The organism is Pseudomonas sp. AA-38 (assembly GCF_029457475.1).
Taxonomy (GTDB): Bacteria; Pseudomonadota; Gammaproteobacteria; order Pseudomonadales; family Pseudomonadaceae; genus Aquipseudomonas.
The window spans coordinates 4,217,318-4,272,818 of the sequence record NZ_CP120359.1 but is presented as its reverse complement, the minus strand read 5'-3'; the positions used below and the strand labels follow the sequence as shown (position 1 = coordinate 4,272,818).

General features: G+C 60.9%; 55 protein-coding genes, 1 tRNA gene and 2 pseudogenes (2 of these 58 cut by a window edge). 39 read left to right on the top strand and 19 right to left on the bottom strand.

The genetic code is table 11. The annotated features are described in order from the left end of the window. Both lptF and lptG read left to right on the top strand, forming a co-directional pair. A protein-coding gene (gene lptF, locus PVE35_RS19710; protein ID WP_277372730.1) for an LPS export ABC transporter permease LptF crosses the window boundary here: on the top strand, window positions 1–656 show its 3' portion. Its footprint begins 463 nt before the window's first position; the window shows 656 of its 1,119 coding nt (coding positions 464–1,119); its start codon lies beyond the left edge, outside the window; the stop codon is at window positions 654–656. Continuing rightward, complete coding sequence (lptG, locus tag PVE35_RS19705) at window positions 649–1,713, top strand: LPS export ABC transporter permease LptG (protein WP_268178779.1); 1,065 nt, start codon at window positions 649–651, stop codon at window positions 1,711–1,713. Before lptF ends, lptG begins: the two co-directional genes overlap by 8 nt. A gap of 58 nt (window positions 1,714–1,771) precedes the next feature. Here lptG and PVE35_RS19700 read toward each other — a convergent pair whose 3' ends face one another. From PVE35_RS19700 to PVE35_RS19690, 3 genes are all read right to left on the bottom strand, one after another. Continuing rightward, window positions 1,772–2,269 (bottom strand): RDD family protein, encoded by a 498-nt coding sequence (locus PVE35_RS19700; protein ID WP_268178778.1) that lies wholly within the window; start codon window positions 2,267–2,269, stop codon window positions 1,772–1,774. A gap of 99 nt (window positions 2,270–2,368) precedes the next feature. Then, window positions 2,369–2,581 carry a cold-shock protein gene (locus PVE35_RS19695; RefSeq protein ID WP_268178777.1) on the bottom strand — a complete coding sequence of 71 codons (213 nt, stop codon included), beginning with the start codon at window positions 2,579–2,581 and terminating at the stop codon, window positions 2,369–2,371. A gap of 304 nt (window positions 2,582–2,885) precedes the next feature. Further along, window positions 2,886–2,970, bottom strand: a tRNA-Leu gene (locus PVE35_RS19690). A 250-nt stretch (window positions 2,971–3,220) separates the two neighbouring features. Between PVE35_RS19690 and PVE35_RS19685 the strand changes: the two genes are divergently transcribed. From PVE35_RS19685 to PVE35_RS19655, 7 genes are all read left to right on the top strand, one after another. Continuing rightward, window positions 3,221–3,931: a transporter substrate-binding domain-containing protein gene (locus PVE35_RS19685; protein WP_277374913.1), complete on the top strand. Its 711-nt coding sequence runs from the start codon at window positions 3,221–3,223 to the stop codon at window positions 3,929–3,931. Window positions 3,932–4,009: 78 nt separating this feature from the next. Next, entirely contained in the window at window positions 4,010–5,053 is a 1,044-nt protein-coding gene (queA, locus tag PVE35_RS19680; protein WP_277372729.1) for a tRNA preQ1(34) S-adenosylmethionine ribosyltransferase-isomerase QueA, read from the top strand. A 20-nt stretch (window positions 5,054–5,073) separates the two neighbouring features. Further along, entirely contained in the window at window positions 5,074–6,189 is a 1,116-nt protein-coding gene (gene tgt / locus PVE35_RS19675; protein ID WP_268184373.1) for a tRNA guanosine(34) transglycosylase Tgt, read from the top strand. A gap of 45 nt (window positions 6,190–6,234) precedes the next feature. Then, a complete protein-coding gene (gene yajC, locus PVE35_RS19670) occupies window positions 6,235–6,567 on the top strand; it encodes a preprotein translocase subunit YajC (protein ID WP_268178775.1) in 333 nt (110 codons plus the stop codon). Between the two features lie 70 nt (window positions 6,568–6,637). Further along, a complete protein-coding gene (secD, locus tag PVE35_RS19665; RefSeq protein WP_277372728.1) occupies window positions 6,638–8,506 on the top strand; it encodes a protein translocase subunit SecD in 1,869 nt (622 codons plus the stop codon). 13 nt (window positions 8,507–8,519) lie between these two features. Next, complete coding sequence (gene secF / locus PVE35_RS19660; RefSeq protein WP_268184371.1) at window positions 8,520–9,431, top strand: protein translocase subunit SecF; 912 nt, start codon at window positions 8,520–8,522, stop codon at window positions 9,429–9,431. 154 nt (window positions 9,432–9,585) lie between these two features. Next, window positions 9,586–10,128: a glycine zipper 2TM domain-containing protein gene (locus PVE35_RS19655; protein ID WP_268178773.1), complete on the top strand. Its 543-nt coding sequence runs from the start codon at window positions 9,586–9,588 to the stop codon at window positions 10,126–10,128. Window positions 10,129–10,194: 66 nt separating this feature from the next. Here the strand turns inward: PVE35_RS19655 and suhB are convergent, their stop codons facing one another. Beyond that, on the bottom strand, window positions 10,195–11,010 hold the full coding sequence (gene suhB, locus PVE35_RS19650) for an inositol-phosphate phosphatase (protein WP_268178772.1): 816 nt from the start codon (window positions 11,008–11,010) through the stop codon (window positions 10,195–10,197). A gap of 180 nt (window positions 11,011–11,190) precedes the next feature. On the opposite strand from suhB, the gene trmJ reads away from it, so the two are divergent. The 22 genes from trmJ (at window position 11,191) to PVE35_RS19540 (ending at window position 30,435) form a co-directional block, all read left to right on the top strand. Beyond that, a complete protein-coding gene (gene trmJ, locus PVE35_RS19645) occupies window positions 11,191–11,970 on the top strand; it encodes a tRNA (cytosine(32)/uridine(32)-2'-O)-methyltransferase TrmJ (RefSeq protein ID WP_268178771.1) in 780 nt (259 codons plus the stop codon). Continuing rightward, complete coding sequence (cysE, locus tag PVE35_RS19640) at window positions 11,963–12,751, top strand: serine O-acetyltransferase (RefSeq protein ID WP_268178770.1); 789 nt, start codon at window positions 11,963–11,965, stop codon at window positions 12,749–12,751. The genes trmJ and cysE overlap by 8 nt, the downstream gene beginning before the upstream one ends. A gap of 139 nt (window positions 12,752–12,890) precedes the next feature. Further along, window positions 12,891–13,388, top strand: coding sequence for a Fe-S cluster assembly transcriptional regulator IscR (gene iscR / locus PVE35_RS19635; RefSeq protein ID WP_268178769.1), 498 nt, complete (start codon window positions 12,891–12,893; stop codon window positions 13,386–13,388). A gap of 29 nt (window positions 13,389–13,417) precedes the next feature. Then, on the top strand, window positions 13,418–14,632 hold the full coding sequence (locus PVE35_RS19630; RefSeq protein ID WP_268178768.1) for an IscS subfamily cysteine desulfurase: 1,215 nt from the start codon (window positions 13,418–13,420) through the stop codon (window positions 14,630–14,632). 73 nt (window positions 14,633–14,705) lie between these two features. Beyond that, a complete protein-coding gene (gene iscU / locus PVE35_RS19625; protein ID WP_268178767.1) occupies window positions 14,706–15,092 on the top strand; it encodes a Fe-S cluster assembly scaffold IscU in 387 nt (128 codons plus the stop codon). 13 nt (window positions 15,093–15,105) lie between these two features. Next, window positions 15,106–15,429 (top strand): iron-sulfur cluster assembly protein IscA, encoded by a 324-nt coding sequence (iscA, locus tag PVE35_RS19620; protein WP_268178766.1) that lies wholly within the window; start codon window positions 15,106–15,108, stop codon window positions 15,427–15,429. Window positions 15,430–15,436: 7 nt separating this feature from the next. Next, window positions 15,437–15,958 carry a co-chaperone HscB gene (gene hscB, locus PVE35_RS19615; RefSeq protein WP_268178765.1) on the top strand — a complete coding sequence of 174 codons (522 nt, stop codon included), beginning with the start codon at window positions 15,437–15,439 and terminating at the stop codon, window positions 15,956–15,958. Between the two features lie 45 nt (window positions 15,959–16,003). Next, complete coding sequence (hscA, locus tag PVE35_RS19610) at window positions 16,004–17,878, top strand: Fe-S protein assembly chaperone HscA (RefSeq protein ID WP_268178764.1); 1,875 nt, start codon at window positions 16,004–16,006, stop codon at window positions 17,876–17,878. 7 nt (window positions 17,879–17,885) lie between these two features. After that, the gene (gene fdx, locus PVE35_RS19605; protein ID WP_013716857.1) at window positions 17,886–18,227 is read left to right on the top strand and encodes an ISC system 2Fe-2S type ferredoxin; all 342 of its coding nucleotides are present in this window, start codon (window positions 17,886–17,888) and stop codon (window positions 18,225–18,227) included. Window positions 18,228–18,245: 18 nt separating this feature from the next. Next, window positions 18,246–18,446 carry a Fe-S cluster assembly protein IscX gene (gene iscX / locus PVE35_RS19600; protein ID WP_268178763.1) on the top strand — a complete coding sequence of 67 codons (201 nt, stop codon included), beginning with the start codon at window positions 18,246–18,248 and terminating at the stop codon, window positions 18,444–18,446. 102 nt (window positions 18,447–18,548) lie between these two features. Further along, complete coding sequence (gene ndk, locus PVE35_RS19595; protein ID WP_017675177.1) at window positions 18,549–18,980, top strand: nucleoside-diphosphate kinase; 432 nt, start codon at window positions 18,549–18,551, stop codon at window positions 18,978–18,980. A 26-nt stretch (window positions 18,981–19,006) separates the two neighbouring features. Then, window positions 19,007–20,149: a 23S rRNA (adenine(2503)-C(2))-methyltransferase RlmN gene (rlmN, locus tag PVE35_RS19590; protein WP_268178761.1), complete on the top strand. Its 1,143-nt coding sequence runs from the start codon at window positions 19,007–19,009 to the stop codon at window positions 20,147–20,149. 13 nt (window positions 20,150–20,162) lie between these two features. Then, on the top strand, window positions 20,163–20,924 hold the full coding sequence (gene pilW, locus PVE35_RS19585; RefSeq protein ID WP_268178760.1) for a type IV pilus biogenesis/stability protein PilW: 762 nt from the start codon (window positions 20,163–20,165) through the stop codon (window positions 20,922–20,924). Next, complete coding sequence (locus PVE35_RS19580) at window positions 20,921–21,907, top strand: RodZ family helix-turn-helix domain-containing protein (protein ID WP_277372727.1); 987 nt, start codon at window positions 20,921–20,923, stop codon at window positions 21,905–21,907. The genes pilW and PVE35_RS19580 overlap by 4 nt, the downstream gene beginning before the upstream one ends. Window positions 21,908–21,910: 3 nt before the next feature. Further along, window positions 21,911–23,023 carry a flavodoxin-dependent (E)-4-hydroxy-3-methylbut-2-enyl-diphosphate synthase gene (gene ispG, locus PVE35_RS19575; protein WP_277372726.1) on the top strand — a complete coding sequence of 371 codons (1,113 nt, stop codon included), beginning with the start codon at window positions 21,911–21,913 and terminating at the stop codon, window positions 23,021–23,023. 140 nt (window positions 23,024–23,163) lie between these two features. Then, window positions 23,164–24,453 (top strand): histidine--tRNA ligase, encoded by a 1,290-nt coding sequence (hisS, locus tag PVE35_RS19570; RefSeq protein WP_268178757.1) that lies wholly within the window; start codon window positions 23,164–23,166, stop codon window positions 24,451–24,453. A 32-nt stretch (window positions 24,454–24,485) separates the two neighbouring features. After that, complete coding sequence (locus PVE35_RS19565; protein WP_268178756.1) at window positions 24,486–25,124, top strand: tetratricopeptide repeat protein; 639 nt, start codon at window positions 24,486–24,488, stop codon at window positions 25,122–25,124. Further along, a complete protein-coding gene (gene bamB / locus PVE35_RS19560) occupies window positions 25,117–26,268 on the top strand; it encodes an outer membrane protein assembly factor BamB (RefSeq protein ID WP_268178754.1) in 1,152 nt (383 codons plus the stop codon). The genes PVE35_RS19565 and bamB overlap by 8 nt, the downstream gene beginning before the upstream one ends. Before the next feature lie 100 nt (window positions 26,269–26,368). Next, window positions 26,369–27,844, top strand: a complete 1,476-nt coding sequence (gene der, locus PVE35_RS19555; protein WP_268178753.1) for a ribosome biogenesis GTPase Der — start codon at window positions 26,369–26,371, stop codon at window positions 27,842–27,844. A 117-nt stretch (window positions 27,845–27,961) separates the two neighbouring features. Further along, window positions 27,962–29,110 carry a pyridoxal phosphate-dependent aminotransferase gene (locus PVE35_RS19550; RefSeq protein ID WP_277372725.1) on the top strand — a complete coding sequence of 383 codons (1,149 nt, stop codon included), beginning with the start codon at window positions 27,962–27,964 and terminating at the stop codon, window positions 29,108–29,110. Window positions 29,111–29,176: 66 nt separating this feature from the next. After that, window positions 29,177–29,959, top strand: a complete 783-nt coding sequence (locus tag PVE35_RS19545) for an amidohydrolase (RefSeq protein ID WP_277372724.1) — start codon at window positions 29,177–29,179, stop codon at window positions 29,957–29,959. Window positions 29,960–29,976: 17 nt separating this feature from the next. Next, window positions 29,977–30,435: a hypothetical protein gene (locus PVE35_RS19540; RefSeq protein ID WP_268178750.1), complete on the top strand. Its 459-nt coding sequence runs from the start codon at window positions 29,977–29,979 to the stop codon at window positions 30,433–30,435. A gap of 51 nt (window positions 30,436–30,486) precedes the next feature. On the opposite strand, the gene PVE35_RS19535 is transcribed toward PVE35_RS19540, so the two are convergent. The 7 genes from PVE35_RS19535 to PVE35_RS19505 form a co-directional block, all read right to left on the bottom strand. After that, window positions 30,487–31,536 carry an NAD(P)-dependent alcohol dehydrogenase gene (locus PVE35_RS19535; RefSeq protein ID WP_277372723.1) on the bottom strand — a complete coding sequence of 350 codons (1,050 nt, stop codon included), beginning with the start codon at window positions 31,534–31,536 and terminating at the stop codon, window positions 30,487–30,489. A 168-nt stretch (window positions 31,537–31,704) separates the two neighbouring features. Further along, the gene (gene leuA, locus PVE35_RS19530) at window positions 31,705–33,381 is read right to left on the bottom strand and encodes a 2-isopropylmalate synthase (RefSeq protein ID WP_277372722.1); all 1,677 of its coding nucleotides are present in this window, start codon (window positions 33,379–33,381) and stop codon (window positions 31,705–31,707) included. A gap of 321 nt (window positions 33,382–33,702) precedes the next feature. Then, the gene (locus PVE35_RS19525) at window positions 33,703–34,368 is read right to left on the bottom strand and encodes a glutathione S-transferase (RefSeq protein WP_268178747.1); all 666 of its coding nucleotides are present in this window, start codon (window positions 34,366–34,368) and stop codon (window positions 33,703–33,705) included. 17 nt (window positions 34,369–34,385) lie between these two features. Beyond that, on the bottom strand, window positions 34,386–35,693 hold the full coding sequence (locus tag PVE35_RS19520) for a mechanosensitive ion channel family protein (protein WP_277372721.1): 1,308 nt from the start codon (window positions 35,691–35,693) through the stop codon (window positions 34,386–34,388). Between the two features lie 120 nt (window positions 35,694–35,813). Further along, on the bottom strand, window positions 35,814–36,719 hold the full coding sequence (locus tag PVE35_RS19515; RefSeq protein WP_277372720.1) for a peptidoglycan DD-metalloendopeptidase family protein: 906 nt from the start codon (window positions 36,717–36,719) through the stop codon (window positions 35,814–35,816). 3 nt (window positions 36,720–36,722) lie between these two features. Next, window positions 36,723–38,102, bottom strand: a complete 1,380-nt coding sequence (gene xseA, locus PVE35_RS19510; protein WP_277372719.1) for an exodeoxyribonuclease VII large subunit — start codon at window positions 38,100–38,102, stop codon at window positions 36,723–36,725. A gap of 43 nt (window positions 38,103–38,145) precedes the next feature. Then, entirely contained in the window at window positions 38,146–39,024 is an 879-nt protein-coding gene (locus PVE35_RS19505; protein WP_277374912.1) for a LysR family transcriptional regulator, read from the bottom strand. A 34-nt stretch (window positions 39,025–39,058) separates the two neighbouring features. On the opposite strand from PVE35_RS19505, the gene PVE35_RS19500 reads away from it, so the two are divergent. Together PVE35_RS19500 and PVE35_RS19495 are read left to right on the top strand one after the other, a co-directional pair. Continuing rightward, complete coding sequence (locus PVE35_RS19500) at window positions 39,059–39,526, top strand: multidrug/biocide efflux PACE transporter (RefSeq protein ID WP_277372718.1); 468 nt, start codon at window positions 39,059–39,061, stop codon at window positions 39,524–39,526. A gap of 60 nt (window positions 39,527–39,586) precedes the next feature. Beyond that, window positions 39,587–40,141: a sugar ABC transporter ATPase gene (locus PVE35_RS19495; protein WP_277372717.1), complete on the top strand. Its 555-nt coding sequence runs from the start codon at window positions 39,587–39,589 to the stop codon at window positions 40,139–40,141. Window positions 40,142–40,215: 74 nt separating this feature from the next. Here the strand turns inward: PVE35_RS19495 and PVE35_RS19490 are convergent, their stop codons facing one another. After that, window positions 40,216–42,207: a TonB-dependent siderophore receptor gene (locus PVE35_RS19490; protein WP_277374911.1), complete on the bottom strand. Its 1,992-nt coding sequence runs from the start codon at window positions 42,205–42,207 to the stop codon at window positions 40,216–40,218. 318 nt (window positions 42,208–42,525) lie between these two features. Between PVE35_RS19490 and guaB the strand changes: the two genes are divergently transcribed. The 5 genes from guaB (at window position 42,526) to PVE35_RS19465 (ending at window position 48,115) form a co-directional block, all read left to right on the top strand. After that, complete coding sequence (gene guaB, locus PVE35_RS19485) at window positions 42,526–43,995, top strand: IMP dehydrogenase (protein WP_268178740.1); 1,470 nt, start codon at window positions 42,526–42,528, stop codon at window positions 43,993–43,995. Between the two features lie 119 nt (window positions 43,996–44,114). Next, window positions 44,115–45,692 carry a glutamine-hydrolyzing GMP synthase gene (guaA, locus tag PVE35_RS19480; protein ID WP_268178739.1) on the top strand — a complete coding sequence of 526 codons (1,578 nt, stop codon included), beginning with the start codon at window positions 44,115–44,117 and terminating at the stop codon, window positions 45,690–45,692. A 301-nt stretch (window positions 45,693–45,993) separates the two neighbouring features. Next, on the top strand, window positions 45,994–47,250 hold the full coding sequence (locus PVE35_RS19475) for a site-specific integrase (protein ID WP_150606173.1): 1,257 nt from the start codon (window positions 45,994–45,996) through the stop codon (window positions 47,248–47,250). 60 nt (window positions 47,251–47,310) lie between these two features. Next, the gene (locus PVE35_RS19470; RefSeq protein WP_150606171.1) at window positions 47,311–47,586 is read left to right on the top strand and encodes a hypothetical protein; all 276 of its coding nucleotides are present in this window, start codon (window positions 47,311–47,313) and stop codon (window positions 47,584–47,586) included. 4 nt (window positions 47,587–47,590) lie between these two features. Continuing rightward, window positions 47,591–48,115 (top strand): DNA-binding protein, encoded by a 525-nt coding sequence (locus PVE35_RS19465; RefSeq protein WP_150606169.1) that lies wholly within the window; start codon window positions 47,591–47,593, stop codon window positions 48,113–48,115. 26 nt (window positions 48,116–48,141) lie between these two features. Here the strand turns inward: PVE35_RS19465 and PVE35_RS19460 are convergent, their stop codons facing one another. Next, window positions 48,142–48,312 (bottom strand): AlpA family phage regulatory protein, encoded by a 171-nt coding sequence (locus PVE35_RS19460; protein WP_092377199.1) that lies wholly within the window; start codon window positions 48,310–48,312, stop codon window positions 48,142–48,144. Window positions 48,313–48,478: 166 nt separating this feature from the next. After that, on the bottom strand, window positions 48,479–49,411 hold the full coding sequence (locus tag PVE35_RS19455; RefSeq protein WP_150606167.1) for a DUF6602 domain-containing protein: 933 nt from the start codon (window positions 49,409–49,411) through the stop codon (window positions 48,479–48,481). A 191-nt stretch (window positions 49,412–49,602) separates the two neighbouring features. On the opposite strand from PVE35_RS19455, the pseudogene PVE35_RS25485 reads away from it, so the two are divergent. Next, a pseudogene (locus PVE35_RS25485) lies at window positions 49,603–49,884 on the top strand (DNA-binding protein); the annotation flags it as partial. A gap of 14 nt (window positions 49,885–49,898) precedes the next feature. Here PVE35_RS25485 and PVE35_RS19450 read toward each other — a convergent pair. The 5 genes and pseudogenes from PVE35_RS19450 to PVE35_RS19430 all read right to left on the bottom strand — a co-directional run. After that, complete coding sequence (locus tag PVE35_RS19450; protein WP_092377194.1) at window positions 49,899–50,282, bottom strand: AlpA family phage regulatory protein; 384 nt, start codon at window positions 50,280–50,282, stop codon at window positions 49,899–49,901. Between the two features lie 422 nt (window positions 50,283–50,704). Then, a complete protein-coding gene (locus PVE35_RS19445) occupies window positions 50,705–51,892 on the bottom strand; it encodes a response regulator (RefSeq protein ID WP_092377191.1) in 1,188 nt (395 codons plus the stop codon). Continuing rightward, on the bottom strand, window positions 51,889–52,359 hold the full coding sequence (locus tag PVE35_RS19440; protein WP_092377188.1) for a response regulator: 471 nt from the start codon (window positions 52,357–52,359) through the stop codon (window positions 51,889–51,891). Before PVE35_RS19440 ends, PVE35_RS19445 begins: the two co-directional genes overlap by 4 nt. Beyond that, window positions 52,343–55,201, bottom strand: coding sequence for a hypothetical protein (locus PVE35_RS19435; RefSeq protein WP_150606165.1), 2,859 nt, complete (start codon window positions 55,199–55,201; stop codon window positions 52,343–52,345). Before PVE35_RS19435 ends, PVE35_RS19440 begins: the two co-directional genes overlap by 17 nt. A 115-nt stretch (window positions 55,202–55,316) precedes the next feature. After that, window positions 55,317–55,501: pseudogene (locus PVE35_RS19430) on the bottom strand (nuclease-related domain-containing protein) (it continues 624 nt past the right edge of the window).

Here is a 55,501-nt window from a genome sequence, read left to right as displayed (position 1 = left end):
GCTCGCGGGTGACCTACTCGCAGGAGCTGTCGGCCGATCGCAGCGAGCTGCGTGGTGTGTTCATGTCGGAGAAGCGTTTCTCCTCCGATGGCCGTTCCGAACGCGGCACCACCGTGCTGGTGGCTGAAAGTGGCCGTCAGGAAATTCACCCGGACGGCAGCCGCTACCTGATTCTGGAAAATGGCTATCGCTACGATGGCGAGCCGGGCGAGGCCGATTACCGTGCCATTCGTTACGACACCTATGGCGTGCTGCTGCCCAAGCCCGAGGTGGCGCTCGAGGCCAACGAGCGCGAGGCGATCCCGACCCGCGACCTGTTCGGCAGCGACGATCCGGTGATGCAGGCCGAGCTGCAATGGCGCCTGTCGCTGCCCTTGCTGGTATTCGTGGTCACTCTGTTGGCGGTGCCGCTGTCCAAGGTCAATCCGCGCCAAGGGCGCTTTCTCAAGCTACTGCCGGCGATCTTCCTCTATATGACCTACCTGGGCCTGCTGATCGCCGCCCGTGGCGCGCTGGACAAGGGCAAGCTGCCGCCAGCCTTGGGCTTGTGGTGGGTGCACCTGATCTTCCTGGCCATCGGCCTGACCCTGCTTTATTGGGAGCGTTTGAGCCTGTGGTGGGCCAGTCGTCGCGTGTCGGAGGTGGCCCATGGCTAAGCTGGATCGTTACATCGGTGTGCAGGTATTCATCGCCATCCTGGCGGTGCTGGGCATCATCCTCGGGCTTGCTCTGCTGTTCGCTTTCATCGACGAACTGGGTGATCTGAACAAGGGTGACTACGGCCTGCCGCAGGCTTTGTGGTACGTCTTGCTCACCGCGCCGCGCCGCGCCTACGAGATGCTGCCGATGGCGGCGTTGATCGGTTGCCTGATCGGTCTCGGCTCCCTGGCCAGCAACAGCGAGCTGACCGTCATGCGCGCCGCGGGTGTCTCCATCGGGCGTATTTCCTGGGCGGTGATGAAACCCATGCTGGCCTTGCTGCTGGTTGGCATTCTGATCGGCGAATACGTGGCGCCCTGGACCGAGAACCAGGCCCAGGCCAGTCGCGCCATCGCCCAGGGCGGCGCCCAGGCGCAGAGCTCCAAACGTGGTATGTGGCATCGCCAGGGGCAGGAGTACGTGCACATCAACGTGGTGCGCGCCGATGGCACCCTGCTGGGGGTGACCCGTTATCGCTTCGACGACGAGCGCCGCCTGCAGTCCTCCAGCTTCGCGCGCCGTGCCGAATTCAATGACGGTCACTGGTTGCTGCGCGACGTGAAGACCACGCACCTGTATGCCGATCACTCCGAGGTCAGCCAGCAGGACGAGGAGCGCTGGGACATCGAACTCAATCCGCAACTGCTGGGCACGGTGGTGATGGAGCCAGAGGCTCTGTCGGTCACCGGCTTGTGGCAATACATCCACTACCTGGCGGATCAGGGCTTGAACAACGCGCGCTACTGGCTGGCATTCTGGAGCAAGGTGCTGCAGCCGCTGGTTACCGCTGCGCTGGTATTGATGGCGATTTCCTTCATCTTCGGTCCGCTGCGTTCGGTGACGCTGGGGCAGCGGGTCTTCACCGGCGTACTGGTAGGCTTCATCTTCCGCATCGCTCAGGATCTGCTGGGGCCGTCCAGCCTGGTGTTCGGCTTCTCGCCGCTGCTTGCGGTGCTGGTGCCGGCCGGTGTCTGTGCCCTGGCTGGGGTCTGGTTGTTGCGACGCGCCGGCTGAGGTTGGTAGACATGAAAAAGCCGGTTCACTGAACCGGCTTTTTCATGTCTGTGCTGGGCTATTTCTTGTGCACGTTCTTCGGCAGTTGCACCATGCGGCTGTCCGAATAGGCGTCATGCCAGGTGCGCCCCTGCTTGTCCCAGAGCATCCACAGGAAGCCGAGGCCGGCGAACAGCCAGGAGCCGATAGCGACCACGAAACGCAGCAGTGCCTGCCACAGGTCGATGGCCGTGCCATCGGCGTTCTGGATGCGCAGCCCCCAGGCCTGCATACCCAGGGTTTGGCCATTGTGTGTCCAGAACTTGGCGAAGAAGCCGAACAGGCTCAACAACACCAGACTGGCCAGCAGGGGGTCGCGGTCGAGCGCACCCTGTTGCGACATGATCATCAGCTTTTCGCTACCGAAGATCAGGCGCAGGATGCCCTGTTGATAGATGAGCGTGACCACCATCATCAGTGCGACGCAGAGCAGGGAATCGTAAAAGAGAGCAGCCAGTCGGCGGATCGGACCGGCAGAAGGGAAGTCGCCCTGTGGGCGTAGCTGATGTCTCGGCATGATGGGCTCGCTGTAATGGACTGCGCGCCATTCTAACCGGGACTGCTGGCAGGATATAAAAAACCCCTGATGTTGCCATCAGGGGTTTTCGAGGAAGTCTTAGCTGACTACCTGAACCTTGTCAGCCTGCATGCCTTTCTGGCCTTGCACGGCTTCAAAGGTGACCTTCTGGCCTTCTTTCAGGCTGCGGAAGCCAGTGCCTTCGATAGCGCGGAAGTGCACGAACAGATCCGGACCGCTTTCGGGAGTGATGAAGCCGAAGCCTTTCTCGTCGTTGAACCACTTGACGGTGCCGGTTTGACGATTCGACATGTCTTTTTCCTTGAAACTAGTAGTTGATGACAGCCTCCAGCGAAATGCCGTGGAGGACTGAAGACTGGTTGCAAGGAGTAATAGAAGTCGAGCGGGATGTAGCGGATCAAATGATCTGCCGCACCTGAGTCACGATTCACGGCGACCCATGCAAACAGTTAGGCCACTCTACGCTAACTTTTATGCACTTGCCAACCCCCTGCCAGCGCTGCTGCGCCAGGGTTTGCAAGGGTATCGACGTGCCTTGTCGAATGCGTACTGAAGAGGTGTTGCGCAAGACTGCTGAAGAGCCTCGAGAAGATGATGGTGCCCCGGGGGAGACTCGAACTCCCACTCCTTTCGAAAACGGATTTTGAATCCGCCGCGTCTACCGATTCCGCCACCGGGGCACAATGGCGGCGCAGTATAGGGATGCGCCTGGCGCCGGTCAATCGGCGTATTTGCAGCTTCGATCTGTCGCACCTGAAGTGCTGTGCAGGGTTGATAACTTATACGCGCTGCATGACGAGCCAAGGAATAAAATCTGACCTGTCATAAAGAATGGCGGGCATCTCGTTTATAGCGGTGCTCTCGGAAGTGGAATTCGCTCTCAGGGGGGAGGGGTGCTTGGCTAATGTTTGGCGACAGTCCGTGTTCGTTATGCTGCTGGCATTCGTCCCGCTGGTGCAGGCCGAAACCCTGACCTATGCGGTGACGGACGAAGGTTGGGAGCCCTACTGGATCGTGGAGGACGGGCGTGTCGAGGGCATTCTGCACGATGTCATGCTCGCTCTGGGCGAGCGTCTACCCGTGCAGCTCGACGCCAGCCATCCGCTACCGCCACTGCGTGCGCAGAAGCTGTTTCGTGAGGGGCATCTGCAGATCGAATGCTGTGTGAGTCAGTTGTGGCGCGCGGAGCCAGAGCAGGCCGAGGTGTCCCTGTGGACGGTGCCGGTGCTCGAGGCGCAGGAGATCCTGCTGTTTCCTCCCGGCAAGGCCTTTTCCTATCGAACGCTCGAAGATTTGCGCGGGCGCGCCATCGCCACGGTGCGCGGTTATGGCTATGCCGGTGCAGGTACCTTCACGCGGGTCGATGGTGCCGATGCGGCTGCCTTGATCTATCTGGTGGCGCAGGGGCGTAGCGACGCTGGCATCATCGACCGCCTGGAGTGGCGCTATCTGCTGCGCAAGGACGCGCGCTTGAAATTGCCGCGCTGGCGCGTCGAGGAGGGGCCTGTCATCCACAGCTCGCAGTTGCGGCTCAGGCTGCACCGCGATTACCGGCAGTGGCTCGGCAGCATGGATGCGGCCATCCGCAGCATGCAGCAAGACGGCACCCTGGCGCGCATCGTCGCCCGCTACGCGCCCTGACCACTGGCAGGCCCGCATGGTCGGGGAGGGTGAATTCCGGTAAGCTTTGCCGCCCTGCAAAATGACCCTCCATTGCCCATGCGTGTTGCCGACTTCCATTTCGATCTTCCCGAGTCGTTGATTGCCCGTCACCCTCTGGCCGAGCGTCGAGCCAGCCGCCTGCTGCAGCTCGACGGGCCGACAGGGGCGCTGCGCCATGGCCGCTTCACCGATCTGCTGGAGCAATTGCGTCCTGGCGATCTGATGGTGTTCAACAACACCCGGGTGATTCCGGCGCGGCTGTTCGGGCAGAAGGCCTCGGGCGGCAAGCTGGAGATCCTGGTCGAGCGCGTGCTGGATCAGACCCGGGTGCTGGCGCATGTGCGGGCCAGCAAGTCGCCCAAGCCGGGCTCGAGCATTCTCATCGATGGTGGTGGCGAGGCGCAGATGGTGGCGCGTCACGATGCCCTGTTCGAGCTGGACTTCGCCGAGCCGGTGCTGGCGTTGCTGGAGCGTGTCGGGCACATGCCGCTGCCGCCTTATATAGACAGGCCGGATGACGAGGCTGACCGCGAGCGCTATCAGACCGTCTATGCGCAGAAGGCTGGTGCCGTGGCGGCCCCAACCGCTGGCCTGCACTTCGATGACGAGCTGCTGGCAGCGATCCGCGCCAAGGGCGTGGAGAGCGCCTTCGTTACCCTGCATGTCGGCGCCGGCACCTTCCAGCCGGTGCGGGTCGAGCGCATCGAGGATCACCACATGCACAGCGAATGGCTGGAGGTCAGCCAGGACGTCGTCGATGCCGTGGTGGCCTGTCGCGCCCGTGGCGGTCGTGTGGTCGCCGTTGGCACCACCAGCGTGCGCTCGCTGGAGACGGCGGCGCGCGATGGCGAGCTCAAGCCCTTCAGCGGCGATACCGACATCTTCATCTACCCAGGGCGCCCCTTCCATGTGGTCGATGCCCTGGTGACCAACTTCCATCTGCCCGAGTCGACCCTGCTGATGCTGGTGTCGGCCTTCGCCGGCTACGCCGAGACCATGGCGGCCTACCGCGAGGCGGTGGCGCAGGGCTATCGCTTCTTCAGTTACGGTGATGCCATGTTCATCACCCGCAATCCCGCCGCGTGCGGGCCCGAGGTTTGAATATGTCGCGCACCTGTCGCATGTCCTTCGAGTTGCTGGCCACCGACGGCAAGGCCCGCCGTGGCCGCCTGACCTTCCCGCGTGGCGTGGTCGAGACCCCGGCCTTCATGCCGGTGGGTACCTATGGCACGGTCAAGGGCATGTTGCCGCGCGATGTCGAGGGCATCGGCGCGCAGATCATCCTCGGTAACACCTTCCATCTGTGGCTGCGCCCGGGCATGGAGGTGATCAAGAAGCATGGCGACCTGCACGACTTCATGCAGTGGCAGGGGCCGATCCTCACCGACTCCGGCGGCTTCCAGGTGTTCAGCCTGGGGGCGATGCGCAAGATCAAGGAGGAGGGCGTGTACTTTGCCTCGCCGGTCGATGGCGCCAAGGTGTTCATGGGGCCGGAGGAGTCGATGCAGGTGCAGCGTGACCTGGGTTCGGACATCGTCATGATCTTCGACGAGTGCACACCCTACCCGGCCGAGTTCGACGTGGCCAAGCGCTCCATGGAGCTGTCGCTGCGTTGGGCCAAGCGCTCCAAGGTCGCCCATGGCGAGAGTACGGCGGCGTTGTTCGGTATTGTTCAGGGCGGCATGCATGAAGAACTGCGCATGCGCTCGCTCGAAGGGCTCTGCGAAATCGGTTTCGATGGCCTGGCCATCGGCGGTCTGTCGGTGGGCGAGCCCAAGGAGGAGATGATCCGCGTGCTGGATTTCCTGCCGCCGCAGATGCCGGCGGACAAGCCGCGCTACCTGATGGGGGTGGGCAAGCCGGAGGATCTGGTCGAGGGGGTGCGCCGTGGCGTGGACATGTTCGACTGCGTGATGCCGACGCGCAATGCGCGCAATGGCCACCTGTTCGTCGATACCGGGGTGGTGAAGATCCGCAACGCGGTGCACAAGCACGACGACTCGCCGCTGGATCCAACCTGTGACTGCTACACCTGCACGAACTTCTCGCGCGCCTATCTGCATCATCTGGACAAATGCGGCGAAATGCTCGGTAGCATGCTCAATACCATCCACAACTTGCGGCATTATCAGCGGGTCATGGCTGGTTTGCGCGAGGCTATCGGACAGGGTACATTGGCCGCCTTTGTCGAAGCCTTCTATGCCAAGCGCGGCCTCCCTGTGCCGCCATTGGACTGACCCTCTCACGTTTTCAAGAAGTCCTTTCCCATTTAGGAGTGTTACATGAGCTTTTTCATTCCCGCCGCCTACGCTGACACCGCTGCGGCTGCAGGCCCTGCCGGCACTGGTTTCGAGTGGGTGTTCCTGATCGGTTTCCTGGTCATCTTCTACCTGATGATCTGGCGCCCGCAGGCCAAGCGTGCCAAGGAGCACAAGAACCTGCTCGGCAGCCTGCAGAAGGGTGACGAAGTGGTCACCAGCGGTGGTATCGCCGGCAAGGTGACCAAGGTGGCCGACGACTTCGTGGTGATCGAGGTGTCCGACAACGTCGAGCTGAAGTTCCAGAAGCAGGCCATCGCCGCGACCTTGCCCAAGGGCACGCTGAAAGCCATCTGATTCGGTTATTGGTTCTTTCCATTCCACGGGGCGCTTTCTGCGCCCCGTGTCTTAGACGGGTAGCCCGTTCATGCTCAATAGATATCCTCTGTGGAAGTACCTGCTGATCCTCGCCGTACTGGCGGTGGGCCTGGTGTACTCCATTCCCAACCTCTATCCGGACGATCCTGCCGTGCAGATCAGTGGTGCCAGCACGGCGCTGAGCGTCGAGCAGGCGGATCTCGATCGTGCCAGCAAGGCGCTGCAGGAAGCCGGCATCGTGGTCAAGGCCAGTAGCCTGGCCCAGAGCGGCCATGCCGGCCTGATCCGCCTGACCAAGCTGGATGACCAGTTGCCGGCCAAGGACGTGGTTCGTCGTGTGCTCGGCGATGACTACGTGGTGGCGCTGAACCTGGCGCAGACCACGCCCGACTGGTTGCGCAGCCTGGGCGCCAGCCCGATGAAACTGGGGCTGGATCTGTCCGGTGGCGTGCACTTCCTGCTGGAAGTCGACATGGACAAGGCGCTGGACGTACGCCGCAAGGTCTACGAAGGCGAGATCAAGAGCCTGCTGCGCAAGGAGCGCGTGCGCTACCGCAGCATGCCGGAAAGCAATGGCCGCATTCAGCTCGGCTTTGCCGATAGCGAGACGCTGGACAAGGCCGAGCGCCTGATCCGCAAGGACTACAAGGACTTCGAGCTGAGCACCGTCGAGCGCGGTGGCCAGCAGGTGCTGCAACTGGCTCTGACCCAGGCGAAGATCGCCGAGATTCGTGAATACTCGATCAAGCAGAACCTGACCACGGTACGCAACCGGGTCAACGAACTGGGCGTGGCCGAGCCGCTGGTGCAGCGTCAGGGCGCCAACCGCATCGTGGTCGAGTTGCCGGGGGTGCAGGACACCGCCGAGGCCAAGCGTATCCTGGGCAAGACCGCGAACCTGGAGTTCCGCCTGCAAGCCCCCCTGGATGCCTCCAAGGCTTCGACCGAAACCTTCGAGTTCCGTGAGGCGGGACGCCCGCCGGTGCAGCTCGAGCGTGAGCTGATCATCACGGGGGATCAGGTCACCGATGCTCAGGCCAGCTTCGACGAGAACGGCCGCCCGCAGGTGAACATTCGTCTGGACGGGCATGGTGGCGACCTGATGAGCCGCGCCACGCGCAACAATGTCGGGCGCAGCATGGCCGTGGTGTTCATCGAGCAGAAGCCGGTGACCCGCTACGTGCGGCAGACCGTCGACGGCGTCGAGCAGGAAGTGGCGGTGCCATCGTTCGTCGAGGAGAAGAAGGTCATCAGCCTGGCAACCATCCAGTCGCCGCTGGGCAGTCAGTTCCGCATCACCGGCCTGAACGGCCAGGGTGAGTCCTCGGAACTGGCTCTGCTGCTGCGTGCCGGTGGCCTGGCCGCGCCGATGTACTTCGCCGAAGAGCGCACCATCGGCCCGAGCCTGGGCGCCGAGAACATCGCCAAGGGCATCGAGTCCACCGAATGGGCGATGATCTTCGTTACCCTGTTCATCATCGCCATCTATCGCTTCTTCGGTATGCTGGCGGCTGTGGCGCTGGCCTTCAACCTGGTGTTGCTGGTTGGTCTGATGTCGGCCATCGGCGCCACCCTGACCTTGCCGGGTATCGCCGGTATCGTGCTGACCCTGGGTATGGCGGTGGATGCCAACGTGCTGATCTTCTCGCGCATACGCGAGGAGCTGGCCAATGGCCTGCCAGTGCAGCGTGCGCTGCACGAGGGTTTCGACCGTGCCTTCTCGGCGATTCTCGACAGTAACCTGACCACGCTGCTGGTCGGCGGCATCCTGTTCGCCATGGGTACCGGCCCGGTCAAGGGCTTCGCCGTGACCATGTCGCTCGGCATCATCACCTCGATGTTCACTGCCATCATGTTCACCCGCGCCATGGTCAACCTGATCTTCGGTGGTCGTAACTTCAAGAAGCTGTGGATCTGAGGGGCCAGCCATGATCAAGTCAACCATTCGTTTCATGGCGGTGCGCAACATCGCCTTTTCCATTACGGTCGTGCTGACGCTGATCGGCCTGGGCGCGCTGTTCGCCAAGGGCCTCAACTTCGGCCTGGATTTCACCGGCGGTACGCTGATCGAACTGCAGTACGAGCAGGCGGCCAACCTGGATAACATCAAGGCCGAGCTGGGCCAGGCCGGTTATGCCGATGCCATCGTGCAGAACTTCGGTGCCAGCACCGACGTGCTGGTGCGCCTGGCTGGTGACGAGGTCGATCTTGGCAAGCGCGTCGCCGAGGCGTTGCGCACGGCTGGCAGTGCCAAGTTCGAGGTCAAGCGGGTCGAGTTCGTCGGCCCGCAGGTCGGCGAAGAGCTGCGCGACAAGGGTGGTATCGCCATGCTTCTGGCGCTGGGTGGTGTGCTGTTGTACCTGGCCTTCCGCTTCCAGTGGAAGTTCGGCATGGGCGCCATCGCCTCGCTGGTGCATGACGTCATCATCACTCTGGGTGTGCTGGCCTTCTTCCGGGTGCCCTTCGACCTGACGGTGCTGGCCGCGGTGCTGGCGATGATCGGTTACTCGCTCAACGACACCATCATCATCTACGACCGTATCCGCGAGAACTTCCGCATGCTGCGCAAGGCGTCGCTGATCGAGAACATCGATATCTCGGTCACTCAGACCCTGCTGCGTACCATCGCCACGTCGCTGTCCACAGCCCTGGCCCTGCTGGCGCTGCTGTTCTTCGGTGGCGACGCGCTGGCAGGCTTTGCTCTGACGCTGCTGATCGGTGTGGTGGTCGGCACCTACTCCTCGGTGTACATCGGGGCTGTGGTGCTGGTGTGGCTGAAGCTGACCGTGGAAGATCTGATCCCGCCTGCGGTCGAGGTCGAGGCTGACGACGGACGGCCCTGAGACCTGTATCACCTGGCGCTCGAAAGAGGGGCTCAGGTGATGTGATGCAGTTCATGAAACCTGACGAAGGCCGCGGCAAGTCGAACTTGTCGCGGCCTTCGGCTGTCCTAGGCAGGGAGAAGGGCGCGCCGCGCCGTGCGAGGAGACAATAACCATGAACAAGTCGATGTTGGTAGGTGCCGTACTGGGCGCTGTGGGTGTGACGGCGGGTGGGGCGGTTGCCACTTACAGCCTGGTGGATCGTGGCCCGTCCTATGCGGAGGTGCTGGCGGTCACGCCAGTCAAGGAAACCATCAAGACCCCGCGCGAGGTGTGCAAGGACGTCACCGTGACGCGCCAGCGTCCGGTGCAGGATCAGCACCAGATCGCCGGTACGGCGATCGGCGCCATTGCCGGTGGCCTGCTGGGCAATCAGATCGGTGGTGGTAACGGCAAGAAGATCGCTACCGTGGCCGGTGCCATCGGTGGTGGTTATGCCGGCAACAAGGTTCAGGAAGGCATGCAGGCCCGTGACACCTATACCACCACGGAAACCCGCTGCAACACGGTTACCGACACCAGCGAGAAAGTGGTCGGCTATGACGTGAAGTATCAACTGGGTGAGAAGGTCGGCAATGTGCGCATGGATCGCGACCCCGGCAGCCAGATTCCGGTCAACAAACAAGGTGAACTGGTGCTGGTGCAGCAGGCGCAATGAGTTCACTGCAATAAAAAACGCCCTTCGGGGCGTTTTTTATTGGCGTTGTATCGGGTTCGGGCAGCGTCAGCGCTTCATCGAGGGCGCCAGGTGCGGTTGGATCGCGGTCAGCACGGCCTTGAAGCACTTGGTATTGCCGGCGACGATCTGGCCCTTTTCGAGGAATTCGTGGCCGCCGGTGAAGTCGCTCACCAGGCCGCCGGCTTCCTGGATCAGCAGGGCGCCTGCGGCCATGTCCCACTCCGACAGGCCGAACTCCCAGAAGGCATCGAAGCGGCCGGCAGCGACGTAGGCCAAATCCAGGCTGGCGGCGCCGGCACGGCGGATGCCAGCGGTCTGGCCGGTCAGGCTGCGGAACATGCCCAGGTAGTTTTCCAGGTGGTCGAGCTGGCCGTCACGGAACGGAAAGCCGGTACCCAACAGGGCGCCATCGAGGCTCTTGCGGCTGCTCACACGCAGGCGGCGGCCATTGAGGGCGGCGCCACGGCCGCGGCTGGCGGTGAATTCTTCCTGGCGCACCGGGTCGAGGACGATGGCGTGCTCGAGGCGCCCACGGTATTTGCAGGCGATGCTGATGGCGAAGTGCGGTACGCCGCGGACGAAGTTGGTGGTGCCATCCAGCGGGTCGATGATCCACTGATAATCGGCGCCTTCGCCGCTGCCTTCCAGCACGCCGCCTTCCTCGCCCAGGAAACCGTGGGTCGGGTAGGCCTTGCGAATGGCCTGGACGATCATCAGTTCGGCGGCCTTGTCGACTTCGGTGACGTAGTCCTTGGCATCCTTCTCGTCGACCGAGATGACATCCAGGCGCTCGATGGAGCGAAAGATCATTTCACCGGCGCTGCGGGCGGCGCGCAGTGCGATATTCAGCATGGGCTGCATGGGAGGTTCACCTGGGGCGTTAAAGAAAGCCGGCCATGTTAGCAGAAAAGCGTGGCCGATGAAGCGTCGGCTGCAGTCCGGTCATCATGTCGCTGGCCTGCATGAGGTGCCGCTGCATGGTAATGACTGTGTGGCTTCGGTAAGATCGGTGGCCCTTTTGCTTGCGTGGATGGTTTGGCCTTGCTGGAAAGAATTCGTGTTGTGCTGGTCGGTACCAGTCATCCGGGTAACATCGGCGGTGCGGCGCGGGCAATGAAGAACATGGGCCTTTCGCGGCTGGTGCTGGTGGCGCCGGAAGATTTTCCTAGTAGCGACGCCGTGGCGCGTGCCTCGGGTGCCACCGATATCCTCGATGCCGCGCAGGTGGTCGGCACCCTGGAAGAGGCCCTGGTGGGCTGCACCCTGGTGATCGGTACCAGTGCTCGGGATCGGCGTATCCCCTGGCCTATGCTTGATCCGCGCGAGTGCGGTGTGACCAGTTGCGAGCAGGCCGCTGGCGGTGGCGAAGTGGCATTGGTGTTCGGTCGTGAATATGCCGGCCTGACCAATGAAGAGCTGCAGCGATGTCAGTATCACGTGCACATTCCATCGAATCCTGAATTCAGTTCGCTCAATCTGGCGGCTGCGGTGCAGGTATTGAGCTACGAAGTGCGCATGGCCTGGCTGGCGGCCGAGCAGTTGCCGACCAAGGTGGCCAAGCTGGAAACCACGGCCATGCTCAATACCCAGTTGGCCACGGCCGATGAGCTGGAGTCCTTCTATGGGCACCTGGAGCGTACGCTGGTGACCATCGGTTTTCTCGATCCGGAGAAACCGCGGCACCTGATGAGCCGTCTGCGTCGCCTGTACGGGCGCAGTGATGTGAGCAAGCTGGAAATGAACATTCTGCGCGGCATCCTGACCGAAACCGAGAAGGCGGCGCGCGGGGAGCATCACAAGCGGGGAAAGATAGATGTTTGAGCGCATGCGGGAAGACATTCAGAGCGTATTCCATCGGGATCCGGCGGCACGTAATGCCTTCGAGGTGGTCACCTGCTATCCCGGCTTGCACGCCGTATGGCTGCATCGCATTGCTCACGCCCTGTGGACGTCGGGCTGGAAGTGGCTGGCGCGCGTGGTGTCCAACTTCGGTCGCTGGATGACCGGCATCGAGATCCATCCGGGCGCCAGGATAGGGCGGCGTTTCTTCATCGACCACGGCATGGGTATCGTCATCGGCGAGACCGCCGAGATCGGCAACGACGTGACGCTCTATCAGGGCGTGACCTTGGGCGGCACCAGTTGGAACAAGGGCAAGCGCCATCCCACGCTGGAAGATGGCGTGGTGGTCGGTGCCGGGGCCAAGGTGCTCGGCCCGTTCACCGTCGGTGCCGGGGCCAAGATCGGTTCCAACGCCGTGGTGACCAAGGCGGTGCCGGCTGGCGCCACGGCGGTCGGCATTCCCGGCAAGATCATCGTCAAGTCCGATGACGAGCAGGAAGCCAAGCGTCAGGCCATGGCCGAGAAGATCGGCTTCGATGCCTATGGCGTCGGTCAGGACATGCCCGACCCTGTGGCGCGTGCCATTGGCCAGTTGCTCGATCACCTGCATGCCGTCGATGGCCGTCTGGAGGGCATGTGCAAGGCCTTGACCGCGCTGGGTAGCGACTACTGCGCCAAGGATCTGCCGGTGTTGCGCGACGAGGATTTCGCCGGGGTCTGCAAGGATCAGCAGCGGGCGGATGACAAGCCGGCAGCCTGATGCGTGTCGGGGCGGCCTCTGCTATCATGCCGCCTCTTCTGCCGGTCAAATCCGAGTAAATTGATAGGTCTTATAGTTGACTTAAATACTCGGAAAAGCGCATACTCGCCACCATTCAAGTGAATCGTGGTAGAGAGCCATGCGACTGACCACCAAAGGCCGTTACGCCGTTACCGCCATGCTCGACCTGGCGCTGCACGCGCAGCATGGGCCCGTCTCTCTCGCTGATATTTCCGAGCGTCAAGGTATCTCCCTGTCCTACTTGGAGCAGTTGTTCGCCAGGTTGCGCCGCAGCAGTCTGGTTTCCAGCGTGCGTGGTCCGGGCGGTGGTTACCAGCTATCGCGCGAGATGCGCAGCATTCAGGTTGCGCAGGTGATCGATGCGGTCAACGAGTCGGTCGATGCCACGCGCTGCCAAGGGCAGGGCGATTGCCATTCCGGTGACACCTGCCTGACCCACCACCTGTGGTGTGACCTCAGCCAGCAGATTCATGAGTTCCTCAGTGGCATCAGCCTGGCCGATCTGGTTGCGCGTCATGAGGTGCAGGAAGTCGCGTTGCGCCAGGATCAGCGTCGCTGCACTGGCAGAGCCCCGCGTCTGGATCTGGATAAGATTGAAGCGTCCGCCATCGAGTGAGCAGGGCGTTGCCTGATAGGAGAAACGCAATGAAATTACCGATCTATCTCGATTATTCCGCTACCACGCCGGTCGACCCGCGCGTGGCGCAGAAGATGAGCGAGTGTCTGTTGGTCGACGGTAACTTCGGCAACCCGGCTTCGCGCTCCCACGTCTTCGGCTGGAAGGCCGAGGAGGCGGTGGAAAACGCCCGTCGTCAGGTCGCCGAGCTGGTCAATGCCGACCCGCGCGAAATCGTCTGGACCAGTGGTGCCACCGAGTCCGACAACCTGGCCATCAAGGGTGTCGCGCATTTCTATGCCAGCAAGGGCAAGCACATCATCACCTCGAAGATCGAGCACAAGGCGGTGCTGGACACCACCCGCCAGCTCGAGCGCGAAGGCTTCGAGGTCACCTATCTGGAGCCGGGCGAAGACGGCCTGATCACTCCGGCGATGGTCGAAGCAGCGCTGCGCGAGGACACCGTGCTGGTGTCGCTCATGCACGTCAACAACGAAATCGGCACCATCAACGACATCACCGCCATCGGCGAGCTGACTCGCTCCCGTGGCGTGCTGTTGCACGTTGATGCCGCCCAGTCCACCGGCAAGGTGGAGATCGATCTGGAAAAGATGAAGGTCGATCTGATGTCCTTCTCCGCACACAAGACCTACGGCCCCAAAGGCGTCGGTGCCCTGTACGTGCGCCGCAAGCCGCGTGTGCGTCTGGAAGCGCAGACCCACGGCGGTGGTCACGAGCGCGGCATGCGTTCGGGTACCCTGGCCACGCACCAGTGTGTCGGCATGGGCGAGGCCTTCCGTATCGCCAAGGAAGAAATGGCCGCGGAAAACCAGCGCATCACGGCCCTGCGTGACCGTTTCTACCGTCAGCTCGAAGGCATGGAAGAACTCTATGTCAACGGCAGTCTGACCGCTCGTGTACCGCATAACCTGAATCTGAGCTTCAACTACGTCGAGGGCGAGTCGCTGATCATGGCGCTCAAGGATCTCGCCGTATCGTCCGGTTCGGCCTGCACCTCGGCTTCGCTGGAACCGTCCTACGTGCTGCGTGCCCTGGGTCGTAACGACGAGCTGGCGCACAGTTCGATCCGCTTCACCTTCGGCCGTTTCACCAGCGAAGAAGAGGTCGACTACGCCGCCGCCAAGGTGCGCGAGGCCGTGGACAAGCTGCGCGAGCTGTCGCCCCTGTGGGATATGTTCAAAGAAGGTGTCGACCTTTCCAGCGTGGAATGGGCAGCACACTGAAAAGCTGCCGAGGCGGATCGCTCGATGGGCGGCCTGCCTGAAGAGCGGCACCTGATGAGAGAGGAAGTACGACATGGCATACAGTGACAAGGTCATCGACCACTACGAAAACCCGCGCAACGTCGGCAAGCTCGATGCCGAGGATCCCGATGTCGGTACCGGCATGGTCGGCGCGCCGGCCTGTGGCGACGTGATGCGCCTGCAGATCAAGGTCAGCGAGAGCGGCGTGATCGAAGACGCCAAGTTCAAGACCTACGGCTGCGGTTCGGCTATCGCCTCCAGCTCCCTCGCCACCGAGTGGATGAAGGGCAAGACCCTGGACGAGGCAGAGAGCATCAAGAACACCCAGCTCGCCGAAGAACTGGCGCTGCCGCCGGTGAAGATCCACTGCTCGGTACTCGCCGAGGACGCCATCAAGGCGGCCGTGCGCGACTACAAGCAGAAGAAAGGTTTGCTCTGACACGAGGTACGCAATGGCCATCACCATGACTGAAGCTGCCGCTCGCCATGTGCAGCGTTCCCTCGAGGGACGTGGCAAGGGTGAAGGCATTCGCCTCGGTGTTCGCACCACGGGTTGTTCCGGCCTGGCCTACGTGCTCGAGTTCGTCGATGAGCTGGCGGCCGAGGATCAGGTGTTCGAGAACCATGGCGTCAAGGTGATCATCGATCCCAAGAGCCTGGTCTATCTCGACGGCACCGAGCTGGATTTCGTCAAGGAAGGGTTGAACGAAGGTTTCAAGTTCAACAACCCCAACGTGCGTGGCGAATGCGGCTGCGGCGAAAGCTTCAACGTCTGAGGTCGATGTGGGTAAGCCCTGTCATTTCGCTCTGTTCGAGCTGCAGCCGACCTTCCGTATCGATCTCGATCAGCTAGGCGCTCGCTACCGCGAGTTGGCGCGCCAGGTGCACCCGGATCGTTTCGCCGATGCCGACGAGCGCGAGCAGCGTCTGGCGCTGGAGCGCTCGGCCAGCCTCAACGAGGCCTATCAGGTGCTCAAGAGCCCATCGCAGCGCGCCCGCTATCTGCTGAGCCTGCAAGGTGGCGAGGTGCCGCTTGAGGTCACGGTGCAGGATCCGGACTTCCTCCTGCAGCAGATGCAGTGGCGCGAAGAGCTGGAAGAGCTGCAGGACGAAGCCGATCTCGATGGCGTTGCGCCTTTCAAGCGTCGACTCAAGAGTGCCCAGGAACAACTGGCCGAGCGCTTCGCCGCTTGCTGGGACGACGATACCCAGCGCGAGGAAGCTGAACGCCTGATGCGCCGCATGCAGTTCCTCGACAAGCTGTCTCATGAAGTGCGCCAGCTAGAAGAGCGCCTCGACGATTAACCTGTAGGTTGCCTCGGCAGCCTGCCCGATGATTTCACAACGACCATGGCCTTATTGCAGATCGCTGAGCCAGGACAGAGCCCGCAACCCCATCAGCGTCGGCTGGCGGTGGGCATTGACCTGGGTACCACCAATTCTCTGGTCGCCGCCGTACGCAGTGGTCTGGCCGAGCCCCTGGCCGATGCCGCAGGGGCGGTCATCCTGCCTTCGGCCGTGCGCTACCTCGACGGCGCCGACGGCGCCATCGAGGTGGGCGAAGCGGCCAAGTCCGCCGCCGCGCAGGATCCCTTCAATACCGTGGTCTCGGTCAAGCGCCTGATGGGGCGTGGTCTCGCCGATGTCCATCAGTTGGGCGAGCAGTTGCCCTACCGTTTCAGTGCCGGCGAATCGCACATGCCCTTCATCGAAACGGTGCAGGGAGCGAAGAGCCCGGTAGAAATTTCCGCCGAAATTCTCAAGACGCTGCGCCTGCGCGCCGAGCAGGCCCTGGGTGGTGAGCTGGTGGGTGCGGTGATCACCGTGCCGGCCTACTTCGACGACGCGCAGCGGCAGGCCACCAAGGATGCCGCGCGTCTGGCCGGCCTCAATGTGCTGCGCCTGCTCAACGAGCCGACGGCTGCCGCCGTGGCCTACGGCCTGGATCAGAAGGCTGAGGGCGTGGTGGCCATCTATGACCTGGGCGGCGGCACCTTCGACATCTCCATCCTGCGCCTGAGTGGCGGGGTATTCGAGGTGCTCGCCACGGGTGGCGACAGTGCGCTGGGGGGGGACGATTTCGATCACGCCGTGGCGGACTGGATCATCGAGGAGGCCGGGCTGTCCCATGACCTTGATCCGGCTGCCCAGCGCAGGCTGCTGCAGGCTGCCTGTACGGCGAAGGAAGCACTGACCGAGCAGGCGCAGGTTGAGGTCGTTTACGGCGACTGGCGTGGCAGCCTGTCGCGCGAGCATTTCGAGAGCCTGATCGAGCCGATGCTGGCGCGCAGCCTCAAGGCTTGCCGGCGTGCCGTGCGGGATTCGTCCGTCGAGCTGGAAGAAGTCAGTGCCGTGGTCATGGTGGGCGGTTCCACCCGTGTACCGCGTGTGCGTCAGGTAGTGGGCGAGCTGTTCGGGCGCGAGCCACTGACCAATATCGACCCGGATCAGGTGGTGGCCATCGGCGCCGCGATCCAGGCCGATACCTTGGCGGGCAACAAGCGCGGTGATGGTGAAGAGCTGTTGCTGCTCGATGTCATCCCGCTGTCGCTCGGCCTGGAAACCATGGGTGGGCTGATGGAGAAGGTGATTCCGCGCAACACCACCATCCCCGTGGCCCGTGCCCAGGACTTCACCACCTACAAGGATGGCCAGACGGCCATGATGATTCACGTCCTGCAGGGCGAGCGCGAACTGATCAGCGGCTGCCGTTCCTTGGCGCGCTTCGAGTTGCGTGGCATTCCGCCGATGGTGGCGGGGGCCGCGAAGATCCGTGTGACCTTCCAGGTCGATGCCGATGGTCTGCTCAGCGTCGCTGCCCGTGAGCTGGCCTCCGGCGTCGAGGCGAGCATTCAGGTCAAGCCTTCCTATGGCCTGACCGATGGCGAGATTGCCCGCATGCTGCAGGACTCCTTCCAGCATGCCGGTGGCGACAAGGCCGCCCGCGCCCTGCGTGAGCAGCAGGTGGATGCCGAGCGTCTGCTCGAAGCCGTGCAGGCCGCGTTGGATGCCGATGGTGAGCGCCTGCTCGAGGCCGAGGAGCGTCTGGCCATCGAGGCGCAGATGGAGGCTTTGCGTGAGCAGGTGTCCGGCACCGACGTGCAGGCCATCGAGCAGCAGGCCAAGCGCCTGAGTCAGATTACCGATGCCTTCGCGGCGCGCCGGATGAACGCCACCGTCAAGGCGGCCCTGGCGGGTCGCAGCCTTAACGAGATTGAGGAATAAATAACCCATGCCACAGGTGATCTTTCTGCCGCACGAGCGTTTCTGCCCGGATGGCCTGGTAGTCGAGGCCGAACCCGGTATCTCGATTCTCGAACTGGCCCATGAACACCATATCGAGATGGAAAGCGCATGCGGCGGCGTATGTGCCTGCACCACCTGCCATTGCATCGTGCGTGAGGGCTTCGATTCGCTGAACGAAGCCGACGAGCTGGAAGAGGACTATCTGGACAAGGCCTGGGGGCTGGAGGCGCACTCGCGCCTGGCCTGCCAGGCCATAGTCGGTGAAGAGGATCTCACCATCGAGATTCCCAAGTATTCGCTCAACCATGCGGCCGAAGCGCCGCACTGATCCCCAGGGAGCGTCATCATGAGTCTGAAATGGAGTGATGTGCTGGATATCGCCATCGAACTGAGCGAGCAGAAGCCGGACGTCGACCCGCGCTACGTGAACTTCGTCGACCTGCATCGCTGGGTCGTGAGCTTGCCGCAATTCTCCGACGATCCGCAGCGCGGTGGGGAGAAGGTGCTGGAGGCGATACAGGCCGCCTGGATCGAAGAGCAGGACTGACAAGGGGCGCTCATGGCGCATGCCCTACGCTTTTAACCGGAACCCGCGTATAATTCGCGGGTTTAATTTTTCGCTTTAACCCTAAAGTTTCTGGAGCTTCACATGGCTGTTCAACGTACTTTCTCCATCATCAAGCCTGACGCCGTTGCCAAGAACGTCATCGGCGAGATCACCACCCGTTTCGAGAAGGCCGGCCTGCGCGTCGTGGCATCGAAGATGGTGCAACTGTCCGAGCGTGAAGCAGCTGGCTTCTACGCCGAGCACAGCGAGCGTGGCTTCTTCAAGGATCTGGTTGCCTTCATGACCTCCGGCCCGGTTATCGTGCAGGTTCTGGAAGGCGAGAACGCCGTTGCCAAGAATCGTGAACTGATGGGTGCCACCAACCCGAAAGAAGCCGCTGCCGGCACCATTCGCGCCGATTTCGCCGTTTCCATCGACGAGAACGCCGTGCACGGTTCCGACTCCGAAGCTTCGGCTGCCCGCGAGATCGCTTACTTCTTCTCCGCTACCGAGCTGTGCGCGCGCATCCGCTGATTGGCGAATGAAGCGAGGGTGAAGCCATGACCAATACCACCGGCAAGATCAACCTGCTGGGCCTGACCCAGCCGGAAATGGAGCGCTTTTTCGAGTCCATTGGCGAGAAGCGCTTTCGTGCCGGCCAGGTGATGAAGTGGATTCACCACTTTGGCGTCGATGATTTCGCCGCCATGACCAATGTCGGCAAGGCCTTGCGCGAAAAGCTCGAGGCCTCTGCCGAGATTCGCGGCCCGGAAGTGGTCAGCGAGAATATTTCCGCCGATGGCACGCGCAAGTGGGTGGTGCGTGTGGCGTCGGGTAGCTGTGTGGAAACCGTATACATCCCGCAGAATGGCCGCGGCACCCTGTGCGTGTCGTCGCAGGCCGGTTGTGCCCTGGACTGCAGTTTCTGCTCCACCGGCAAGCAAGGCTTCAACAGCGACCTGACCAGCGCCGAGATCATCGGCCAGGTGTGGGTCGCCAACAAATCCTTCGGTACCGTGCCGGCGAAGATCGACCGTGCCATCACCAACGTGGTGATGATGGGCATGGGCGAACCGCTGCTGAACTTCGACAACGTCGTCTCCGCCATGCAGATCATGATGGACGACCTTGGCTATGGCATCTCCAAGCGCAAGGTGACCCTGTCCACCTCCGGCGTGGTGCCGATGATCGACAAGCTGGCCGAGGTGATCGACGTGTCCCTGGCCTTGTCCCTGCACGCGCCCAACGACGAGTTGCGCAACCAGTTGGTGCCGATCAACAAGAAGTATCCGCTGGACATGCTGCTGGCGGCGTGCAAGCGCTACATCTCCAAGCTGGGCGAGAAGCGCGTGCTGACCATCGAATACACCCTGCTCAAGGGCGTCAACGATCAGCCCGAGCATGCTGAGCAGATGATCGCACTTCTGGCCGATATCCCTTGCAAGATCAATCTGATTCCGTTTAATCCATTCCCCTTCTCGGGTTACGAGCGGCCGAGCAATAACGCCATCCGCCGCTTCCAGGATCTGCTGCACAAGGCCGGGCACAATGTCACGGTGCGCACCACTCGTGGTGATGACATCGATGCTGCCTGTGGCCAGTTGGTTGGCCAGGTCATGGATCGTACCCGCCGCAGTGAGCGCTACATCGCCGTGCGCCAGTTGGCCGGTGATGCTGCACCTGCTGCCGCCAATCGAAGCTGAAGAGAGGATGCCGATGCCCTTGCGACCCAGTCTGCTGTTGCTGATTGCCGCCTTGCTCACAGGATGCGTGACCACCGGCGACGTGAATCCCATGAAGACCGACAAGGGGCGTAAGGAGGCGGTGGATGCCTACGTGCAATTGGGTATCGCCTATATCCAGCAAGGTGACACCCAGCGTGCCAAGGTGCCATTGAAGAACGCACTCGACCTGGACTCCTCCAATGCCGACGCACATGCCGCGCTGGCCCTGGCCTTCCAGGTGGAGATGGAGCCCAAGCTGGCCGATGAGCATTACCGCAAGGCCCTGTCGCAACGCCCCGACGATGCGCGGCTGCTGAACAACTACGGCGGCTTCCTCTATGAACAAGGACGCTACAAGGAAGCTCAGGAAACCTATCTCAAGGCGGCCGAGGACAACCTCTACCCCGAGCGTTCCCGCGTGTTCGAGAACCTTGGGCTGACCGCCCTGCAACTTGGCCAGCGCGAGCAGGCCAAGGAATACTTCCAGCGCTCCTTGCGTCTGAGCAGCCGCCAACCACGCGCGCTGCTGGAAATGGCGCAACTGTCCTACGAGGATCGCGCCTACGTACCGGCCCGCAGTTATTACGAGGCCTACAGCGAGCTGGCGCCGCAGAACGCTCGCAGCCTGCTGCTCGGTGCACGCCTGGCCGAGGTGTTCGAGGATCGTGATAGAGCTGCCAGTCTGGGCCTGCAGTTGAAACGCCTGTATCCGGCGTCTCAGGAATACCAGCAATATCTGTCGGGGAAACGATGAACACGGCGCATACCGAAATCAGCAAGCCAGTGGCCAGCAATCCTGGCGAGACCCTGCGTCAGGCGCGGGAGGCCAGGGGCTGGAACGTCGCCGAGGTCGCCGCCCAGCTCAACCTGACCGCCCAGCGTCTGACGCAGATCGAAACCGGTGACTTCGACAAGTTGCCGGGCACCACCTTCGCCCGTGGTTATATCCGTGCCTACGCCAAGCTGCTGGAGCTGGACCAGAACCGTCTGGTGCTGGAGTTCGACCAGTACACCGGCACCGATGCCACGGGCAGCGAAGTGCATGCCCTGGGGCGTATCGAGGAGCCCGTGCGCTATTCGCAGAGCATCCTGCGCCTGGTCAGCTTCCTGCTGCTGCTGGGCTTGATCGGCACCGGCTTCTTCTGGTGGCAGGAGCAGGGCAGTGACACCGCTCGGCGTCTGCTCGATCCGGGGATCGAGCATGTCGAGGTGGAGGCCGCCGATGGCTCCACGCAAATTCACTCACTGGCCGAGCCTGAGGATCAGGCCGTGGCTGAGGCCATGGAGCAGCCTTCCATGCCGTTGCTTCTGCCGGAAGACGCGGGTGCAGAGCCCGAGCCGGGTGCGCCCAACGCTGAGCCAAGCACTCCAGCCGAGGCTACCGCGCCTGCCGCCCAAGGCGCTGCCAGCGCTCCGGCTCCGGCACCTGCGCAGAACGCTGCACCTGCGCCTGCGCCGCAGGCCGAGCCGAGCCCGAGCGTGGCGGCTGCGCCCGGCCAAGGCCTGTTGAAGATTCAGTTCAGCGCCGATTGCTGGACACAGGTGACCGATGCCGATGGCAAGATCCTGGTCAGCGCCCTCAAGCGCGGTGGCGACAGCCTGGACGTGACCGGCAAGGCACCGCTGGAGCTACGTCTGGGCTTTGCCCGTGGCGCCCAAGTGATTTTCAACGGCGAAACCGTCAACGTGACGCCGCACATGAGCGGCGAAACCGCGCGCCTGAAACTGGGGTTGTAAAGCATGCATTGCGAATCGCCGATCAAGCGCCGCCTGTCGCGCAAGATCTGGGTTGGCTCCGTGCCGGTAGGTGGTGATGCACCGATCGCAGTACAGAGCATGACCAATACCGACACCAACGATGTCGCCGCCACCGTGGCGCAGATTCGTCGCCTGGAGGATGCTGGCGCCGATATCGTGCGCGTTTCCGTGCCGGACATGGAGGCTGCCGAAGCCTTCGGTCTGATCAAGCAGCAGGTGCGCGTACCGTTGGTGGCCGACATCCACTTCGACTACCAGATCGCCTTGCGTGTGGCCGATCTGGGTGTCGACTGCCTGCGCATCAACCCCGGCAACATCGGCCGTGAGGATCGCGTCAAGGCGGTGGTCGAGGCGGCGCGCGACAAGGGCATCCCGATCCGCATCGGCGTCAACGCCGGCTCCCTGGAAAAGGATCTGCAGAAGAAATACGGCGAGCCGACTCCCGAGGCTCTGGTCGAGTCCGCGCTGCGGCACGTCGAGCACCTCGACCGCCTGAACTTTCCCGACTTCAAGGTCAGCGTAAAGGCCTCCGACGTGTTCATGGCCGTGGAGGCCTACCGTCTGCTGGCCAAGCAGATCGAGCAGCCGTTGCACCTGGGCATCACCGAGGCCGGTGGCCTGCGCTCCGGTACCGTGAAGTCCGCGGTCGGCCTGGGCATGCTGCTGGCCGAGGGGATTGGCGATACCATCCGCATCTCCCTGGCGGCCGACCCGGTGGAAGAGATCAAGGTCGGCTTCGACATCCTCAAGTCCCTGCGTCTGCGCTCGCGTGGCATCAACTTCATCGCCTGCCCGAGCTGCTCGCGGCAGAACTTCGACGTGGTCAAGACCATGAACGAGCTGGAGGCCCGCGTCGAGGATCTGCTGGTGCCGCTGGACGTCGCCGTGATCGGCTGTGTGGTCAACGGCCCGGGTGAAGCCAAGGAGGCGCATATCGGCCTCACAGGTGGTAGCCCGAACAACCTGGTCTACATCGACGGCAAACCGGCCTCGAAGCTGACCAACGAAAACCTGGTGGACGAGCTGGAAAAGCTCATCCGCGACAAGGCGGCCGAAAAGGTCGCCGCCGATGCGGCCGTGATCGTGCGCGGCTGATCGCCGTGTGCTGACTGGCCGATAGGCTTGCAAGAATGGCCGAAAAGCGCCGTTCAAGCGCTGTACATGAGTATTTCGAGGCTGTTCAACGACGGCCAGACAACGCCGGTGGTTCTTCAACGGCCTGCTAAGGATTCTTTGTGAGCAAGTCCCTACAAGCCATTCGTGGCATGAACGACATCCTGCCGGAGCAGACCCCTGCCTGGCGCTACCTGGAAAGCACCCTGGTCAGCCTGCTCGACGGCTATGGCTACAAGGAAATCCGTCTGCCCATCGTCGAATACACCGAGCTGTTCGCTCGGGGCATCGGCGAGGGCACCGACGTGGTCGACAAGGAGATGTACACCTTCCTCGACCGCAACGAAGAATCCCTGACCCTGCGCCCTGAAGGCACCGCCGGTTGCGTGCGGGCGGTACTCGAGCATGGCCTGGCCGGTGGCGGTCAGGTGCAGAAACTATGGTATGCCGGCCCCATGTTTCGCTATGAGAAACCGCAGAAGGGTCGTTATCGCCAGTTCCACCAGGTGGGTGTGGAAGCCTTCAATCTGCCGGGGCCAGATGTCGATGCCGAATTGATCGTGCTCACCTGGCGCCTGTGGAAGCAGCTCGGTCTGGCCGATGCCGTGACCCTGCAGCTCAACAGCCTGGGTTCCAGCGAGGCGCGTGCCGCCTATCGCGATGCGTTGGTGGCCTACCTGCAGGAGCGTTTCGATCAGCTCGACGAAGACAGCCAGCGCCGCCTGACCACCAACCCGCTGCGCATCCTCGACAGCAAGAACGAGGCGACTCAGGCCGTGCTGGTCGGTGCCCCGACTCTCGGCGACTACCTCGACGAGGAGTCGCGTCTGCACTTCGAGGGCGTCAAGGCGCGCCTGGATGCGGCCGGCATTCGCTATCAGATCAACCACAAGCTGGTGCGCGGTCTGGATTACTACAACCGCACCGTGTTCGAGTGGGTCACCGACAAGCTCGGCGCGCAGGGTACGGTGTGCGCCGGTGGCCGCTACGACGGCCTGGTGGCGCAGCTAGGTGGCAAGGCCACGCCGGGTGTCGGCTTCGCCATGGGCGTCGAGCGCCTGGTGCTGCTGCTGGAAACCCTGGACTTGCTTCCGGACGAGCTCAACCGCGGCGCCGATGTGTATGTCTGCGCCTTTGGCGAGGCGGCGGAGCTGGCGGCGCTGACCCTGGTCGAGCGTCTGCGCGACGAGCTACCGGGCCTGCGCCTGCAGCTCAATGCCGGTGGTGGCAGTTTCAAGAGCCAGTTCAAGAAGGCCGACAAGAGCGGTGCACGCTATGCGCTGATTCTGGGGGACGACGAACTGGCAGGCCGCGTGGTAGGTTGCAAACCGCTGCGCGACGACAGTGAACAACAAAGCGTTGCCTGGGATGCTCTGGCCGAGCATCTGGCTGCCTGCCTGCAGCAGGCCTGAGCAGGCTCTCGATTAGGAGTACGGGGTTAGACATGCAGACCGAAGACGAACAGATCGCGCAACTCAAGGACTGGTGGAACCGCAACGGCAAGCCTCTGCTCGCCGGTGGCGTGCTGGCGCTGGTGGCCGTGGTTGGCTGGCAGGGTTGGCAGAAGTATCAGCTCAATCAGTCCCAGGGCGCCTCCGTGCTCTATCAGCAACTGCTGGAAACGGCGCTGGATCCGTCCGGCAAGCCGGATGCGGCCAAGGTCGCCGATATCAGCAGCAAGCTGGAGAGCCAGTACGGTAGCACCCATTATGCCCAGTACGGCCGCCTGTTCGTGGCCAAGGTCGCGGTCGAGGCGGGCAAGCTGGACGATGCGGCAGTCGATCTGCAGGCCGTGGTCGACAAGCCTGCCGATGCTACCCTTGGCGAGCTGGCACGTCAGCGTCTGGCCCGTGTGCTGGCGGCGCAGGGCAAGACCGATGCCGCGCTGAAACTGCTCGATGCCAAGGTCGACGATGCCTTCCTCGCCAGCCGTGAAGAGCTCAAGGGTGACCTGCTGGTACAACTGGGGCGTAGCGATGATGCGCACGCCGCCTATCAGAAGGCCAAGGATGCCCTGACCGAAGACGCCGCCGTTGGCGGCCTGCAGATGAAGCTGGACGACCTGGCAAAAGGGGATGCGTGACGTGATGCGTTGGAAGAATGCCGCACTGCTGGCCCTGGCCCTTCTGGCCGTGGGTTGCAGCAGCAATAGCAAGAAGGAACTGCCGCCAGCCGAACTGACCAAGTTCGACGAAGAGGTCGAACTGCGCACCGAGTGGAGCCGCTCCGTTGGCGATGGCCAGGGCGAGACCTTCAACATGCTGGTGCCCGCCATCGATGGCGACGTCATCTACGCTGCCGATGTCGACGGTCTGGTCATGGCCATCGAGCGCACCAGCGGTGACGTGATCTGGCGCAAGAAGCTGGATATCCCGGTGTCCGGTGCCATTGGCGCGGGCTATGGTCAGGTGCTGCTGGGCACGCTCAAGGGCGAAGTGGTCGCCCTGGATGCCACCGACGGTGGCGAGCAGTGGCGCGCGCAGGTGACCAGCGAAGTGCTGGCACCGCCGGCCAGCAACGGTGACATCGTCGTGGTGCAGACCCAGGACGACCGCCTGATCGCCTTCGATGCCGATACCGGCAACCAGCGCTGGATCGTCGAGAATACGCCAGCCGTGCTCACCCTGCGTGGCACCGGTGCGCCCTTGGTGACCAACCGCCTGGTGGTCGCGGGCCTGTCCAGCGGCAAGGTCATTGCCGTCGATGCCCAGCGCGGCCTGCCGGTCTGGGAACAGCGTGTGGCCATCCCGCAAGGGCGTTCCGAACTGGATCGCGTGGTCGATATCGACGGCGGCTTGCTGCTCTCCGGTGGCACCGTCTACGCGGTGAGCTACCAGGGCCGTGTGGCGGCGATGGATCTGGAATCCGGGCGCATTCTCTGGCAACGCGAGGCGTCCAGCTCCGTGGGTGTCGCCCAGGGCTTCGGTAACGTCTACGTCAGTCTGGCCAGTGGCACCGTCGAGGCCATCGACGAGCGTAGCGCTTCGGCGCTGTGGAGCAACGAGTCGCTGGCGCGCCGTCAACTGTCGGCACCGGCGGTGTTCTCCAGCTATGTCGCCGTGGGTGACTTCGAGGGCTATCTGCACCTGCTGAGCCAGGTCGATGGGCGTTTCGTCGGTCGTACCCGTATCGACAGCGACGGCCTGCGTGCCCAGCCGCTGGTGGTGGGTGACTGGCTGTATGTCTACGGCAACAGCGGCAAGCTGGTCGGCCTCAAGATCAAATGACGCGCTATGCTGCCGGATAGCCTCCGGTAGCACGCAATATCCTGGCCGCTGCCCCTGCAGCGGCCTTTGCATTTTCTGAATCAACCAAGTGGAGAGCCTGATGGTTCCCGTAATTGCCCTGGTGGGCCGGCCGAACGTCGGCAAGTCCACACTCTTCAACCGCCTGACCCGCAGCCGCGACGCCATCGTCGGCGACCTTTCCGGTCTGACCCGCGACCGCCAGTACGGCGAGGCCAAGTGGCAGGGGCGCACCTACATCGTGATCGACACCGGCGGTATTTCCGGTGACGAGGAAGGCATCGACGCGAAGATGGCCGAGCAGTCGCTGCAGGCCATCGAAGAAGCCGACGCCGTGCTGTTCCTGGTCGACGCGCGTGCCGGCATGACCGCGTCCGACCAGATGATCGGCGAGCACCTGCGCCGGCGTAACAAGCAGAGCTTTCTGATCGTCAACAAGGTCGACAACCTCGACGTCGACCTGGCCCGCGCCGAATTCAGCCCCATGGGCCTGGGCGAGCCGCTGGCCATCGCCGGCGCCCATGGCCGCGGCATCACTCAGATGCTCGAAGCCGTGCTCGGCAGCTTCCCCAAGGATGCCGGCGAGCCGGAGGAGGGCGCCGAGGAAGAGGAGGTGCTCGAAGGCCAGGAGGCCGCGCGCATCCCCGGCCCGAGCGAGAAGGACGGCATCAAGCTGGCCATCATCGGTCGGCCCAACGTCGGCAAGTCCACCCTGGTCAACCGCATGCTCGGTGAAGAGCGCGTGGTGGTCTACGACCAGGCCGGCACCACCCGTGACAGCATCTACATCCCCTTCGAGCGTGACGACGAGAAGTACACCCTGATCGACACCGCGGGCGTGCGCCGCCGCGGCAAGATCTTCGAGGCGGTGGAGAAGTTCTCCGTGGTCAAGACGCTGCAGGCCATCCAGGACTCCAACGTCGTGGTGTTCGTCATGGACGCCCGCGAAGGGGTGGTCGATCACGACCTCAACCTGCTCGGCTTCGTGTTGGAGAGCGGCCGCGCCCTGGTCATCGCCCTGAACAAGTGGGACGGCATGGATCAGGGGCAGAAGGACTACGTGAAGACCGAGCTGGAACGCCGGCTGTTCTTCGTCGACTTCGCCGACATCCACTTCATCTCCGCCCTGCATGGCACCGGCGTCGGCCACCTGTACAAGTCGGTGCAGGCCTCGTTCAAGTCGGCCATCACCCGCTGGCCCACCAGCCGCCTGACGCAGATTCTCGAAGACGCCGTCAGCGACCACGCTCCACCTTTGGTCAATGGCCGCCGCATCAAACTGCGCTATGCCCACCTGGGAGGCGCCAACCCACCGCTGATCGTGATTCACGGTAACCAGGTCGACGCCGTGCCGCGCGCCTACACCCGTTACCTGGAAAATACCTACCGGCGCGTGCTCAAGCTGGTCGGCACGCCGATCCGTATCGAGTACAAGGGCGGCGAGAACCCCTTCGAGGGCAAGAAGAACACCCTCACCGACCGCCAGGTGAACAAGAAGCGCCGCCTGATGAGCCACCACAAGAAGGCTGAGAAGAAGCGCAGGGACAAGAAAAAATAGCTTTAAGCGGCAAGCCACAAGCTGCAAGCAGAGGCGCAGGCGTGCAGGCCGGCTTTTTCTTGCGGCTTGAAACTTGTAGCTTGTAGCTCTCTGCATACCCGCGATCAGGAGCGCGCCATGCTCACCAGTAAGCTGCCCAACGTCGGCACCACCATCTTCACGCGGATGTCGCAGCTCGCTGCCGATGTAGGCGCGCTGAACCTCTCTCAGGGCTTTCCCGATTTCGACGGACCGCAGGCGTTGCGCGAGGCAGTCGCGCGCCATGTAATGGATGGACGCAACCAGTATTCGCCAATGACCGGGCTGCCGAGCCTACGCCAGCAGGTGGCCGCGAAGATCGCTCGTAGCTATGGCGTGCAGCGCGATGCCGACAGCGAGATCACCATCACCCCTGGCGCCACCGAGGCGATCTTCTGCGCGGTGCAGGCGCTGATTCGTGCCGGGGATGAGGCCATCGTTCTCGACCCCTGCTACGACAGTTACGAGCCCTCCGTGGAACTGGCAGGCGGTCGTTGCGTACATGTGCCACTGGCACTGCCGAATTTCGCTGTCGATTGGCAACGCCTGGCCGATGCGATCACGCCGCGTACCCGCCTGATCTTCCTCAACTCGCCGCATAATCCCAGCGGTGCGCTGCTGACCCGTGCCGATCTGGACAAACTGGCTGAGCTGATTCGCGGGCGTGATATCCATGTGATCAGTGACGAGGTCTACGAGCACCTGATCTACGACGGTATGCAGCACGCCAGCGTGCTGGCCCACGAGGAGCTGTATCAGCGCGCCTTCGTGGTTAGCTCCTTCGGCAAGACTTATCACGTCACCGGCTGGAAGACCGGCTACGTGGTGGCGCCGCCGGCATTGACCGCCGAGCTGCGCAAGATCCACCAATACGTCAACTTCTGCGGCGTGACCCCTTTACAGCATGGCCTGGCCGATTTCATGGCCGCGCACCCCGAGCATGTCGAGGAACTGCCGGCCTTCTACCAGGCCAAGCGCGACCTGTTCTGCGACCTGCTGGCTGGCTCGCGTTTCACCTTCACCCGCGCACCAGGCACCTACTTCCAGCTCGCCGATTACTCGGCCATTCGCCCTGATCTGGACGACGTGGCCATGGCCGAATGGCTGACCCGCGAGCACGGTGTGGCGGCGATTCCCGTGTCGGTGTTCTACCAGTCTGCGCCCCAGGACATGCGCCTGGTGCGCTTCTGCTTCGCCAAGCGCGAGGAGACCCTGCGTCAGGCTGCCGAGAAGCTCTGCGCGGTGTAGCGGTGTTATCCAGCAAAGCTTGGTGGATGTGAAAAACGACATCCACCCTACGGCGAGTGAGATGAGATGAACGACAGACCCGATCTCGAACTGGCGCTGATCCAGACCGCACTGGCCTGGCAGGATCCGGCGGCCAACCGTGAACATTTCCAGGCCCTGCTGGAGCAGGCGCGCGGCGCCGAGCTGGTGATCCTGCCGGAGATGTTCAGCACCGGCTTTTCCATGGAGTCGGCGGCCCTGGCCGAAGCCGAGGATGGCCCCACCACACAGTGGCTAAGTGAGCAGGCGCAGGCTATCGGCGCGGTGATCTGCGGCAGCCTGATCATCCAGGCCGCCGACGGCAGCTACCGCAATCGCCTGCTCTGGGCGCGCCCGGACGGCTCGCTGGCGCATTACGACAAGCGCCACCTGTTCCGCATGGCCGGCGAGCACAAGCATTACAGCGCAGGTGGCGAGCGGGTGGTGCTGGAGCTCAAGGGTTGGCGCGTGCGCCCGCTAATCTGCTATGACCTGCGCTTCCCGGTCTGGAGCCGCGATATCGGTGGCACCGACCTGTTGCTGTACACCGCCAACTGGCCGGCAGCCCGCCGCCAGCACTGGAACCGCCTGCTGCCGGCGCGAGCCATCGAGAACCTGTGTTATGTCGCCGCCGTGAACCGTGTCGGCGAGGATGGCAAGGGGCATGGCTATAGTGGCGACTCCCAGGTGCTGGATTTCCAGGGCGAGGTGCTGCTGGCGGCAGGAGAAGGCGATGGCGTATTCCGCGTGCACTTGTCGAGCGAGGCGCTGCTCAGCTACCGCGAGCGTTTTCCAGCGCACCTGGATGCCGATACCTTCACCCTGAACTGATCTTGGAGCTGCAAGACATGGATGTACAACAGGCCAATCCGTTTCAGCCCCCGCAGGCGGATCTGCAGCCGCATGTTTTCAGCAGTGGGCAGCCGCTCTACCGTATGACCGCCATTGGCATCGGCACCTTCCTCGGAACGCCGCTGGCCGGTGCCTGGCTGCTTGCCTACAACCTGCGGCAGCTAGGCAAGGCCAAGCATGTGGCGATGGTCTGGAGCGTTGCTTTGGCGATGTTGGTGCTGACCACGGTGCTGTCCTTCGTATTGCCCGAAGATACCCTGACCCTGCCCTTCGCCATCCTGCAACTGCTCGGCATGCTGCTGCTGGCCAAGCAACTGATCCAGGCCGATCTGCTGCGACACGCGGCAGCCGGCGGTGCCTTCCTGTCCAATTGGCGCGCCGCCGGTATCGCCATTCTGTTCTTCCTTGGCGTGACGGCGCTGCTGGTCGGCGTGCTGATGCTGCTGTTTGTTTGAGCCGTTCGCGGATTGTTGCCGGGCCAGCAACAGTGACCCGGCGCCGGCTCATCAGGCCTGCAGGCTGGCCATGTCGATCACAAAGCGGTACTTCACGTCGCTCTTGAGCATGCGTTCGTAAGCCTGGTTGATGTCCTGCATGGCGATCATCTCGATATCCGAAACGATGTCGTGCTTGGCGCAGAAGTCGAGCATTTCCTGCGTTTCGGCGATGCCGCCGATCAGCGAACCGGCCAGCCGGCGGCGCTTGAAGATCAGGCCGAAGACATCCGGCGATGGGTGCGCTGACTCGGGGGCGCCCACCAGGGTCATGGTGGCGTCGCGCTTGAGCAGATTGAGGAAGGGGTTGAGGTCGTGCGGCGCCGCAACGGTGTTGAGGATGAAGTCGAAGCTGTTGAGGTGGGCGGCCATTTCCTCGGCGTTCTTCGACACCACCACTTCGCTGGCGCCGAGGCGCAGGGCGTCTTCGCGCTTGTTCGGTGAGGTGGTGAACAGCACCACATGCGCGCCCATGGCGGCGGCGATCTTCACACCCATGTGGCCGAGCCCGCCGAGGCCGACTATGCCCACTTTCTGCCCCGGGCCCACCTTCCACTGACGCAGCGGCGAGTAGGTGGTGATGCCCGCGCACAGCAGCGGTGCCACGGCGGCCAGGTTATCGGTGTGGCTGATGCGCAGCACGAAGCGCTGGTCGACCACGATACGCTGGGAGTAGCCGCCGAAGGTGTTCTCACCGCCGAATACCGGGCCGTTGTAGGTGCCGGTGAAGCCGTTCTCGCAGTATTGCTCCAGGCCCTCGCCACAGGAGGCGCAGTGCTGGCAGCTATCGACCATGCAGCCGACACCCGCGATCTCACCCACCTGGAACGCGCTGACGTTGCTGCCCACTGCGCTGATCTTGCCGACGATCTCGTGGCCGGGTACGGAGGGGTACAGGGTGTTTTTCCACTCGTTACGCGCGGTGTGCAGGTCGGAGTGACAGACGCCGCAGTAGAGGATGTCGATGGCGATATCGTCCGGGCCAACGTTGCGGCGCTCGATAATGTGCGGAGCCAGCGGCGATTGTGCACTCTGCGCGGCATAGGCGAGGGTCGTGCTCATGAAGTTCTCCTTGGGGTGCAAAAAAATCAGGTAAGCAGGTTAGAGCATGAGCGTGATGGGCAGGTTGCATGATCCTGTTCCATCAATGCCCATAAGTGCCTGATTTTCGACATGGAAACGAAGAACCCCGCCAGTCGGCGGGGTTCGTGTTTGATGCTCCGTAGCGGATCAGGCTGCTTCGGTTTTCAGCTCGGCCTGCTTGACCGCACGGTTCAGCGCACTGAACAGGGCGCGGAAGCTGGCGGTGGTGATGTTCTCGTCGATACCGATGCCGTGCAGCGGGCGCTGGCCGTCCAGGCGGATCTCGATGTAGCAGGCGGCCTTGGCGTTGGCACCGGCGCCGATGGCGTGCTCATGGTAGTCCATGACTTCGACTGTGACCGGCAGGCTCGACGCCAGCGCTTCCAGCGCGCCTTTGCCCGTACCGTTCCAGCGTTGTTCCTGGCCGTCGACCTGAACCTTCACCTCGACGCTGCTTTCACCATTCTCTTCCTGCAGGCGGTGGCCTTTCAGGGCATAGGGTTGGGTGGCTTGCAGGAACTCGGTTTCCAGCAGCTTGTAGATCTGCGCTGCGGTCATTTCCAGGCCGAGGCGGTCGGTTTCACGCTGCACCACCTGGCTGAACTCGATCTGCATGCGGCGTGGCAGGCTGATGCCGTATTCCTGCTCGAGCAGGAAGGTGATGCCACCCTTGCCGGACTGGCTGTTCACACGGATCACCGCCTCGTAGTCGCGACCAATGTCGGCCGGATCGATCGGCAGGTACGGCACTTCCCACAGCGCGTCTTCCTTCTGCTGGGCGAAGCCCTTGCGGATGGCATCCTGGTGCGAGCCGGAGAAGGCGGTGTGCACCAGATCGCCGACATACGGATGGCGCGGGTGCACCGGAATCTGGTTGCAGTCCTCGACCACCTTGCGCACGGCGTCGATGTCGGAGAAGTCCAGCTCCGGGTCGACGCCCTGGGTGTAGAGGTTCAGCGCCAGGGTCACCAGGCAGACGTTGCCGGTGCGCTCGCCATTGCCGAACAGGCAACCTTCGACACGGTCGGCGCCGGCCATCACGGCCAGTTCCGAAGCGGCGACGCCGGTGCCACGGTCGTTATGGGTGTGCACGCTGATCAGCACGCTGTCGCGGCGGTCGACATGACGACCGAACCACTCGATCTGGTCGGCGTAGTTGTTCGGCGTGGCGCACTCGATGGTGGCCGGCAGGTTGAGGATCAGCTTGTTCGCCGGGGTCGGCTGGAACACCTCGATCACCGCGTTGCACACCTCGACGGCGAAGTCGATCTCGGTGCTGCTGAACACCTCCGGCGAGTACTCGAAGCCCCACTGGGTTTCCGGCGCGGCTTCGGCCAGGCGCTTGATGGTGGTGCCGGCGGCCACGGCGATGGCTTTGACGCCGGCCTTGTCCTGGTTGAAGACGATCTTGCGGAAGCTCGGCGCGCAGGCGTTGTAGTAGTGAACGATGGCTTTCTTGGCGCCTTTGAGCGACTCGAAGGTGCGCTCGATAAGGTCGTCACGGGCCTGGGTCAGTACCTGGATGGTCACGTCATCGGGGATGTGACCGCCTTCGATCAGCTCACGCACGAAGTCGAAGTCGGTCTGCGAAGCGGACGGGAAGCCCACTTCGATTTCCTTCAGGCCCACAGCGACCAGGCACTTGAAGAAGCGCATCTTCTTCTCGGCATCCATCGGCTCGATCAGCGACTGGTTGCCGTCGCGCAGGTCGGTGGACAGCCAGATCGGCGCCTTGTCGATGATCTTGTCCGGCCAGGTGCGATCCGGAATCTGGATCTGGGTGAAGGGGCGGTACTTCTTCGACGGGTCTTTGAGCATGGTCATGAGCAGGCCCTGCGAAAATAGGGAGGCGAACACGAGGCCACAGCGGCCAGGAAACGGAGCTTCAGGCGAGGCTTCGCAGTCGCGGGCTGACCAGTCGCAGGCACGCGAGCTGGCGGACAAGAAAGAGGACGTTGACGTTTTTCATGGGGAAACCCTATCCACCGTGCGTGGATATGGCAATGCTTGCCGGAAAAACGCCGATTTATTGCGATTTGGTTTTTATCGGTGGATTTTATTGCTCGAATCGAGGTGTTTTCAGCGAATCGTGTTTGCTGTGCCTGGCCGACGAAGGACTCCTCGCTGGTCAGACCTGATCCTGACTCAGTCGGCGTAGTCGTAGGCGCCACCCTTCTCCAGGGCGCGGCGATAGGCCGGGCGGGCGTGGATGCGCTGCAGGAAGTCGTGCAGGCGCGGGTGGTTCGGCAGCACGCCACGGGCAGCGGCCGCTTCCAGCGGGAAGCTGAGCTGGATGTCGGCGGCGCTGAAGGCGTCACCAGCGAACCACTCATGCTCGCTCAACTGGCTTTCCAGGTAATCGAAATGCAGCTTCAGTTGCGGCGTGATGAAGGCCTGGCCGACCTTGTCCGCGATGCCACGGGCGATGGGCTTGATGAAAAAGGGCATGGGTGAGCTGCGCAGCTTGTCGAACACCAGCTTGAGCAGCAGCGGCGGCATCGCCGAACCTTCGGCATAGTGCAGCCAGTAGCGGCAGCGCAAGCGCTCCGGGCTGCCTGGGGGCGGCAGTAGCCAGTCACCATGGCGTTCGGCCAGGTATTCGATGATGGCGCCGGATTCGGCCAGGGTCAGTTCACCATCGGTGATCAAGGGCGATTTGCCCAGGGGGTGCACCTGGCGCAGCTCGGCGGGAGCCAGCATGGTCTGCGGGTCGCGCTGGTAGTGCTTGATCTGATAGTCGACGCCGATCTCTTCGAGCATCCAGAGAATGCGCTGCGAGCGCGAGTTGTTCAGGTGATGCACGGTGATCATGGCAAGCTCCGGCTGGGTCAGGGGGCGGTTTCGGCGAGTCGTTCAGGCGCGCGCGTGGGGGCGTGCAAAGGGGGCTCGCCGGCCGTTGGCAGACTCATCCGTAGCTCGCGCATATCGGCTCCGCTGGGGTGCTGGAACACACGCAGGCCGAACTCGGGGAGGATGGCCAGCAGGTGGTCGAATATATCCGACTGGATGCCTTCGTAGGCGTTCCACGCCGTGGTGTTGGTGAAGCAGTAGACCTCCAGCGGCAGGCCATCGGCAGTGGGGCTGAGCTGGCGCACCAGCAGGGTCATGTTCTGGTGCACGTTGGGGTTGTGCCGCAGGTAGTGCTCGACATAGGCGCGGAAGCTGCCGATGTTGGTGATGCGTCGGGTGTTGACCGCTTCCTTGCCATGTTCGGCCAGCTTGAGGTTCCACTCGCGCAGTTCCTGATCCTTGCGGTCGAGGTACTCGTCGAGCAGCATGAAGCGGCGCAGACGGGCGATCTCCTCGTCGCTTAGGAAATGCACGCTGGTCTGATCCAGATACAGCGAGCGCTTGATCCGCCGGCCACCGGATTCCTGCATGCCGCGCCAGTTCTTGAACGGGTCGCTGATGAAACGTTTGGTGGGAATGGTGGTGATGGTCTTGTCCCAGTTCTGCACCTTGACCGTGTGCAGAGCGATGTCGATCACGTCGCCATCGGCATTGAGCTGGGGCATTTCCACCCAGTCACCGACGCGGATGATGTCGCTGGAAGAGATCTGCACGCTGGCCACCAGCGACAGCAGGGTGTCCTGGAATATCAACATCAGCACGGCGGCCATGGCGCCGAGGCCGGACAGCAGGATCAGTGGCGAGCGATCGATCAGTGTGGCCACCATGAGGATGGCGGCGATGGCGAAGAGGGCGATCTTGACCACCTGCAGGTAGCCCTTGATCGGCTTGAGGTGGGCGTTGGGGCGGCGCTGGTAGAGGGTGTTGAGGATATCCAGCAGGGCGGCGATGGCCAGGGCGATGGTCAATACGATAAAGGCGCTGCAGACGTTCTGCGTGACCTTTACCACCGCTGTCGGCATACCCGGCACCACTGCCACGCCGGATGTCAGCACCAGCGCCGGGACGATGTTTGGCAGGCGCTTGATGAGGCCGCTTTCCTTGATCTGGCCATGCCGGCCCAGTGCGGTGGCGCCGACCACGCGGTAGATGGCGCGCACCAGTATGCGCTTGACGATCCAGTTCGACAGCCAGGCGGCGACGATCAGGGTCAGGCTGGCGGTCAGGGTGAGCAGTTTCGGCTGCTGCTGCAGCCAATCCATCCAGGTTGTGAGCTCATTCGGCATATCCGGCTCCGAAGCAGGCGGTAAGGCAGACCGGAGTGACAGGGCCGGTCATGCGAGCCGCTGTACCCTAGCAAAAAAGGTTTGCTGATCGAAACGGCAGTTGTTGCCGCTTGCGTCGTGTCAGGGCTTGAACGCGCCGATGAAGATCGCCGGATCGACGCGGGCGTCGTTGAGGCTGACGTTCCAGTGCAGGTGTGGCCCGGTGGCGCGGCCCGTGGCACCGACCTTGCCGACATGGCCGCCACGCGGAATCTCGTCACCGGGCTTCACGTCGATCTCGGACAGGTGGCAGAACATGCTGATCAGGCCCTGGCCGTGGTCGAGAAATACCGTCTTGCCGTTGAAGAAATAGTCGCCGACGAGGATGACCTTGCCGGCCGCTGGCGCCTTGATCGGCGTGCCACGGTTGGCGGCGAAGTCCAGGCCCGAATGCGGATTGCGCTCCTGGCCGTTGAAAAAGCGGCGCAGGCCGAAGGGGCTCGACAGCGGCCCGTTCACCGGCCTGTCGAACAACAGGTTGCTCGGCTGGCGCGGGCTGAACTGCCGGTAGGCGCGGGTCTGCTCGGCCAGCTCGCGTTCGATGCGTGCGAGGTTCCTGGCGTTGGGCGTGACCTGCTGCTGGTTCTTGAGAGTGATGCGCTGCTCGGCGTAATGCTTGGCACTGACCTGGAAGGCCAGACGGCGACCATCTTCGACTTCGATGTGCTGGGTGCCGGGCTTGACGCTCAGCGGTATGCCGACAATGGCGATCCAGCGCTGGCCATCCTCGTGCACGGTCAGTACCGGCTTGCCCTGGTAGCGCACCCCGGGCGCCTGCGCCGGGTTGCCCAGATCGACCACCGCCACGCCACCGGGCACCGGCTTGTTCAGCAGGCGGGTGATAAAGCCTTCGGCATGGGCGGGCAGGGCCAGGCACAGGGCCAGCAGGCCTGCGCACAGCCTGTGTAGGAGCGAGCTCTGCTCGCGAAGCTTCTGGGGTATCAACGTTCGCGAGCAGAGCTCGCTCCTACGGGGAGAGGCCGACATTGTTCAATCCAGCAGCGACAGGGTCGCCGGTTGTATGTGGTTGTCTTCGACGCGCACGTCCAGCTCGCCTTCGCTCAGGCGTGCCTTGAGGCGCTGGCCCGGCTGGGTCTGGGCAGCGTTGCGCACGGCCTGGCCGCGTTCGTCGAGGAGGATGGCGTAGCCACGACCGAGGGTGGCCAGTGGGCTGACGATCTGCAATTGCGTGGCCAGCGCGCCCAGTTGCTGGCGCTGGCTGCGCAGTTGCCCCTGCATGGCGCGAGGCAGGCGGGCTGCCAGGCCATCGAGGCGCTGGCGCAGCAGCGCCAGGTTGCGCCCCGGATGCTGCGCGGCGAGGCGCGCATCGAGGCGCGCCAGGCGTTCGCGCTGAGCGCCGAGCTGCTGGTTGAAGGCGCGGCGCAGGCGCATGTCCAGATCGTCCAGACGCTGGGCCTGTTGGCGCAGGCGCTCGCCCGGGTGACGCAGACGTTTGCTGGTGCCTTCCAGGCGCAGGCGTTCGCGGGCCAGGCGGCCTTGCATGTGCAGCACCAGGCGACGCTGCAGATTGTGCAGGCGCTGTACCAGCTCGCTGCTGTCCGGGGCCAGTAGCTCGGCAGCGGCCGAAGGTGTCGGCGCACGCACGTCGGCGACGAAGTCGGCGATGGACACGTCCGTTTCGTGGCCCACGGCGCTGACGATGGGCGTGACGCAGGCGGCCACGGCGCGGGCCACGGCTTCCTCGTTGAAGCACCAGAGGTCTTCCAGCGAGCCGCCGCCACGGGCCAGGATCAGCGCATCGAAGCCCTGCGCGTCGGCGCGTTGCAGGGCGCGGAGGATCTGCGCGGTGGCTTCACGGCCCTGCACGGCGGTGGGAATCAGGTTCAGCTCCACCTGCGGCGCGCGGCGGCGGAACACGCTGATGATGTCGCGGATCACCGCGCCGGTGGGCGAGGTGACGATGCCGATGCGTTTGGGGTGGGCGGGCAGGGCGATCTTGCGCTCGGTCGAGAACAGTCCCTCGGCGCCGAGCTTTTCCTTCAGCGCCTCGAAGGCCAGGCGCAGGGCGCCGTCGCCAGCGGGCTCGACTGCATCGAGAATCAACTGGTAGTCGCCGCGGCCCTCGAACAGCGAGACCTTGCCGCGCACCTTCACCGCCAGGCCGTCGCGCAGCGCCTGGCGCACTCGCGCCGCGTTCTGCCGGAACAACGCGCAACGCACCTGCGCCTGGCTGTCTTTCAAGGTGAAATAGATGTGGCCGGAGGCCGGGCGGGCGAGGTTGGAAATTTCCCCCTCGACCCAGATGCTGGCGAACACGTCCTCCAGCAGCAGGCGGGCGCGGTTGTTGAGCTGGCTGACGCTGAGTACCTCTCGGTCGAGGTTCAGGCGCGCGAATGGATCCTTGATCATGGGGCGGCATGATAAGTCGACAGCGGCGTCGGCGCGACCCTGCTCAGCGGTCTTCGAGCAGGCGGTCGAGCAGCCAGGCCGCCACCGGGCCGATCTCGTGCTGGCGTGACCAGATGGCATCCACCGCCACCCGCCGTGGCCAGCCACTGCAGGGCAACTCGTGCAAGCCGCCGAAGCCGTAAGCGTCGACCAGTTGCCTGGGCAGTTCGGCCCAGCCGAAGCCCAGACGCGCCATCTCCAGCAGCATCAGGTAATCCGGCGCGGCCCAGCAGCGCCCGCCGCTGCCGGGCAGCTCGTCGGTATTGGCGTCGTCGTGGGCGACGCTGCTCAGGCGCAGCAGGCGCCAGTGCGACAGGTCTTCCTGGCGTACCTGGGCCAGCTTGCTCAGCGGATGATCCCTGGCGACGAACAGGCCGAACTCGCTGCTCATTTCCAGGCGGGCGTGGGCGATGTGGGGTGGGTAGACCGGTAGTGCGGCGATCAGGCCCAGTTGCGCGCGGCCCTGGCTGACCAGATCGAGCACGTCGGCCTGCTCGGCGATCAGGCTCTCGAACTGCAGATCGGGGAAGCGCTGATCCAGCTCCTGCAGGCGGGCCTCGAAGCGCTTGGGCTGGTAGGCGTCCGACAGCGCCAGGGTCAGGCGTGCCTCCTGGCCCTGGGCCAGGCTCGCGGCATGTCGCGCCAGGCGGTCAGCGGCACAAAGCACCTCTTCGGCGTGAGCCAGCAGGCTGGCGCCGGCCGCGGTCAGTTGCAGCGTGCGCGGGCCACGCTCGAACAGGGCCACGCCCAGGCGCCGGGCGGCAGCGCTCAGCGAGCCGCAACTGGCGGCCTGGGCGAAGGCCTGGAGGGATTCGGGGGAAATGTTCATATCGGTTTGGCCGATGGCTGCTGCCTTGGGTTTGGCTGGTATACCGATGATGATAGCGCCCATCTTCACCCATCACGAGGTTCGTTCCATGACTCAGCCCCTGCCGCGTTCCCTGCGTGAGCGCATTGGCCACTCCCTGGCCTTCGAGGGCATTGCCGTGCTCATCTGCGCGCCGGCCATGGCCTGGTTCATGGGCAAGCCTTTGCTGCAGCTCGGCGTGCTGACCCTGATGTTCTCCACTGTCGCCATGCTGTGGAACATGCTGTTCAACTACCTGTTCGACCGCGCGCAGAGTCGCCTGGGTTTCGAGCGCGGGCTGCGGGCGCGGGTCATCCATGCACTGCTGTTCGAGGGCGGCCTGGTGGTCATGCTGGTGCCGCTGGCGGCCTGGTGGTTGTCCATCAGCCTGCTCGAGGCGCTGCTGCTGGATATCGGGCTGATCCTGTTCTTCCTGCCTTACACCATGGCGTTCAACTGGGTCTACGACGTGCTGCGCGCCCGTTGGCTGGCGCGCCGTGAGGCGCAGGCGGGCACAGCGGTCTGTCGTGGGGCTTGAGCCAACCGATGGCGACGCCTGTTAAGCTGCCGGCTTTCCTGGCCCCATCGTTCGAGCACCATGACCGCACAACTGATCCTAGTCCCGCAGATATCCACGCTTCCCGCCCATGAGCAAAAGGCCCAGGCCATGCTGCGCTGGCTGGTCAAGCGGGAGATCGTCGCGGCGCTGCCGACCACCTGTGGGCAGGGTGGCAACGGCATGGCCTATGCCATCGGCTCGGGCGCGCGGCGTATCGCTCAGCGTCCCGAGTTGCTGCCTTACGGGCAGCCGCACAATGGTCTGGAAATCATCACCAAGCGTTGCATCTATATGCCGACGCGCAACTTTCTCGAAGAGGCCGGCTGCCCCGAATGCCGCCGCGAAGTGGGCGTGCCGCTGTTCGACAGCCTGGAGGTCTGGTGGCCGGGGGAAACCGACAACTTCACCTGCCCGGAGTGCGGGCATGAAGATGACATCAACGGTTTTCTGTTCCTGCAACCCTGCGGTTTTTCCAACCTGGGCTTCATCTTCAACGGCTGGACGGAAGCCGGCCTGCGCCCGGCGTTCGTCGAAGAACTCGGCGAACGCTTGGGCTTTGCGGTGAGGCAGGTGCAGGTCGACGATCCGGCCTGAGCGGCTTTTCAGTCGGGTGTGTGGGAGCGGCTTTTGCTGTTTTCAGTTGTCGCTGAAGCGCCTTCCACGGTTTTTCAGAAGGCGATGCTGGCCGACAGGCGCAGCGCGCGCGGCTGACCGACATTGACCTGCAGCGGGCTGCCGGTGCTCGACGGGTAGTAGTGCTTGTCGAACAGGTTGTCGACATTGAGCTGCAGGCGCGTCTCGTAGTCGTGGGTCGGCAGATCCCAGCGCAGGAAAGCGTCGCTCACCGTGTAGCTGCTCATGTAGTAGCTGTTGGCGTTGTCGCCAGCGCGCTCGCCAACGTAGCGGGTGCCGGCGCCCAGGTGCCACTGGCCGAAGGCCGCAGGCGCACGCAGGTGGTGAGTGAGGTAGAGGCTGGCTGTCTGGCGCGGCGCCTGGGTCAGGCGGTTGCCCTTGTCTTGTGGGTCATCGAGGATTTCCGTGTGGGTGTAGGCATAGGTGGCAATCATCTGCCAGCGCTCGGCCAGGCGCCCGCTGATATCCAGCTCCACGCCGCGTGAACCGACCTTGCCGGCTGCCTCGCTGATGCTCAAACCGCCGACGTTGGTGCTGGTGACCACGTTCTTCTTGACGATATCGAACAGCGCCAGGTTCAGGCTCAGGTCCGGGTTGAAGTCGTACTTGGCGCCCACTTCGTAGCTGCGGCCTTCCTCCGGGTCGAACGCCTTGTTCTGGTCGTCGACAGTGGTGTTCGGCACGAAGGAGCGGCTGTAGTTGCCGTACAGCGATAGCGCGTCGTCGAGCTTGTAGACCAGCCCAGCGAAGGGGATGAAGGTCTGGTCGTTATTGTCCAGGCTCGGTTCGCGGTTGGCGGAAAGCCCCTGCACGCTGTACTGGTCGTAGTGCTGGTAGCGGCCGCCGAGCACCAGGATCCACTGCTGGTACAGGTGCCAGTTGTCCTTGAGGTACAGCGAGGTAGAGGTCAGCTCGTTGCGCATGTTGCTGCGGTTGGCGTCGATGACGTTCGGTTCGCCGAGATCGCCGTAGTGCGGGTCGCGAATGTCGATGTTGCGCCGGGTTCGGTTCGGGTTGCGATAGGTCTTGCCGCGGAAGTTGTCGTTGACCTCGTTGTCGATGCCCAGCAGCAGCTCGTGGGTCTGGCCGAGCAGGGTCTGCTGGCCGATGAAGTCCAGACTGGCGTAGCGCGTTTCATAGTCATACTGGCCACCGTTGGCCGTGCGCAGTAGCTGGTTGCCGTTGAGCGAGACCGGCTGGGCGATGGCCAGGTCGTAACGGTCGTTGTTCCAGGCGTAGGTCAGACGGGTCTTCCAGGCGTCGCTCAGTTCGTACTCGAAGCGCGCGCTGGCGCTTTCGCCGATACCCTCGTTGCCTTCCCATTTCTCGCCCAGGCGCTTGTGGTAGTCGATATCGGCCGGGTGGCCGTCGACGAACACCGTGCCGCGGTCGAAGGGTGTGCCGTAGTCGTTGTACTCGTAGGCCAGGGTCAGGCTGGCGCGCTCGCCGACCCAGCTCAGCGAGGGGGCGACCAGAGTGTGCTGGTCGACGCCATAATTGCGCCAGTAATCGCGGCTTTGCCGTTCGGCGACCAGACGATAGGCCAGGCCGCTGTCACCCACTGGGCCGGTGGTATCCAGGCTCAGGCTACCGCCGCCTTCGCCGAACGCCGTGCCGCCGATTTCGCTACGTTGCATGTACTGCGGCTGCTTGCTGATCACATTGATCAGCCCGCCAGGCTCCAGCGCGCCATACAGTAGCGAAGCCGGGCCCTTGAGCACTTCCACCCGTTCGGTGGTGGCACCGAAGTTGCGCGACAGGTTGGAGCGCACGCCATCGCGCAGCACCGAGCCGTCGGAATTGTTGCCGAAGCCGCGCTTGACCAGGGCGTCACGGGTATTGCCCAGCGTGTTGCCCTGGCTGATACCGCTGACGAACTTCAGCGCATCGTCCAGCGTGTGGGGCTGGAAGTCTTCGATGGTCTGCGGGGTGACCACCTGTACCGACTGGGCCTCTTCCTTGAGCGGCACGGAGGACTTGCTCGCCGTACTGGCACGCTTCGCCTGGTAGCCATTCTCGTCGGCCATGGGGGCTGCGACTATGTCCTGATTGGGTAATTCCAGCTCCTGGGCGAGCAGGGAGCCGGTGGGCAGCAGGCAAAGGCCGAGCAACGCGACGCGAGGGCGGCTCAGGGAAGGGCGGTTGGATTTCATTCGTGACTCAGGTGCGGGTGTTTTTGAGAATCATTATTCTATGGTTCGTGGCCAGTTGCTGGCTAGGGCCTGGTGTCGTTTCGACTGATCGGGGCGACACGGAGCGGACTTTGAATCGATACTTTGCATTGAGTGCAGCGAGGCCGGTGGGTATAATGTCGCGCTTCTTATTTTCCCGCTCGGGAGCCCGCCATGCTGCGCATCAGCCAAGAAGCACTCACTTTCGACGACGTCCTGCTCATCCCCGGTTACTCCGAGGTGCTGCCCAAGGACGTCAGCCTCAAGACCCGCTTGACCCGTGGGATCGAACTGAACATTCCGCTGCTGTCCGCCGCCATGGACACGGTCACCGAGGCTCGCCTGGCCATCGCCATGGCGCAGGAAGGCGGTATTGGCATCATCCACAAGAACATGACCATCGAGCAGCAGGCTGCCGAGGTGCGCAAGGTCAAGAAGTTCGAGGCTGGCGTGGTCAAGGATCCGATCACCATCGAAGCCGATGCCACCGTGCGTGACCTCTTCGAGCTGACTCGGCAGAACAACATCTCCGGCGTGCCGGTGCTGTCCAATGGTGACCTGGTGGGCATCGTCACTTCCCGCGACGTGCGTTTCGAGAACCGCCTGGACGCCCTGGTGCGTGAGGTGATGACGCCGAAAGAGCGCCTGGTCACCGTCAAGGAAGGCGCGGACAAGGAAACCGTGCGCGAGCTGCTGCACAAGCACCGCATAGAGAAGGTGCTGATCGTCGACGACGCCTTCAACCTCAAGGGCATGATGACCGTCAAGGACATCGAGAAGGCCAAGGCCTATCCGCTGGCGAGCAAGGACGACCAGGGTCGCCTGCGTGTCGGCGCTGCCGTCGGCACCGGCGCTGATACCGGTGACCGCGTGGCGGCACTGGCTGCCGCTGGCGTCGACGTGATCATCGTCGACACCGCTCACGGCCATTCCAAGGGCGTGATCGACCGCGTGCGTTGGGTCAAGCAGAACTTCCCGGAGGTTCAGGTGATCGGCGGCAACATCGCCACCGGCGCTGCTGCTCTGGCGCTGGTCGAGGCCGGCGCCGATGGCGTCAAGGTCGGCATCGGCCCTGGCTCGATCTGCACCACCCGCATCGTCGCCGGTGTTGGCGTGCCGCAAATCAGCGCCGTGGCCAACGTTGCCGCCGCCCTGGCCGGCACTGGCGTGCCGCTGATCGCCGACGGTGGCATTCGTTTCTCCGGTGACCTGTCCAAGGCCATAGTCGCCGGCGCATCGGCTGTGATGATCGGCTCCATGCTGGCCGGTACCGAAGAGGCGCCGGGCGAGGTCGAACTGTTCCAGGGTCGTTCCTACAAGGCCTACCGTGGCATGGGTTCGTTGGGCGCCATGGCGCAGGCTCAGGGCTCCTCGGATCGTTACTTCCAGGATTCCTCGGCCGGTGCCGAGAAGCTGGTGCCGGAAGGCATCGAAGGCCGCGTGCCGTACAAGGGCGCGATGGCGGCCATTGTTCACCAGTTGATGGGCGGCCTGCGCGCCTCCATGGGTTACACCGGCTGCGCCACCATCGAAGAGATGCGCACCAAGCCGGAGTTCGTGCGCATCACCGGCGCCGGCATGGCCGAGTCGCACGTCCACGACGTGCAGATCACCAAGGAAGCGCCGAACTACCGGGTGGGCTAAAGCCCACCAGCTTCAAGTTCCAAGCGGCAAGCTACAAGCCATCGCGCCTGTGGCTGCCGCTTTCTTCTTCAACTTGCAGCTTGCAGCTTGAGGCTTGCAGCTGCCTCGCAGAGGCACCCATGGCCCACGACATTCACGCCCACCGCATCCTCATTCTGGACTTCGGTTCCCAGTACACCCAACTGATCGCTCGTCGCGTGCGCGAGATCGGCGTCTACTGCGAACTGCACCCCTGGGACATGAGCGACGAGGACATTCGTGCCTTCGCGCCGCGCGGCATCATCCTCGCCGGTGGCCCGGAGTCGGTGCACGAAGCCAACAGCCCGCGCGCGCCGCAAGCGGTGTTCGACCTGAACGTGCCGGTGCTGGGCATCTGCTACGGCATGCAGACCATGGCCGAGCAGCTCGGCGGCAAGGTGGAAGGCTCCGACCTGCGTGAGTTCGGGTATGCCCGTGTCGACGTGGTCGGCAAGAGCGAGCTGCTGGCCGGCATCGAAGACCATGTCGACGCCGACGGCGTGTTCGGCCTCGACGTGTGGATGAGCCATGGCGACAAGGTCACCCGCCTGCCGGAAGGCTTCCACATCCTGGCCAGCACCCCGAGCTGTCCGATCGCCGCCATGAGCGACGACAGTCGCCACTACTACGGCGTGCAGTTCCACCCGGAAGTGACCCACACCAAGCAGGGTGGTCGCATCCTCTCGCGCTTCGTGCTGGAAATCAGTGGCTGCGAGGCTTTGTGGACCCCGGCCAACATCGTCGAGGACGCCGTGGCCGCTGTGCGCGCCCAGGTCGGCGACGCCAACGTGCTGCTCGGCCTGTCCGGCGGCGTGGATTCCTCGGTGGTCGCGGCGCTGCTGCACAAGGCCATCGGCGACCAGCTCACCTGCGTATTCGTCGACAACGGCCTGCTGCGCCTGCACGAAGGTGACCAGGTGATGGCCATGTTCGCCGAGAACATGGGCGTCAAGGTGATCCGCGCCAATGCCGAAGAGCAGTTCCTCGCCAATCTGGCCGGCGAAGCCGACCCGGAGAAGAAGCGCAAGATCATCGGCCGCACCTTCATCGACGTGTTCGATGCCGAGGCCAGCAAGCTGGACAACATCCAGTTCCTCGCCCAGGGCACCATCTACCCGGACGTGATCGAGTCGGCTGGCGCCAAGAGCGGCAAGGCCCATGTGATCAAGAGCCACCACAACGTCGGTGGCTTGCCGGAGGAAATGAACCTCAAGCTGGTCGAGCCGCTGCGTGAACTGTTCAAGGACGAAGTGCGCAAGATCGGCCTGGAACTGGGCCTGCCCTACGACATGGTCTACCGCCACCCCTTCCCGGGGCCGGGCCTGGGCGTGCGCATCCTTGGCGAGGTGAAGAAGGAATACGCCGACATCCTGCGCCGTGCCGACCACATCTTCATCGAAGAACTGCGCAAGGCCGACTGGTACCACAAGACCAGCCAGGCCTTCGTGGTGTTCCAGCCGGTGAAGTCGGTCGGTGTCGTGGGTGATGGACGTCGCTACGCCTGGGTCGTCGCCCTGCGCGCCGTGGAAACCGTGGACTTCATGACCGCACGCTGGGCGCACCTGCCTTATGAGCTGCTGGAAACCGTCAGCGGCCGCATCATCAACGAGATCGACGGCATCTCCCGCGTCACCTACGACGTGTCGAGCAAGCCGCCAGCGACCATCGAGTGGGAGTGATGTCGGGTCCTTCTGGGCTCATTGAGATGTATCGATAGCCAATTGCAACGTGTTGATTTAAAAGAAAATTCGTTGCAATGGTTATCGAGGCCTATCGCCGATTAGCAGAACGGATTGGCGGTAGCGGGGACGGTAGTAAACAGCGGTCGGATTGAGACCGTTCTGTTTACTATCCGGTCAAAACCGGTCTTTGACGGTAAATCGCTCCTTGGGAAAGCTTGCCCTGTGCGGCTTTCCCGGCATCAACAGGTCTCCTGACCCTTGACGGTAAAAGCCGTCATGAACAGGAGTAAAAACCTCGATGCTTACTGATACCAAACTGCGCAATCTCAAGCCCAAGTCCAAGCTGTACAAGGCTTTCGACCGCGATGGTATGTACGTGACGGTATCGCCTACCGGTACCGTCACGTTTCGCTACGACTACCGTCTCAATGGGCGCCGAGAAACGCTGACCATCGGCCGCTATGGGCCAACTGGCATTTCCCTGGCCATGGCGCGCGAGAAGCTGCTCGATGCCAAGCGCATGGTCGCCCTGGGCAAGTCTCCCTCCTTGGAGAAGCAGCGCGCTAAGCGGCGCCTGAACGCCGCCAAGAATTTCGGTGAAACGCTGACGAAGTGGTTGGCCGGTGCGCGCATGGCCGACAGCACGCGTGCGATGCGTAAAAGCATCATCGACCGTGACATCCTGCCGGTCTTCGAGAACCGGCTGCTGACCGAAATCACCCCTGACGATCTGCGAGCCCTGTGTGCCAAGGTGAAGGCTCGTGGGGCGCCGGCAACTGCGGTCCATATTCGCGACATCGTGAAACAGGTCTATGCGTTCGCGATCCTGCATGGCGAGAAGGTCGAGAATCCGGCTGACGACGTTAAGGCTTCCTCCATAGCCACTTTCGTGCCGAAGGACCGGGCGCTGAGCCCGACCGAAATTCGGCTGGCCTTCCATCAACTGGAGACTATCGCCGCGTATCCCACGATCAAGCTGGCCTTGCGGCTGGTGCTGCTGACCTTGGTTCGCAAGAGCGAGTTGATCGAGGCGACCTGGGACGAAGTGGATTTCGAGAACGCCACCTGGACGATCTCCAAGGAGCGGATGAAGGGGCGTAACCCGCACGTTGTCTACCTGTCGCGCCAGGCCCTGGACATCTTCGTGGCCCTGCACACCTGTGCGGCCGGTTCCCGCTATGTGTTGCCCTCGCGCTATGACATCTACCGCTGCATGTCGCACGCCACCCTGAACCGTATCACCCAGCTCATCGCCTCCCGCGCGAAGGAAGCAGGCCTGCCGTTGGAGCCGTTCACCGTCCACGACCTGCGCAGGACGGGTTCCACGCTGCTCAACGAGGTGGGCTTCAACGGCGACTGGATCGAGAAATGCCTGGCTCACGAAGATGGCCGTTCCTCGCGCTCGGTCTACAACAAGGCCGAGTACGCGGAGCAGCGCCGGCACATGCTGCAGGAGTGGGCGGACATGATCGACGCTTGGATCGATGGCCGCACTCATGTTCCCCAACTGCTGCCGGATAGCGTTGTAGTACCGGTGTTGAGTGCCACGGTTTAAGGAAAACGCAAGGTTGTCAGTTGACAACCTTGCCGTTCATGCGAATACTGGAGATCACTGATGACCCGTCCTTCTCACTCGAAGAAAGAGGTCGAAGAAGCACTCAGGCATGCCGAAGAGCAGGGCTGGCGCATAGAGCTGGGTGGTAGCCACGCTTGGGGACGAATCTACTGTCCCTACAACGATGACGATTGCCGCTGTGGCGAATTCTGCATCACCAGTGTGTGGAGCACACCGAAGAACCCTGGCAACCATGCGCGTGCTCTTCGGCGCGTCGTCGACAACTGCACCACGCACCGTAAGCAGCGGCAGGCCGCTGAGGGTGCAGAGGAATAGCGCTATGGAATACACCTTCACCCTGAAATACCAACTGGCCGACGATGACCGTGACCCGGAAGTGTTGGTCGAGCGCCTCGGAGAGGCCGGCTGCGACGATGCCTTGATCGGCATTGGTCAGCCAGGCCGGCTGGCGCTGGAGTTCACCCGTGAAGCGGAGAACGCTGAGGTGGCTGTGCGCAGTGCCCTTGCCGACGTGCGCAGTGCCTTACCGTCGGCAAGGTTGATTGAGGTGGCACCAGATCTGGTCGGTCTCACCGATGTGGCGGAGATCGTCGGCGTGTCGCGCCAGAACATGCGCAAGCTGATGTTGGCTTATCCGAGCAGCTTTCCTGCACCAGTACATGAGGGCAGTGCATCGATCTGGCACCTGGCAGACGTGCTGACCTGGCTGCAAGCCAAAGGTAGCTATTTGCTGCCTGGTGGTGTCTTGGACGTGGCTCAGGTGGCCCTGCAGGTCAATCTAGCCAAGGAAGAACGACGACTCACTCGCCCTACCTCCAAGGAACTGCTAGCCCTTGTCGGGTGAGACCGGTGCCGACTTCATGCTTGGTTTTAGCCCGCCCGTACAGGGCGGGTTTTCGTGAGGTAAACATCCGGCTTGCTGATATTGATCCGAGGCGCCCGCTTGCGCTCCTCAATCCAGGCCTCCACCTCGGCCAGATCCCAGACCACGCAATGTGGTGTCAGGTTGAAGCGCCTGGGGAACTCGCCACGGCGCTCCATTTCGTTAATCGTTGATACGGCGCATGAAGAACCATGCCGGGTAGCTGTTCTATTTTGGTATGCATGCTTCAGTCTATGCGTGACCTGCCAATTGAATTTTTGAACTGGATTCAAGGTGGATCGGAGTAATTCAAAGTCTTGAGGGAGATAGTTCTGTATCTATCTATTAATACTCCTGCTCAAGATCAATAAACACCACATCCTCCCGGCTCTGAATATAACGTCCCATATCTGGGTAAAGCACGGACACTGTTGTTAGCCCTTGGTGGAACAGTGTGCAGAAGTGTCTTAAATGCTCGATTGATTGTTCTTCAACTGGAAGAATTAAGCGATGCTTTAAACGCAGTGCTTGACTTGAGCGAGAACCATTTTCGTCGATGAGTGTCAGCAAGTGGGATGGAAATTGAAATATTGAGCCGTTGGGGTGCAAATACGCAAGCATCCCATCGTGCAGGCTGAGAATTATATTGTGCCGGTGGCAAAACGGATGATTGGGAAGCTCCTCATTATAACAATTCACGATATCTTGCAGGTGGTGCTGTACATTAAATTTAAACGACTCGCATATTAGGAATGTGAAAATTTGATCCAGCTCGTCTCGTTCAGGTTCGAACGTACTGCCGTGTATCCCACCTGACTTAAGTGTATAAGAGTAGGACGGCTCGTAGAGCGAGTCTCTAAGCGATTTCAGCTTTGCTAGCTTGCGGAGCGCCTTCTTCAATTCCGTCAGCGACATATGTGATTTGATTTCACCAACTGCGCAGACTGACTCGATAGGAAAGAAACGTTGGAATTGGTCGTCTCGAATCAATGGAGTGACTGTTTTGTCATATATGATGATATCGCATTGTGTACTGATGCGGCCATTCGAGTTAACAACGAATCCAGTATCTAAGCCCATGCGTTCTGGTGTGAATAATTTGAGGAAGTCACCGACAATCCGTTCGCGGTACACGCCAAATTCTAGCGAGTGTACTAATGTGCCTTGCTCATCTACGAATAGTCGCCGAGAACTTTCGATGAATGACGCTACAAAGCTACGTATTTTCTCGTCCAATAATGTGGATAGTGCATTGTCAGATTGTTGTATGCTCACCATCTACCTCCGCTCCTTTTCGAGAATACGAGCATAGCGCTTATAAGTGTCCAGCGCATGGCTTTGCATAACTTGCCGGGAGCGTCAGAGCCTCCCTGATAGCCTCTCTTGGATCTACCTAAGAGCACTTTATCGACCAGACCGAGCTTCCGGCACAGCATGACGAACTGCCTATAGACTCCAAGGCTGATCGAGTGACGCCGGATCTGATAGGTCCCACCGACGTTGCAGAGATCGTCGGCGTGTTGCGCCAGAACATGCGCAAGCTGATGTTGGCGTATCCGAGCAGCTTCCCTATACCAGTACATGAGGGCAGTGCGTCGATCTGGCACCGGGCGGACCTACTGCCCTGGCTTGTAGGCCAGGGGCAGCTATCTGCTACCTGGCGGTGACTTGGACGTCGCTCAGGTGGCCCAGGTGCAGAACGGCGGCTAACACGTCCAGCCTTCAATGAGCTGCAGGCCCTTGTTGGGTGAGGACGGCGCCAGCTTCATTCTTGGTGTGACCCCACCCGGACAGGGCGGGTTTTCCTGAGGTAAACATCCGGCTTGCTGATATTGAGCCGAGGTGCCCGCTTGCGCTCCTCAATCCAGGCCTCCACTTCGGCCAGATCCCAGACCACGCAACGCGGTGTCAGGTTGAAGCGCCGTGGGAACTCTCCACGGCGCTCCATCTCGTAGATTGTTGATTCGGCTAGCGGGACGATCTGTCTCAGCTCATGCTTGCGAATTGTCCGCCTGAAGGGCAGGGGGCTACCCTTTGGGAACTGCGGAAGCGACTCGTAGGCTTCCGTGCCCGGTAAGGGGAGGGACTGCTCAGACGCAGTGTCGAGGGCATCGGTTGTACGCGCAGAAGTATCCATCTCTATCTCCATGATTACGCTCCATGGGGAGATGGTGAGTTTCAATACCAGATGAGCCAACTTGCTGTGGCGTAGTCTGGTGTAGGAAATGCTTCCGTCCCAAGCTTTGTTGAAGCTACCGCTCAGTTCTGGGGTTCGCATTGCGACTATGTCTCAAGGTATTATAAACGCTACAAGCCTAGTAAAACCGTGCGTAGCTACAGTTGGCTGCCCATATTGTCGTTGCTTGGGGGCTTAATTCGCGGAGGGGGCGAAAACTGAGCACTGTACTGTTAGCTCACAGCTATCCGCCCCCCCCTACACGAGTGGATTTAACTTATCAGTCCAGTGAACATTAAGCGAACCTAGTAGCGGGCACCGCGGCAAAGCCGCTGATGACCGAATCAGAGATTTAACATTCATCTATCCAATAATAAAACTTGATGGATTTGATACTAATCTCCACTCAAGTCGGCAATTCCTGCCTTTATCGTTGCTACGACAAATTTAGCGGACAGCAAACAACCAATCCTATGGAATGAGTCTCCTTTATTTTCATCACCATCATCTACAACAGTCTTAGCAGCAAAAAATGCAGTGCGCTTGCGTGCATGTCTCGCCGCCTCATAAACTGAATAAACTTCCATATCAAAGCCTGCTAACTTCCGCTGCCCGACCGCCAATGTGGCAGTTTTACCTGCCTGAGCAAGAACAGCACTTCCACTACTAGTTGCTGCATCAGTCTTAATGTTGCAATTGATCCGCTCTATACCACTCGGGATCTCAGACTTTGCCGGATCAAGATCTGTCAGCAGCATTTTCTTCACACCGGCATCTGAAGAAACTTCTATTAGCTTGTTATGTACGTCAACGTCTAGTTGTACATCATAGTGTTCAGATTTAAACCCCTTGGCACCCCACTTTCCAGCATCATGCTGGTGGCAAGTCTGGCTCACCAATATATCATACAAACTAGACTCACCTTTAACGCCTCCGCAGATGCCGCTCATGCATATTAGTCGAGGTTCGAATCTATCTAATGCGAACGCAGAGCATACCGCCGCAGACACGAGTCCCATTCGGCTTGCCTTAACGATGACGGCATTGTATTTGTCAATGCTAACTTCGCAACAAACCAATCCTGATAAAGACTTCCACTCTCCCCAGCTATCAACTAAATGCTTGTAGGCATCGGCCTCTTTTTCCAGGGCGCACACAATGACAATGTCGAATTTCTTTGTCGGCTGAGATGCAAGTAATTTAATTCTAAGCGCCTCTTGCCATTCGCCATGATCATTGAATGGAATAACATTTATATCAACCAGATTCAGGTTGTGAACAAAATCACCATCATTCAGGTTGTGTCGCGTCAAGACAATTGCAGGTGTTTTAAATGACTTGCTCTGATAATCTCGGGTAGTTTCTACTAGTGAGGAGTGATGATCTTCTAACGTATCATCTTTAGAGGAACGCGGCACTATGAGGTCGAGCAGAATTAAGTCAAACTTGATGTTGGCCACTGCTCGAGAGTAGTCAAGCCAGTTTTTTTCTCTTTGAATCAATGCGTCGGGTACTACACTAGTCACGTGATCACTAATCTGTGCGAATTTTCCGTCTTCGTCTTCTAGTATTAAAATTTTCATAGGCTCTCCAAAATCTTATTTAATTCTTTCTTCCATTGGTTGTCGTTCTCTAAATATCGGACGCAACCAGCCATGTCTATTCCGAACTTGTTGAATATTTCTTCTTTTGCAAGTTCGACTGGAATTGGAAGCCCTTCTATTTCGATGTCAGGGTACTGCGTTAAAATAATACAGGGCGTGTTGTTGTCTAGATGCGCCACTTCAAATAACACATCTAGCCCGCCTGACGATAATGGGAATGGAGATCCGGCTCCAGCCTTGGGCTCGTGGCTATGAATAGACATGTCAATAATTGCCAAATCGAACGTTTGCTCTGTAAGTAGCGTAGTGGCAGAGGCAAGGGCCTGGCATTGGAATATATTAATCTTATTTCCAAAAAGATCTGATAGGTGAGAGTGAACTCCCTCCATCTTGAAGGGGTCGTCCTCTACAATTAAGCATTTTATTACTTCAGTGCTCAAGAGCATATACGAGCCTCACTTTAACCTCGTTCCCTATCACTTCATATTGTTCAAGCTTAAAATCTTGTCGGCTGCTTTCTAGAAGTAATAATTTTGATATTCCGCTTTTTTTATCGTATAGATTTGCATCTTGAAAGCTGGCTCTCTTCCTTGCTTCTATGTTGTTGGAGACTTCGATGATGCTGTCTGATGGCTTTATAAAAGAACTCATTTCTACGGTTAAGTATTTAGGTTTTCCAGGTACTATTTCAAATTTTCTTTTTAGGGGGCGGCTACGGTCTGAGTGTCTGGCTGCATTACTTACTACAATAGCAAGGGAGTCATAGATTAAGTGATAAAACCCACCTACTAGATCAATTTCTTCTTTGCTTTCATCGGCAGACTGAGGGTCAAAGTCATGAATTGTATCCTTTACTTCCTCGACTGTTGCAGAAAATAGAAGTGATACTGATGCTGTGGGAGCGATGATGGAAGGTCGCTTGAACCACCCAAACATGGTTGAAAGTTTTCTATCAATTGATAAGCATAAGTCTCGTCGAAAAGTGTCCGCAAGCACAGGGCTGACGTGCGCAGCCGCGGGAACTAACTCTTCGTCTAGGAAAAACTCATTTTTTAGAGGCACTTGCTGCGCTTTAAGATATCTAACAACAGATACAAGATCTATTTCTGCAAGACGCCAGCAATAGTCTATGATGGTTTGGCAAATGTCCGCTGTTGAAGTCGTCTCAGCATAGTTCTTGCTAATATTAGTTACTGCAGCTGCCAATACCTCTTGTTTGCCTGCACCATACACCTCTGGAGTTAAAAGCCCTAACGGCTTCGACCGAGACTGGACATGCAAACGCTCCGAAATTATTTCCTCAACTATTCTATTGTAGTTGTCTTTCCATAAGCTCCATTTCACCATAAATTGGTTGTTGGAGAATAAACTCTTGAATTTCTCTGATTTTTCTAAGGAATTTATTACGCTTGAATACAAGTGGCCGTGAAAGGTCCCATGTCTAATCCTGCGGCCGATGTAGGATGATATCCCGAAAACAGCGTTAGAACAAAAAGCAGAGTAGCTCTGGGTCATGACGAGTGATATTACTGTTTCGTCACAAGTTACTGATTGTCCTTTCTTGTCTGTGCCTGTAGATATTATTGCGTTATTTAATTCGATCATCATTTCGTCTTCGAGCCATGACGAAAAACGCGAAGGATCTACGTAGATCCGATGGTCGTCGATTTCATTTCGGACCCTATTGATTTGATGATCGATTCTCACTGCTCTTGCACGTTGAAGGTAGTGATCATCCTTTGTAAATCTAGCCATCCATTCATGAAGTGATGCACGTATTTCTGGAATATCAGAACGGTGTGGTGCAAGTTTGTTGAGTTTGGCCAGAAAATCCTCTGTAGATATATCATAGATATACTCTGCTACATAAGGGTGGGTAAATTGATATGCCTCTACCAGCTTGACTAAGCATCCTTCATGATACTTAAAGGCGAGATCTTCCAATAGCTTCCTAAGAAGAAAACTATCAAGTTCATTTTTGCTGCGTTTTGCAAGTAGTAAAAGAAGAATGAGCTTGACTAGTTCGTCTTTTGCGAGTTTTGCGGCTGTTCTGACTGCTTTGATAGGTACAGTCCGAGATAAATCTCTAGTTAGTCCCATTAAAGTGAGTAATTCTTCTTTTTGGAAACCGATCTGGCCGCCTGAAGTAGTTAGCCAGTAGTTAAAAATTGCTGACCTTGTAACTGTTCCAGAAGACTCCAGTCTAGCCAGTGTTGAATAATTATGTCGTGTGAATTGTGAGTTACCTATAAGATCCTTAAGAGTAATTCCTCCAACACTAGCTTGTATTGATAGTTCTATTTCCGCAGGTAGTTCACCCACTTCCTCTCTGGATGCATCGTAATAGCTATCAATTAGCATTCTGTATTGTCGTACAGGTTCGTACTCAAGCCATGCACTTGACTGCTTAAAGAATGAATATTCGCCTTCGCTATTACTAGCGTCATAAGTCAAAACTATAGGTTCAAATATTTTTTGCTTTCCAAGCCTTCCTGAGATTTCTGAGATGGCAGGATATTCAGATATCAAAAAGAGATGGGAATTATATTTCGCCAGAATAATAGCATCAATTAGTGAGCATTTTATTACTTCTCTAAGAAACTCTTCTAGTTCGCTATGCGATGATGCTAGCGGTTGAACTGTCAGTTTGGACAAGGTGCGAGTGTATCGGTTGACTCCTCCGCGATCGACTATGTTCATAATTGAGCGCTTGATCATCAAGATGCTCTGGTCTTTATCGTAAGAGTGAATTAGTGATGAGACTACTATTCCTTTGATTCCAGCTTGCAGCACCAGGCTTTCAATTCTATTGTCAATGGCATCTTCTTCGAGGTTTTCACGGATTAGAATTATTCGTCGCAAAAGAGCATGGCTCCAGCCATCCTCTTTAAGGATCTTGTGAATTACATCTATGCATGAGTTGAATTTCTTAGCTGCGTACAGTGTGTCTAGCTCCTCAAAAGAGGCTGCTAGTCGGTTTAGCTGCGCCGTATGTTTAATGGTGTCGGCGTTAATAGATGAGAGTAACTGCTGAAGAGTCATCTCCCTGTGTTCTTGTAGGGTGTCAGCGAAAGGTGGCTTTTTGGGAAAAGGTTTAGGTATTTTCACTGCCCTAGTCATTGAAGGATTATTTAGAATCACTTCTATGGCATTGACTTGATCTTTCCCTAGTTTGCTACGTAAATCAGCAAGTCGGTTTATGACGTTTTCATCTTTCTCGCTGAGTAATGCTCGTAGCTTGTTTCTTGTTTTTTTGTCTAGCCGCCTCAATGCTTCATGTCTATCCATTATTAATCCTGGTTAAATCTCTGTCTTTTTCTTAAGTGTTTTCAGCGAAAGGTCTCTCGCTTTTCTTGCATGGTTCAATGAGGGTAGGGAGAGTTAATTTTGAAACGTAGGCATCTTAATGGGCTGCCAACTCTACCTTTAACAGACTCTGCATCGTCCAGCACTTCGGAAACCCCGAGCATCCCAAAACTCTTGCCCCACTTTCGGACCAGTCTTCACCGTGCGGAACAGCCGCGCATTACCGCATTACCGCATTACCGCATTTGGGCATTGCCGCTCCGCCGTCGGGTCGCTACGGCG

Bases quoted from the DNA above. Each gene is read 5' to 3' on its own strand.
- PVE35_RS19550 (WP_277372725.1), top strand. From the start codon at position 27,962: ATGCTCACCAGTAAGCTGCCCAACGTCGGCACCACCATCTTCACGCGG.
- yajC (WP_268178775.1), top strand. From the start codon at position 6,235: ATGAGCTTTTTCATTCCCGCCGCCTACGCTGACACCGCTGCGGCTGCA.
- PVE35_RS19490 (WP_277374911.1), bottom strand. From the start codon at position 42,207: ATGGCCGACGAGAATGGCTACCAGGCGAAGCGTGCCAGTACGGCGAGC.
- tgt (WP_268184373.1), top strand. From the start codon at position 5,074: ATGTCCTTCGAGTTGCTGGCCACCGACGGCAAGGCCCGCCGTGGCCGC.
- pilW (WP_268178760.1), top strand. From the start codon at position 20,163: ATGCCCTTGCGACCCAGTCTGCTGTTGCTGATTGCCGCCTTGCTCACA.
- PVE35_RS19685 (WP_277374913.1), top strand. From the start codon at position 3,221: ATGCTGCTGGCATTCGTCCCGCTGGTGCAGGCCGAAACCCTGACCTAT.
- PVE35_RS19435 (WP_150606165.1), bottom strand. From the start codon at position 55,201: ATGGATAGACATGAAGCATTGAGGCGGCTAGACAAAAAAACAAGAAAC.
- iscA (WP_268178766.1), top strand. From the start codon at position 15,106: ATGGCCATCACCATGACTGAAGCTGCCGCTCGCCATGTGCAGCGTTCC.
- PVE35_RS19455 (WP_150606167.1), bottom strand. From the start codon at position 49,411: ATGGTGAGCATACAACAATCTGACAATGCACTATCCACATTATTGGAC.
- PVE35_RS19520 (WP_277372721.1), bottom strand. From the start codon at position 35,693: ATGCCGAATGAGCTCACAACCTGGATGGATTGGCTGCAGCAGCAGCCG.
- PVE35_RS19470 (WP_150606171.1), top strand. From the start codon at position 47,311: ATGACCCGTCCTTCTCACTCGAAGAAAGAGGTCGAAGAAGCACTCAGG.
- PVE35_RS19445 (WP_092377191.1), bottom strand. From the start codon at position 51,892: ATGAAAATTTTAATACTAGAAGACGAAGACGGAAAATTCGCACAGATT.
- PVE35_RS19565 (WP_268178756.1), top strand. From the start codon at position 24,486: ATGCAGACCGAAGACGAACAGATCGCGCAACTCAAGGACTGGTGGAAC.
- PVE35_RS19630 (WP_268178768.1), top strand. From the start codon at position 13,418: ATGAAATTACCGATCTATCTCGATTATTCCGCTACCACGCCGGTCGAC.
- queA (WP_277372729.1), top strand. From the start codon at position 4,010: ATGCGTGTTGCCGACTTCCATTTCGATCTTCCCGAGTCGTTGATTGCC.
- PVE35_RS19460 (WP_092377199.1), bottom strand. From the start codon at position 48,312: ATGGAGCGCCGTGGCGAGTTCCCCAGGCGCTTCAACCTGACACCACAT.
- PVE35_RS19700 (WP_268178778.1), bottom strand. From the start codon at position 2,269: ATGCCGAGACATCAGCTACGCCCACAGGGCGACTTCCCTTCTGCCGGT.
- hscA (WP_268178764.1), top strand. From the start codon at position 16,004: ATGGCCTTATTGCAGATCGCTGAGCCAGGACAGAGCCCGCAACCCCAT.
- PVE35_RS19515 (WP_277372720.1), bottom strand. From the start codon at position 36,719: ATGTCGGCCTCTCCCCGTAGGAGCGAGCTCTGCTCGCGAACGTTGATA.
- PVE35_RS19580 (WP_277372727.1), top strand. From the start codon at position 20,921: ATGAACACGGCGCATACCGAAATCAGCAAGCCAGTGGCCAGCAATCCT.
- lptG (WP_268178779.1), top strand. From the start codon at position 649: ATGGCTAAGCTGGATCGTTACATCGGTGTGCAGGTATTCATCGCCATC.
- cysE (WP_268178770.1), top strand. From the start codon at position 11,963: ATGTTTGAGCGCATGCGGGAAGACATTCAGAGCGTATTCCATCGGGAT.
- PVE35_RS19450 (WP_092377194.1), bottom strand. From the start codon at position 50,282: ATGGAGATAGAGATGGATACTTCTGCGCGTACAACCGATGCCCTCGAC.
- fdx (WP_013716857.1), top strand. From the start codon at position 17,886: ATGCCACAGGTGATCTTTCTGCCGCACGAGCGTTTCTGCCCGGATGGC.
- PVE35_RS19655 (WP_268178773.1), top strand. From the start codon at position 9,586: ATGAACAAGTCGATGTTGGTAGGTGCCGTACTGGGCGCTGTGGGTGTG.
- ndk (WP_017675177.1), top strand. From the start codon at position 18,549: ATGGCTGTTCAACGTACTTTCTCCATCATCAAGCCTGACGCCGTTGCC.
- PVE35_RS19500 (WP_277372718.1), top strand. From the start codon at position 39,059: ATGACTCAGCCCCTGCCGCGTTCCCTGCGTGAGCGCATTGGCCACTCC.
- iscX (WP_268178763.1), top strand. From the start codon at position 18,246: ATGAGTCTGAAATGGAGTGATGTGCTGGATATCGCCATCGAACTGAGC.
- iscR (WP_268178769.1), top strand. From the start codon at position 12,891: ATGCGACTGACCACCAAAGGCCGTTACGCCGTTACCGCCATGCTCGAC.
- PVE35_RS19540 (WP_268178750.1), top strand. From the start codon at position 29,977: ATGGATGTACAACAGGCCAATCCGTTTCAGCCCCCGCAGGCGGATCTG.
- PVE35_RS19545 (WP_277372724.1), top strand. From the start codon at position 29,177: ATGAACGACAGACCCGATCTCGAACTGGCGCTGATCCAGACCGCACTG.
- PVE35_RS19535 (WP_277372723.1), bottom strand. From the start codon at position 31,536: ATGAGCACGACCCTCGCCTATGCCGCGCAGAGTGCACAATCGCCGCTG.
- rlmN (WP_268178761.1), top strand. From the start codon at position 19,007: ATGACCAATACCACCGGCAAGATCAACCTGCTGGGCCTGACCCAGCCG.
- suhB (WP_268178772.1), bottom strand. From the start codon at position 11,010: ATGCAGCCCATGCTGAATATCGCACTGCGCGCCGCCCGCAGCGCCGGT.
- guaA (WP_268178739.1), top strand. From the start codon at position 44,115: ATGGCCCACGACATTCACGCCCACCGCATCCTCATTCTGGACTTCGGT.
- PVE35_RS19495 (WP_277372717.1), top strand. From the start codon at position 39,587: ATGACCGCACAACTGATCCTAGTCCCGCAGATATCCACGCTTCCCGCC.
- PVE35_RS19475 (WP_150606173.1), top strand. From the start codon at position 45,994: ATGCTTACTGATACCAAACTGCGCAATCTCAAGCCCAAGTCCAAGCTG.
- ispG (WP_277372726.1), top strand. From the start codon at position 21,911: ATGCATTGCGAATCGCCGATCAAGCGCCGCCTGTCGCGCAAGATCTGG.
- guaB (WP_268178740.1), top strand. From the start codon at position 42,526: ATGCTGCGCATCAGCCAAGAAGCACTCACTTTCGACGACGTCCTGCTC.
- iscU (WP_268178767.1), top strand. From the start codon at position 14,706: ATGGCATACAGTGACAAGGTCATCGACCACTACGAAAACCCGCGCAAC.
- PVE35_RS19465 (WP_150606169.1), top strand. From the start codon at position 47,591: ATGGAATACACCTTCACCCTGAAATACCAACTGGCCGACGATGACCGT.
- PVE35_RS19525 (WP_268178747.1), bottom strand. From the start codon at position 34,368: ATGATCACCGTGCATCACCTGAACAACTCGCGCTCGCAGCGCATTCTC.
- PVE35_RS19440 (WP_092377188.1), bottom strand. From the start codon at position 52,359: ATGCTCTTGAGCACTGAAGTAATAAAATGCTTAATTGTAGAGGACGAC.
- xseA (WP_277372719.1), bottom strand. From the start codon at position 38,102: ATGATCAAGGATCCATTCGCGCGCCTGAACCTCGACCGAGAGGTACTC.
- bamB (WP_268178754.1), top strand. From the start codon at position 25,117: ATGCGTGACGTGATGCGTTGGAAGAATGCCGCACTGCTGGCCCTGGCC.
- PVE35_RS19695 (WP_268178777.1), bottom strand. From the start codon at position 2,581: ATGTCGAATCGTCAAACCGGCACCGTCAAGTGGTTCAACGACGAGAAA.
- leuA (WP_277372722.1), bottom strand. From the start codon at position 33,381: ATGACCATGCTCAAAGACCCGTCGAAGAAGTACCGCCCCTTCACCCAG.
- secD (WP_277372728.1), top strand. From the start codon at position 6,638: ATGCTCAATAGATATCCTCTGTGGAAGTACCTGCTGATCCTCGCCGTA.
- der (WP_268178753.1), top strand. From the start codon at position 26,369: ATGGTTCCCGTAATTGCCCTGGTGGGCCGGCCGAACGTCGGCAAGTCC.